This window comes from Streptomyces sp. NPDC025793 (assembly GCF_055558375.1).
Map to the genome: position 1 here is coordinate 263,067 of NZ_JBVHMR010000008.1, position 55,998 is coordinate 319,064.

51 protein-coding genes and 1 tRNA gene (1 of these 52 cut by a window edge) are annotated in these 55,998 nt (G+C 71.4%); 32 read left to right on the forward strand and 20 right to left on the reverse strand.

All coding sequences use genetic code 11. From position 1 onward, the window contains the following. Nucleotides 1–92 precede the first annotated feature (92 nt). A complete protein-coding gene (locus ACZ4MF_RS18585) occupies nt 93–779 on the reverse strand; it encodes a haloacid dehalogenase type II (protein WP_467493045.1) in 687 nt (228 codons plus the stop codon). Nucleotides 780–1,049: 270 nt separating this feature from the next. Here ACZ4MF_RS18585 and ACZ4MF_RS18590 point away from each other — a divergent pair, with 270 nt between their 5' ends. Then, on the forward strand, nt 1,050–1,661 hold the full coding sequence (locus tag ACZ4MF_RS18590; RefSeq protein WP_356023276.1) for a TetR/AcrR family transcriptional regulator: 612 nt from the start codon (nt 1,050–1,052) through the stop codon (nt 1,659–1,661). A 72-nt stretch (nt 1,662–1,733) separates the two neighbouring features. Here the strand turns inward: ACZ4MF_RS18590 and ACZ4MF_RS18595 are convergent, their stop codons facing one another. From ACZ4MF_RS18595 to ACZ4MF_RS18605, 3 genes are all read right to left on the reverse strand, one after another. Next, the gene (locus tag ACZ4MF_RS18595; protein ID WP_467493093.1) at nt 1,734–3,197 is read right to left on the reverse strand and encodes a helix-turn-helix domain-containing protein; all 1,464 of its coding nucleotides are present in this window, start codon (nt 3,195–3,197) and stop codon (nt 1,734–1,736) included. Between the two features lie 396 nt (nt 3,198–3,593). After that, complete coding sequence (locus tag ACZ4MF_RS18600; RefSeq protein WP_467493046.1) at nt 3,594–4,169, reverse strand: cupin; 576 nt, start codon at nt 4,167–4,169, stop codon at nt 3,594–3,596. After that, a complete protein-coding gene (locus ACZ4MF_RS18605; RefSeq protein WP_467493047.1) occupies nt 4,166–4,837 on the reverse strand; it encodes a class II aldolase/adducin family protein in 672 nt (223 codons plus the stop codon). Before ACZ4MF_RS18605 ends, ACZ4MF_RS18600 begins: the two co-directional genes overlap by 4 nt. A gap of 525 nt (nt 4,838–5,362) precedes the next feature. Between ACZ4MF_RS18605 and ACZ4MF_RS18610 the strand changes: the two genes are divergently transcribed. The 5 genes from ACZ4MF_RS18610 (at nt 5,363) to ACZ4MF_RS18630 (ending at nt 10,469) form a co-directional block, all read left to right on the forward strand. Then, nucleotides 5,363–6,364 (forward strand): class I SAM-dependent methyltransferase, encoded by a 1,002-nt coding sequence (locus ACZ4MF_RS18610; RefSeq protein ID WP_467493048.1) that lies wholly within the window; start codon nt 5,363–5,365, stop codon nt 6,362–6,364. A gap of 28 nt (nt 6,365–6,392) precedes the next feature. After that, entirely contained in the window at nt 6,393–7,382 is a 990-nt protein-coding gene (locus ACZ4MF_RS18615; RefSeq protein ID WP_467493049.1) for a DMT family transporter, read from the forward strand. Continuing rightward, a complete protein-coding gene (locus tag ACZ4MF_RS18620; protein WP_467493050.1) occupies nt 7,379–8,026 on the forward strand; it encodes a class I SAM-dependent DNA methyltransferase in 648 nt (215 codons plus the stop codon). The genes ACZ4MF_RS18615 and ACZ4MF_RS18620 overlap by 4 nt, the downstream gene beginning before the upstream one ends. 75 nt (nt 8,027–8,101) lie before the next feature. After that, nucleotides 8,102–9,328, forward strand: a complete 1,227-nt coding sequence (gene metK / locus ACZ4MF_RS18625; RefSeq protein WP_467493051.1) for a methionine adenosyltransferase — start codon at nt 8,102–8,104, stop codon at nt 9,326–9,328. 157 nt (nt 9,329–9,485) lie between these two features. Next, on the forward strand, nt 9,486–10,469 hold the full coding sequence (locus ACZ4MF_RS18630; protein ID WP_467493052.1) for a carbohydrate kinase family protein: 984 nt from the start codon (nt 9,486–9,488) through the stop codon (nt 10,467–10,469). Between the two features lie 11 nt (nt 10,470–10,480). Here the strand turns inward: ACZ4MF_RS18630 and ACZ4MF_RS18635 are convergent, their stop codons facing one another. After that, on the reverse strand, nt 10,481–11,245 hold the full coding sequence (locus tag ACZ4MF_RS18635) for an alpha/beta fold hydrolase (RefSeq protein ID WP_467493053.1): 765 nt from the start codon (nt 11,243–11,245) through the stop codon (nt 10,481–10,483). A 71-nt stretch (nt 11,246–11,316) separates the two neighbouring features. On the opposite strand from ACZ4MF_RS18635, the gene ACZ4MF_RS18640 reads away from it, so the two are divergent. Beyond that, entirely contained in the window at nt 11,317–12,111 is a 795-nt protein-coding gene (locus ACZ4MF_RS18640) for a phosphatase (RefSeq protein ID WP_467493054.1), read from the forward strand. Nucleotides 12,112–12,185: 74 nt separating this feature from the next. Here ACZ4MF_RS18640 and ACZ4MF_RS18645 read toward each other — a convergent pair whose 3' ends face one another. The 4 genes from ACZ4MF_RS18645 to ACZ4MF_RS18660 form a co-directional block, all read right to left on the reverse strand. Beyond that, nucleotides 12,186–12,554, reverse strand: a complete 369-nt coding sequence (locus ACZ4MF_RS18645; protein WP_467493055.1) for a hypothetical protein — start codon at nt 12,552–12,554, stop codon at nt 12,186–12,188. 261 nt (nt 12,555–12,815) lie between these two features. Next, nucleotides 12,816–13,685 (reverse strand): acyl-CoA thioesterase II, encoded by an 870-nt coding sequence (gene tesB, locus ACZ4MF_RS18650; protein WP_356023211.1) that lies wholly within the window; start codon nt 13,683–13,685, stop codon nt 12,816–12,818. A 46-nt stretch (nt 13,686–13,731) separates the two neighbouring features. Next, nucleotides 13,732–14,889 carry an acyl-CoA dehydrogenase family protein gene (locus ACZ4MF_RS18655; RefSeq protein WP_356023214.1) on the reverse strand — a complete coding sequence of 386 codons (1,158 nt, stop codon included), beginning with the start codon at nt 14,887–14,889 and terminating at the stop codon, nt 13,732–13,734. A 94-nt stretch (nt 14,890–14,983) separates the two neighbouring features. After that, on the reverse strand, nt 14,984–15,589 hold the full coding sequence (locus ACZ4MF_RS18660) for an SACE_7040 family transcriptional regulator (RefSeq protein ID WP_467493056.1): 606 nt from the start codon (nt 15,587–15,589) through the stop codon (nt 14,984–14,986). A 106-nt stretch (nt 15,590–15,695) separates the two neighbouring features. Between ACZ4MF_RS18660 and ACZ4MF_RS18665 the strand changes: the two genes are divergently transcribed. The 5 genes from ACZ4MF_RS18665 to ACZ4MF_RS18685 all read left to right on the forward strand — a co-directional run bounded on the left by ACZ4MF_RS18665 (nt 15,696) and on the right by ACZ4MF_RS18685 (nt 21,882). Further along, nucleotides 15,696–17,312, forward strand: a complete 1,617-nt coding sequence (locus ACZ4MF_RS18665; RefSeq protein WP_467493057.1) for a carboxyl transferase domain-containing protein — start codon at nt 15,696–15,698, stop codon at nt 17,310–17,312. Nucleotides 17,313–17,323: 11 nt separating this feature from the next. Continuing rightward, on the forward strand, nt 17,324–19,249 hold the full coding sequence (locus ACZ4MF_RS18670; protein WP_467493058.1) for an acetyl/propionyl/methylcrotonyl-CoA carboxylase subunit alpha: 1,926 nt from the start codon (nt 17,324–17,326) through the stop codon (nt 19,247–19,249). Further along, nucleotides 19,246–20,190, forward strand: coding sequence for a hydroxymethylglutaryl-CoA lyase (locus ACZ4MF_RS18675; RefSeq protein ID WP_467493059.1), 945 nt, complete (start codon nt 19,246–19,248; stop codon nt 20,188–20,190). The genes ACZ4MF_RS18670 and ACZ4MF_RS18675 overlap by 4 nt, the downstream gene beginning before the upstream one ends. Nucleotides 20,191–20,195: 5 nt before the next feature. Continuing rightward, the gene (locus ACZ4MF_RS18680; protein WP_356023226.1) at nt 20,196–21,356 is read left to right on the forward strand and encodes an acyl-CoA dehydrogenase family protein; all 1,161 of its coding nucleotides are present in this window, start codon (nt 20,196–20,198) and stop codon (nt 21,354–21,356) included. 109 nt (nt 21,357–21,465) lie between these two features. Further along, nucleotides 21,466–21,882: a hypothetical protein gene (locus ACZ4MF_RS18685; protein WP_467493060.1), complete on the forward strand. Its 417-nt coding sequence runs from the start codon at nt 21,466–21,468 to the stop codon at nt 21,880–21,882. Nucleotides 21,883–22,246: 364 nt separating this feature from the next. On the opposite strand, the gene ACZ4MF_RS18690 is transcribed toward ACZ4MF_RS18685, so the two are convergent. Continuing rightward, on the reverse strand, nt 22,247–22,429 hold the full coding sequence (locus ACZ4MF_RS18690; RefSeq protein WP_467493061.1) for a hypothetical protein: 183 nt from the start codon (nt 22,427–22,429) through the stop codon (nt 22,247–22,249). Between the two features lie 399 nt (nt 22,430–22,828). On the opposite strand from ACZ4MF_RS18690, the gene ACZ4MF_RS18695 reads away from it, so the two are divergent. From ACZ4MF_RS18695 to ACZ4MF_RS18720, 6 genes are all read left to right on the forward strand, one after another. Beyond that, nucleotides 22,829–23,875, forward strand: coding sequence for an ABC transporter substrate-binding protein (locus ACZ4MF_RS18695; protein WP_467493062.1), 1,047 nt, complete (start codon nt 22,829–22,831; stop codon nt 23,873–23,875). A 113-nt stretch (nt 23,876–23,988) separates the two neighbouring features. Then, nucleotides 23,989–24,810: a siderophore-interacting protein gene (locus ACZ4MF_RS18700; protein ID WP_467493063.1), complete on the forward strand. Its 822-nt coding sequence runs from the start codon at nt 23,989–23,991 to the stop codon at nt 24,808–24,810. Between the two features lie 114 nt (nt 24,811–24,924). Next, nucleotides 24,925–26,367 carry a lysine decarboxylase DesA gene (desA, locus tag ACZ4MF_RS18705; protein WP_467493064.1) on the forward strand — a complete coding sequence of 481 codons (1,443 nt, stop codon included), beginning with the start codon at nt 24,925–24,927 and terminating at the stop codon, nt 26,365–26,367. Then, nucleotides 26,351–27,634 (forward strand): lysine N(6)-hydroxylase/L-ornithine N(5)-oxygenase family protein, encoded by a 1,284-nt coding sequence (locus ACZ4MF_RS18710; RefSeq protein WP_467493065.1) that lies wholly within the window; start codon nt 26,351–26,353, stop codon nt 27,632–27,634. Before desA ends, ACZ4MF_RS18710 begins: the two co-directional genes overlap by 17 nt. Beyond that, a complete protein-coding gene (locus ACZ4MF_RS18715; RefSeq protein ID WP_467493066.1) occupies nt 27,631–28,155 on the forward strand; it encodes a GNAT family N-acetyltransferase in 525 nt (174 codons plus the stop codon). The genes ACZ4MF_RS18710 and ACZ4MF_RS18715 overlap by 4 nt, the downstream gene beginning before the upstream one ends. Then, nucleotides 28,152–29,924, forward strand: coding sequence for an IucA/IucC family protein (locus tag ACZ4MF_RS18720; RefSeq protein WP_467493067.1), 1,773 nt, complete (start codon nt 28,152–28,154; stop codon nt 29,922–29,924). Before ACZ4MF_RS18715 ends, ACZ4MF_RS18720 begins: the two co-directional genes overlap by 4 nt. Nucleotides 29,925–29,989: 65 nt before the next feature. Here the strand turns inward: ACZ4MF_RS18720 and ACZ4MF_RS18725 are convergent, their stop codons facing one another. Further along, on the reverse strand, nt 29,990–31,612 hold the full coding sequence (locus ACZ4MF_RS18725) for a beta-N-acetylhexosaminidase (RefSeq protein WP_467493068.1): 1,623 nt from the start codon (nt 31,610–31,612) through the stop codon (nt 29,990–29,992). Nucleotides 31,613–31,675: 63 nt separating this feature from the next. On the opposite strand from ACZ4MF_RS18725, the gene ACZ4MF_RS18730 reads away from it, so the two are divergent. Further along, nucleotides 31,676–32,554: a DUF4429 domain-containing protein gene (locus tag ACZ4MF_RS18730; protein ID WP_467493069.1), complete on the forward strand. Its 879-nt coding sequence runs from the start codon at nt 31,676–31,678 to the stop codon at nt 32,552–32,554. Between the two features lie 40 nt (nt 32,555–32,594). On the opposite strand, the gene ACZ4MF_RS18735 is transcribed toward ACZ4MF_RS18730, so the two are convergent. Continuing rightward, complete coding sequence (locus ACZ4MF_RS18735) at nt 32,595–34,160, reverse strand: purple acid phosphatase family protein (RefSeq protein ID WP_467493070.1); 1,566 nt, start codon at nt 34,158–34,160, stop codon at nt 32,595–32,597. 166 nt (nt 34,161–34,326) lie between these two features. Here ACZ4MF_RS18735 and ACZ4MF_RS18740 point away from each other — a divergent pair, with 166 nt between their 5' ends. Together ACZ4MF_RS18740 and glmS are read left to right on the forward strand one after the other, a co-directional pair. Beyond that, nucleotides 34,327–34,584: a hypothetical protein gene (locus tag ACZ4MF_RS18740; protein ID WP_071372151.1), complete on the forward strand. Its 258-nt coding sequence runs from the start codon at nt 34,327–34,329 to the stop codon at nt 34,582–34,584. 12 nt (nt 34,585–34,596) lie between these two features. Continuing rightward, on the forward strand, nt 34,597–36,414 hold the full coding sequence (gene glmS, locus ACZ4MF_RS18745; protein ID WP_362819719.1) for a glutamine--fructose-6-phosphate transaminase (isomerizing): 1,818 nt from the start codon (nt 34,597–34,599) through the stop codon (nt 36,412–36,414). 69 nt (nt 36,415–36,483) lie between these two features. Here glmS and ACZ4MF_RS18750 read toward each other — a convergent pair whose 3' ends face one another. Next, nucleotides 36,484–37,026, reverse strand: a complete 543-nt coding sequence (locus ACZ4MF_RS18750; RefSeq protein WP_467493071.1) for a GPR1/FUN34/YaaH family transporter — start codon at nt 37,024–37,026, stop codon at nt 36,484–36,486. A 115-nt stretch (nt 37,027–37,141) separates the two neighbouring features. Beyond that, nucleotides 37,142–37,669 (reverse strand): universal stress protein, encoded by a 528-nt coding sequence (locus ACZ4MF_RS18755; RefSeq protein WP_467493072.1) that lies wholly within the window; start codon nt 37,667–37,669, stop codon nt 37,142–37,144. A gap of 374 nt (nt 37,670–38,043) precedes the next feature. Here ACZ4MF_RS18755 and ACZ4MF_RS18760 point away from each other — a divergent pair, with 374 nt between their 5' ends. The 4 genes from ACZ4MF_RS18760 (at nt 38,044) to ACZ4MF_RS18775 (ending at nt 40,851) form a co-directional block, all read left to right on the forward strand. After that, nucleotides 38,044–38,328: a hypothetical protein gene (locus ACZ4MF_RS18760; protein WP_467493073.1), complete on the forward strand. Its 285-nt coding sequence runs from the start codon at nt 38,044–38,046 to the stop codon at nt 38,326–38,328. Nucleotides 38,329–38,707: 379 nt separating this feature from the next. Beyond that, the gene (locus ACZ4MF_RS18765; RefSeq protein ID WP_467493074.1) at nt 38,708–39,916 is read left to right on the forward strand and encodes a helix-turn-helix domain-containing protein; all 1,209 of its coding nucleotides are present in this window, start codon (nt 38,708–38,710) and stop codon (nt 39,914–39,916) included. Between the two features lie 154 nt (nt 39,917–40,070). Then, nucleotides 40,071–40,673, forward strand: coding sequence for an oligoribonuclease (gene orn / locus ACZ4MF_RS18770; protein WP_356037712.1), 603 nt, complete (start codon nt 40,071–40,073; stop codon nt 40,671–40,673). A 105-nt stretch (nt 40,674–40,778) separates the two neighbouring features. Then, nucleotides 40,779–40,851, forward strand: a tRNA-His gene (locus ACZ4MF_RS18775). A gap of 37 nt (nt 40,852–40,888) precedes the next feature. Here ACZ4MF_RS18775 and ACZ4MF_RS18780 read toward each other — a convergent pair. Then, a complete protein-coding gene (locus ACZ4MF_RS18780; protein WP_467493075.1) occupies nt 40,889–42,322 on the reverse strand; it encodes a sensor histidine kinase in 1,434 nt (477 codons plus the stop codon). After that, a complete protein-coding gene (locus ACZ4MF_RS18785) occupies nt 42,319–43,038 on the reverse strand; it encodes a response regulator transcription factor (RefSeq protein ID WP_356037707.1) in 720 nt (239 codons plus the stop codon). The genes ACZ4MF_RS18780 and ACZ4MF_RS18785 overlap by 4 nt, the downstream gene beginning before the upstream one ends. A 63-nt stretch (nt 43,039–43,101) precedes the next feature. Here ACZ4MF_RS18785 and ACZ4MF_RS18790 point away from each other — a divergent pair, with 63 nt between their 5' ends. After that, nucleotides 43,102–44,268 (forward strand): UDP-N-acetylglucosamine--N-acetylmuramyl-(pentapeptide) pyrophosphoryl-undecaprenol N-acetylglucosamine transferase, encoded by a 1,167-nt coding sequence (locus ACZ4MF_RS18790; protein ID WP_467493076.1) that lies wholly within the window; start codon nt 43,102–43,104, stop codon nt 44,266–44,268. 13 nt (nt 44,269–44,281) lie between these two features. Continuing rightward, nucleotides 44,282–45,295: an SDR family NAD(P)-dependent oxidoreductase gene (locus ACZ4MF_RS18795; protein ID WP_467493077.1), complete on the forward strand. Its 1,014-nt coding sequence runs from the start codon at nt 44,282–44,284 to the stop codon at nt 45,293–45,295. Here ACZ4MF_RS18795 and sigJ read toward each other — a convergent pair. Continuing rightward, nucleotides 45,283–46,248, reverse strand: coding sequence for an RNA polymerase sigma factor SigJ (gene sigJ, locus ACZ4MF_RS18800; protein ID WP_467493078.1), 966 nt, complete (start codon nt 46,246–46,248; stop codon nt 45,283–45,285). The two genes, ACZ4MF_RS18795 and sigJ, sit on opposite strands and share 13 nt — an antisense overlap. Nucleotides 46,249–46,337: 89 nt before the next feature. Between sigJ and ACZ4MF_RS18805 the strand changes: the two genes are divergently transcribed. Continuing rightward, nucleotides 46,338–46,703 (forward strand): DoxX family protein, encoded by a 366-nt coding sequence (locus ACZ4MF_RS18805; protein ID WP_467493079.1) that lies wholly within the window; start codon nt 46,338–46,340, stop codon nt 46,701–46,703. A gap of 20 nt (nt 46,704–46,723) precedes the next feature. Here the strand turns inward: ACZ4MF_RS18805 and ACZ4MF_RS18810 are convergent, their stop codons facing one another. Next, the gene (locus tag ACZ4MF_RS18810; protein WP_356037694.1) at nt 46,724–47,779 is read right to left on the reverse strand and encodes a LacI family DNA-binding transcriptional regulator; all 1,056 of its coding nucleotides are present in this window, start codon (nt 47,777–47,779) and stop codon (nt 46,724–46,726) included. Nucleotides 47,780–48,314: 535 nt separating this feature from the next. Between ACZ4MF_RS18810 and ACZ4MF_RS18815 the strand changes: the two genes are divergently transcribed. From ACZ4MF_RS18815 to ACZ4MF_RS18830, 4 genes are all read left to right on the forward strand, one after another. After that, nucleotides 48,315–49,640 (forward strand): ABC transporter substrate-binding protein, encoded by a 1,326-nt coding sequence (locus tag ACZ4MF_RS18815; RefSeq protein ID WP_467493080.1) that lies wholly within the window; start codon nt 48,315–48,317, stop codon nt 49,638–49,640. A 5-nt stretch (nt 49,641–49,645) separates the two neighbouring features. Further along, nucleotides 49,646–50,650 carry a carbohydrate ABC transporter permease gene (locus tag ACZ4MF_RS18820; protein ID WP_467493094.1) on the forward strand — a complete coding sequence of 335 codons (1,005 nt, stop codon included), beginning with the start codon at nt 49,646–49,648 and terminating at the stop codon, nt 50,648–50,650. A 10-nt stretch (nt 50,651–50,660) separates the two neighbouring features. Then, nucleotides 50,661–51,563: a carbohydrate ABC transporter permease gene (locus ACZ4MF_RS18825; RefSeq protein ID WP_467493081.1), complete on the forward strand. Its 903-nt coding sequence runs from the start codon at nt 50,661–50,663 to the stop codon at nt 51,561–51,563. A 101-nt stretch (nt 51,564–51,664) separates the two neighbouring features. Next, nucleotides 51,665–53,104: a GH1 family beta-glucosidase gene (locus ACZ4MF_RS18830; protein ID WP_467493082.1), complete on the forward strand. Its 1,440-nt coding sequence runs from the start codon at nt 51,665–51,667 to the stop codon at nt 53,102–53,104. Between the two features lie 60 nt (nt 53,105–53,164). On the opposite strand, the gene ACZ4MF_RS18835 is transcribed toward ACZ4MF_RS18830, so the two are convergent. Next, on the reverse strand, nt 53,165–54,631 hold the full coding sequence (locus ACZ4MF_RS18835; protein WP_467493083.1) for a glycoside hydrolase family 18 protein: 1,467 nt from the start codon (nt 54,629–54,631) through the stop codon (nt 53,165–53,167). 132 nt (nt 54,632–54,763) lie between these two features. After that, nucleotides 54,764–55,998: the 3' portion of a sensor histidine kinase gene (locus ACZ4MF_RS18840; RefSeq protein WP_467493084.1), read on the reverse strand. It continues 151 nt past the right edge of the window; 1,235 of the gene's 1,386 nt are visible here — the last part of the coding sequence; the start codon falls outside the window, past its right edge; it ends in the stop codon at nt 54,764–54,766.

A 55,998-nucleotide genomic window follows, 5' to 3' on the forward strand; every position in this document is an offset into this window, starting at 1 on the left:
AGAGTCGGCGACCGACGACAACGCGGCTGGGGGTCCCTCTGGGGGAGCGCGCACCAGACCCCGCGACGCCGGCATGATCCGAACGACACCCCCTAGGGCAGGACTTCGGCCAGTTCGGTCAGGTCGTGGGTCCGCCAGGTGAAGGTGTCGGTGTCCCGTGGCGGGTCCCCGACCGGTCGCCGGACATGGGCGGTTCGCATGCCCAGCGCCTGGGCTCCGCGCAGGTCCCAGGCGTGGGCGGCGACCATCAGCACCCGCTCCGGTGGGCAGCCCGCCGCGTCGAGGGCGAGTCGGTAGACCTCCGGGGCCGGTTTGCAGGCCCGGGCGTCCTCCGCGGACAGGGCCTGGTGCCAGCGCAGGCCCGCATGCGCGTTGAGGCGCAGCAGGCACGCGCGACTGGCGTGGGTGAGGGCCAGCACGGGAAAGCGCTCGGCGAGGCGTGCCAGGCCGGCGACGGAGTCGGCCCAGGGGTTGAGGCGCCGTGCGGCGGTGGCCAGGCGCGCGAGGGCGGCCGGATCGGTGAGCCCGGCGCCTGCGGCCACGCGCTCGGCCGCCTCCCGGTCGATGACATCGGAGTTGGCGTAGGCCCGCCGCCTCTCCCTGATGCCGTCCTGAGCCTGCTCGACGTACTCCTGCCAGACGGTCAGCAGCCGGTCGACGGTCGCCTCGTCGGACGCGGGCAGGGCGTCCCGGATGGCCGCGCGCAGTCCGCCGGGCTCGTCGACCATCGTGCCGAGGACGTCGAGGACGACCACCTCGATGTCGGGCGCCCGGGTCATCCCGCCTCCTCGTCGTCGCGTTCCGGCGGCACCCAGCGTGGCCCGAACCGGCTGTCCAGGACCGCGATTACCCCATCGGCGGCATGTCGCAGGCGGCCGGAACCGGCATTGGGCATTCCGGTCGGAAAACAGCGCGTCCGAATCCCGGTGGAATTCACAGTCGTTGCCGGAATCATCAGCCAATTCACGAAAGGAGGCGTGTGAATTGCCGGGACCGGGTCGCAGCGGCTGTTGTAACTATACCGCTGGGTGTACCGTTACGGCGTGGCGATGAACAGCGAGACCGTCGGTCGAGGGAGCAAGCGGCGCGGCATGCGGCACCTGACGCCGGCGGGTGTCCGGGTGCTGGAGACCGCCTCCCGGCTCTTCTACGAGCAGGGGATCCGCGCGGTCGGCGTGGAGGCGATCGCCGAGGAGGCGGGCGTCACCAAGAAGACCATCTACGACCGCTTCGGCTCGAAGGAAGACCTCGTCGTCGCCTATCTGCGGACGCGCGACGGTCTCTGGCGTTCCACGCTGGTGAAGCACGTCAACGGCCATGACGGGCCCGCGGAAGAGAAGATCCTGGCCACGTTCGGCGCCCTGCGCGACTGGATGCGCGAGCGGAGCCTGCGGGGCTGCGCCTTCATCAACGCCTCGGTGGAGCTGCCGGCGGACCACCCGGGCCGGGAGGTCGCCCGCGACCAGAAGTCCTGGCTCCTCGCCTACCTGGAGGACCTCGCGGCACAGGCCCGCCTCCGGGATCCCGCCACGCTGGCCGCCCAGGTGCTGATCCTGCACGAGGGGGCCTGCGTCGCCGACTCCATGGGGTCGGTGGGCCGGGCGGTCGATCACGCCGAGCAGGTCGCCCGCGTCCTGGTCGAAAGGGCGCGTACGCGGTAACACGCCACGAATGGCGCCCTTTTCACCCGTCCCGCTCGTGTCTCTCTTTCCGCTCCCCTCGCTCTCTCGCTCTCACGCCCGCTCTCCGCACCGAATACCGGTGTTCACCGGAATCGGCTTTCCGGTCCCGGACGCGACACGGGCACGCGCCGGAACGAAACGCGAATTCCGTTTCGCTCGCCGAGCGGGTACCCGGCCGCCGGCGGAGTTGCCGTCCAGCCGCCTGGCCAGGTCGGCGGCGTACGCCCGCAGCAGGTCGTGCATGAGGTAGTGGCGCTCGTCCTGGCTCCGGATCAGATGCGCGCCGGCGAGGCTGCGCAGCAGCCGTGCGGCCTCGTCCTGGCTGACGCCCGCGCTCGCCGCGGTGGCGGCGGCGTCGATCAGCCGGCCCGGGAGCAGCCCCAGCAGCCGGAAGACACGCGCGGTCTGCTCGTCGAGCGCCTGGTAGGAGGCGTCGAACGCGTCACGGAGCACGACGTCCCCCTCGGCGAGCTCCAGCCGGGCGTGCTCCTGCTTGAGTTCGGTGGCCAGGGCGTCGGCGCTGTGGTGCTCATGGCTCACGATGCGCTCGGCCGCCAGGACCAGCGCGAGGGGGAGATGCCCGCAGCGTTCCGCCAGTACGGCCACCGCGGCGGGGTCGGCGTCGGCGCGTGCGCCGCCGATGGCCGAGCGGATCAGCAGGGCGGCCTCGGGCCGGCACAGCTCGCGCAGGGACAGGGTGACCGCGTCGGTCAGGGACATCAGTCCGGGCAGGCGCGAGCGGCTGGTCACCACGACGGCACAGCCCGCGGAGCCCGGGAGCAGGGGGCGGATCTGCTGGGCGTCCGCGGCGTTGTCCAGGACCAGCAGCACCTCACGGCCGTGCAGATAGGAACGGAAGGTGGCGGCCCGCTGGTCCAGGTCCGCCGGAACGCGCTCGGCGGGCACGCCCACGGCACGGAGCAGGTCCGCCAGGACGTCGTAGGGCGCCGCCGCGCCGCCCGGCTCGGGGCCCTGGAGATCGACGAACAGCTGTCCGTCGGCGAACCGGCCGTCGCTGACGGCCTGGTGGGCCCACTGCACGGCCAGCGCCGTCTTTCCCACGCCCGGCGGCCCGTTGATGACCGCGACGGGTACCGCGAGGGACTGCTCGTGGCCGTGCAGCAGCCTGTCCAGCCGGTCGAAGTGGCCACGGCGGCCCACGAAGTGCCGTTTGGCCGCAGGCAGTTGGGCGGGCTGGACCCATCCCTGCTGCTGGCGGGCGGCCGCTTCCAGGGCCAGGGCGATGGTGGTGAAGGTCCTGCCCGCGTTCAGCACCCGGTCGCAGGCCTTCGCGAAGCTCACCGAGGGCAGCCGCTTGTCCGTCTCGATCCTGCTGAGGTGCCCCCGGTTGAAATGCATCCGGGCGGCGAGCTGCGAGAGCGAGAGCCCTCGCTGCTGCCGGTGGGCGCGGAGCAGTTGCCCGAACGTCCCCGCGGCGCCGGCACCCGCGGGACAGTCGGCTCCCGTGCGCGAAGAGTGCGTCGCTGCCGTGTCCTGTGCCAGTTCCCGTACCACTGTCAAGCCCCCTGTTGTACGAATGGTCCGAATCGGCCCGGCACGCCAGGTCGCGTGCTCCGAGCCGGTCCAGGCGGGTTGCGCGGGTGTGCCGGCAGGGCGTACTCGTCCCCGAGTCCCTGGTGAGCACGTGATGACCGACGCCGGCCGCGTCCCCCGTCCTGCCCCGTCCGGCTCCTGCGGCGCAGTGGTCAGTGAGCCGGTGGCGGCCCCGGGACGTGCCGGGCGGGAAGAGCGGGCCTCCCGCTGCCGGAGCGGCCGGCCGTGGGCCGTGGGCGGCGACGCGTCGGCGGGCTGTCCGCCGCGGATCTCACGAGCGGTGCGGGTCCGGCGCGTCGGGCGTCTCGCCGCAGACGCGACATCGCCCGGCCCGGACAGTGGTGCGGACGGCGCGGCTCATGACGTCGCCGGCAGATCGTCGAAGGCCGGGAAGCGGGCGGCGATGCCGTCCGGCAGGAACCGGACCGGGCGCTCGCCGGCCTCCTGGAAGAAACGGATCGCGGTGTAGCACGGGCGCGCCCCCGCGTCGAACCAGTGCGCCGTCCGGCCGGGTACGGACAGCAGGTCGCCCGCCGTGCACAGCATCGCGTGCACCTGTCCGGCGACATGGAGGTAGAAGCAGCCGGCCCCGTGCACGACGAAGCGCACCACGTCCTCGTCGTGGAAGTGTTCCGTACGGAACCTCGCACGGGCCGGATGTGTCCGCCGGGGACGGTCCCGGTCGCCCGGCGAGGACGTGACGCGCGCGATGTCGGCGACCGGGTAGCCCTCGGCACCGAGATGTCCGATGTGGCTCCGGTAGGCATGTCTGATGGTGGCGTCGTCGGCGTCGGCCGGGAGCCGGCGGGCGGCGTGCCAGCGCGCGAAGCGCACACCGATTCCGAGCAGTTGCTTGTGGATGACGTCCACGTCGCCGGTCCGCACCCGCACCGTCTCCGGCGCGTCCTCCGGCATGATCTGCAACAGCGTCACCGAGCATGCACCGTGACCGCGCCGGCCGTGCCGGTGCCCGTCAGCAGGAGGAAGTGGCTCAGCTCCTCGATGCACTCCAGTCTGTCGCGCGCCTCGTCGGTGTCCCGGCCCCAGGCGAGGATGCCGCTGCGCTCGACGAGCAGGGCCGGCGGCACGTCGGCGGCCGCGGCGTCGAGGGCCCGCGTCACGTCGTCGGCGACACGGGAGACGTCGGGCCGGTTGGCGACGACCGGCAGTGCGACCAGGCGGGGGTCCGGGCTGCCGAGACCCTTCGCCATCTCCAGGTCCCGGAAGACGACGCGGCCGATGTGCCCGTCGCCGGCGGCCAGGGTGGCGAGGGCGGTGGAGTACGGGGCGTGCGCGTGGACCACCGCCGCGCAGTCGGGCAGCCGGCGGTGGACCGCGAGGTGGATCGGGGTCTCGGCGGGGGGCCACTCGGTCTCCCCGGACAGCGGCAGGCCTTCGAACGGGTCGACCAGCACCGTGTCCGCCGGATCCATCACGCCCTTGTTCAGACCGCCCGCCGTGATCATGACCGCTTCACCCGAGCGGAGCGAGACGCTGCCGAACGTTCCCGGCAGCCAGCCGGAGCGGTGCAGGGACCGGCCGACGAGCGAGAGGTGTGCACGCTGCAGCTCGGCGTCGTCGCGGATGTATACGGGTTTCACCGGGGCTCTTCTCCTGACAGATGGAGCGACACGCGTACATCTCCTTCGTGGGGGGAGAGAGATGGAGAGGTATACCTACCGGTATAGCTACATGCTAGGGAGGCGATCTTTCCGGTGTCAACGACGCGGCGTCGGGGTGGCCGAATCGGGCCCTGGTGTTGAAATCTGACATCCCGTCTGGTAGCGGCCGGTCCCGGCGAGGCGGCGAGACGTCCGCTTCGTGGAGGTATGAGAATCACCCCGGACGTGGCCGAGGAATGAGCACCCGCCTCGCGGCAATGGCCAGAAGGCGAGTACGGCACATGTGATGCGGCGTCGTACGTGTACAGCACATCGGGTCCCTTGCCCGGCGGTTCTGCCGTTGCCCGTCGAGAGACAACAGGCCGACCCTGTACAGCCGTTGCACGAGGTGACGATAGTGAAGCCACTTCCACCGCAGGGACGCCGGCCCCGTGAAGAGCGGGATGCGATTTCCCACTCCTTTCTTCGGTGCAGGCCGCTGTCGTCACGTCTGAGGAGGCCGAGATGGGTGCACACATAGAATCTGCCGAACTGGTGGTGTCGCCGGGCGATTTCTTCCAGGTCGGTGAAACAAAGCGGATCAGATCATCCATCGGACTCAGGCTGTCGGACCACTCCTACCTTCCGAAGGCGGACGAGCCACGCGCCGACTGGGTCGCGAGCGTCGCCGTGCCGGCGTTCAAGACCCTGGCCCGGATGGGCGTCCTCGCCCCGACCTTCTGCACGATCGGGACGGGCGCGGGGCTGGACGCCCTGGCGGCCGTGGAGATCCTGCACGCACGGACGGTGGGCTTCACCGACCTCCACGAAGACGTCCTCGCCCACGCGCGGGAGAACATCCGGAGCAATCTGCTCGACGACGACGTCCAACTGGTCGGGGGCGCCGGGGACATCCTCGCCCCGATGGCCGGACGGCTGTCCCAGGTCGACGTGGTCTACGAGAACCTCCCCAACATCCCGATGGCGGACAGCGGGGACCTCGCCGCCGGCCAGACCAGCTCGACCTTCATCACGGAGCGCAGCGAGGAGATCCCCGGCTTCGCCGAGAAGAACCTCGTCACGCTGCACTATCTGGCCCTCCAGCAGGCGCATCCGTTCCTCCGGGTCGGCGGCCATGTGCTGTCGTCCATCGGTGCGCGCGTGCCGTTGTCCGAGATCCTGGCCCTCTCCGGGGCCGCCGGATACAACGGCAGCATCCTGACCTACACCTGGAAGGTCCAGTCCGAACCGCGCGACGTCGTCGGCGGCTACGCCCAGTGGGAACGCGAGGGACTGGGGCCGTTCCACTTCTATCCGGTGAACATTCTGCGTGACGCGTTCGAGGGCCTGTCGGTCGCGGCGGCCGGGGCGCAGGCGCTCCGACTGGAAAAGCGGCTCTCGCCGTTCGAGATATCCGCGGTGGACGCGCTGACCCTGGTCGAGCGCGGCGAAAAGGTCGGGCACACGGTCGCCGTTCTCGACTCCGTGAAGATTCCCGACTCCGGCGCGCCGAGGTGGAATTCATGAATCCCGGCGGCCGAAACACGGCTCCGTGATGGGCAGCACGCGAAAGAACGTGGCCGCGGCGCTGACGGCGGCCCTGCTCTGGGCCTTCGCCTTCGTCGCACCGGCCGCCGTCAAGCCCGCGAGCGAGCTCCTGCTGGTCACCGGCCGCTACTCCCTGTTCGGGCTGTGCGGCCTCTACGTCCTGTACCGCGGCCGGCGCCAGCTCGGGCAGATGCCCCTCCGGCGGATCCTCTTCGGCCTGTACCTCGGCTTCGTGGGGTATTTCTGCTTCTACGTCTGCGTCTCGTACTCCGCGACCATGGGCAGCGGCTTCATCACCGCCGTGGTCGTGGGATCGTCACCGATCACGATCGCGGTGGCCGGCAATGTCGCCGAAAAGCGAATGTCGTGGAGCGAGTTGGTCGCACCGGTCGTCCTGATCCTGATCGGCCTCACCCTCCTCAGCTCCTCGGACTTCGTCCACGGACAGCGTGCGGACGGCGCGAACGACTCGATCCTCGGCATCGCGCTGGCCCTCGGGGCCATGCTCACCTGGTCCTACTTCGTGGTCCGCAACGCCCAGTCGCAGCGCACCTGGGAGACGAAGCCGGACCCCACCATCTGGGCGGCCCTGGTGGCGATGGGCGCCGGTGGCGCCTCCATGGTCCTGCTCCCCTTCGCCCTCGCCACCACACCCGACGCGACGTTCACCCCGTACCCCCTGTTCAAGATCATCGCGTGGTGCGTGTTCCTGGGCGTCATCGGATCCTGGTGGGGGACGTACATCTGGGTGAAGGCGGCACAGGGCATCCCGGTTCCGCTGGTCGGGCCGCTGCTCGCCACCGAGACCATCTTCGGGGCGATCATGAGCCTGCCGGTGGAGCGGCGGACGCCCTCCTGGACCGAGGTCGGCGGTGCCCTGTTCGTGCTCTCCGGGATCGCCGTCTACCTGGTGTTCGACGTGAGGAACTCCCGCAGCGGGCCGAGTGCGCAGCGGCCACGCTCGTTGGCGTCATCCGACAAGGAGGCAATTTCATGAGCAACTCCTTCACCAACATCAAGAAGTCCCACGTGTTCTTCGACGACTCCCCCGGCCTGAAGAGCTACTACGAGGACTGGGCGCCGCGGTACGACGTGGACCTGACGGACCAGAAGTGGGTGTCGCCGCGTGTGGCCGCCAACCTGGTGCACCTGCTCGCCTCCGCCTACGCGGCGCCAAAGACCGCCGTCTTCGACGCCGGCTGCGGTACCGGCCTGGTCGGCGTCGTCCTGCGTTCGCTGGGCGACTACGTCATAGACGGCGTCGACCTGTCGGAGAACATGGCCGCCGAGGCCGGCAGGACCAACGCGTACCGGAAGGTCTACGGCGGCGTGGATCTCTCGGTGGCCCGGCGGGACGAGCGGCTGGACCGGTACGGCATCGTGGTCAGCAGCGGTGTGTTCACCCTCGGCCATGTGCGCCCGACGGCCCTGCTCACGCTGATCGAGTACGCGCTGCCGGGCGGACTGATCGTGGTGTCCACCCGCGGCAGCTACGCCACCGCGACGGGATTCGAGGACTTCGCCCGCTCGGACCGGGTCCGAGAGCTGGTCTCGCTGGAGTTCACGCTCCGCGACGCCCACTACATCGCCGAGGAGGGGGGCGACTACTGGGTCTTCCGCAAGACCGGACCGGCGCGGTGACCAGGGCGCGGCGCAGCCGCGCCGGTACGGCCGAGCGCGTACCACCCGCCCACCCCTCTTCCGTTCTGGAGTGCCATGTCCCGCTCCCTGTTCACCTCGGAGTCCGTGACCGAGGGCCATCCCGACAAGATCGCCGACCAGATCAGTGACACCGTCCTCGACGCGCTGCTGCGTCAGGACCCCGCCTCGCGCGTCGCGGTCGAGACGCTCATCACCACCGGTCAGGTGCACCTCGCGGGCGAGGTGACGACCTCCGCCCGCGTCGACATCCCCGCGCTGGTGCGGGAGAAGATCCTCGACATCGGCTACGACGCCTCGGCCAAGGGCTTCGACGGCGCCTCGTGCGGGGTGTCGGTGTCGATCGGAGCGCAGTCCCCGGACATCGCGCAGGGCGTCGACACGGCGTACGAGTCCAGGGGCGCGGGCGCCGCCCCGTCGGCCGGGGCCGACGAGCTGAGCCGGCAGGGCGCGGGCGACCAGGGCCTGATGTTCGGCTACGCGACCACCGAGACGCCGACCCTGATGCCACTGCCCATCGAGCTGGCGCACCGCCTCGCGCGCCGTCTGACGCAGGTCCGCAAGGACGGCACCGTCCCCTACCTGCGTCCCGACGGCAAGACCCAGGTCACCATCGAGTACCTGGGCAGCCGGCCGGTCCGCCTGGACACCGTCGTCGTCTCCTCGCAGCACGCGAGCGACATCGACCTGGACCGTCTGCTGACGCCCGACGTCCGCGAGTACGTCGTCGAACACGTCCTCGCCCAACTCGCCGACGACGGGATCAAGTTGGACACCGACGGCTACCGCCTGCTGGTCAACCCGACCGGCCGCTTCGAGATCGGCGGCCCGATGGGCGACGCGGGCCTGACCGGCCGCAAGATCATCATCGACACCTACGGCGGCTACGCCCGGCACGGCGGCGGCGCCTTCTCCGGCAAGGACCCGTCCAAGGTGGACCGTTCGGCGGCGTACGCGATGCGCTGGGTCGCCAAGAACGTCGTCGCGGCCGGGCTGGCCGAGCGGTGCGAGGTCCAGGTCGCGTACGCCATCGGCAAGGCCGAGCCGGTGGGCCTGTTCGTCGAGACGTTCGGCACCCACGCTGTCGCCGTCGAGAGGATCGAGCACGCCGTCACCGAGGTCTTCGACCTGCGCCCGGCCGCGATCATCCGCGATCTCGACCTGTTGCGTCCGATCTACGGCCGGACCGCGGCCTACGGCCACTTCGGCCGGGAGCTGCCGGACTTCACCTGGGAGCGCACCGACCGCGCCGCCGCCCTGCGCCAGGCGGTGGCGGCGGGCTGACGGCGCGCCGCCGGACGCGGTCCGGCGCGGCAGACGGCGGTGCGCGGTTTCCCCCGGCCGCGCACCGCTTACCCGCACGGCGCCGCACGCGCCCTCCCCTCCCCTCTCTCCCTCCCCCTCTCCCCTGCCCCGGCCCCAGGACCAAGGAGTGCCGTCCATGCGTATCGCCGTGACCGGGTCGATCGCGACCGACCATCTGATGGTGTTTCCCGGGCGCTTCGCCGAGCAGCTGATCAAGGAGCGACTGGAGCGGATCTCCTTGTCGTTCCTCGCCGACCGGCTGGAGGTGCGCAGAGGCGGGGTCGGCGCCAACATCGCCTTCGGGCTCGGCCTGCTCGGCCTCGATCCGCTCCTGGTCGGTGCGGCGGGCGTCGACTTCGCCGAGTACGGCGCCTGGCTGCGGGCGCACGGCGTCGACACGTCCGGCGTCCGCGTCAGCGAACGTCTGCACACCGCGCGCTTCGTGTGCACCACCGACGAGGACCAGAACCAGATCGCCACCTTCTACGCCGGTGCCATGGCCGAGGCGTCCCGGATCGACCTGGCCGCGGTCGCCGGGCGCACCGGCAGGCCCGCGCTCGTGCTGATCGGCGCCGACGACCCCGCCGCCATGCTGCGCCACACCGCCGCGGCCCACCGTCTCGGCATCCCCGTCGCCGCCGACCCCTCCCAGCAGCTCGCCCGCCTCGACCGCGAGCAGGCCCGTCAACTCATCGACGGCGTACGGTGGTTGTTCACCAACGAGTACGAGGCCGCGCTGCTGCTCGAACGCACCGGATGGACCCGCGAGCACCTGCTCGGCCGGATCGGCACCTGGATCACCACACTGGGCGAGGCCGGGGTGTCACTGGCCCGCTCCGGCGCGCCCGCCCTGCGGATACCCGCCGTGCCCGCGGACGAGATCGCCGACCCCACGGGGGCGGGGGACGCCTTCCGCTCCGGCTTCCTCGCCGGTACGGCGTGGGGCCGGCCGCAGGAACAGTCCGCCCGGCTCGGCTGCGCCCTGGCCACCACGGCGCTGGAGTCGGTCGGCACCCAGGAGTACAAGCTGATCCCGTCGGACCTCGTCGCCCGCATCGACCGGGCGTACGGCGCGGACACGGCCCGCGCCCTCGAACCCCGGCTGGCGCAGGTGCCGTGACGCCGCCGGGGTCACGCCAGGCCGGCCGCCGTCGCGCGCGCGAATCCCTCGGGGTTGTCCAGCATGATGTTGTGGCCGCAGTCCGGTACCCGCGTCACGGTGACGCCGGCCGCCTCCAGGGACTCGATGCCGGTGAAGGCGTCATCGGCCTCGGGGAGCAGGTAGGTGCGCGGAATCGGCAGGCCGACGAGGAGTTGGCGCATGGTGGGGGTGGTGCCGCGGACGAGATGCGCGGCGCTGCGGTACAGCCCCTCGCGACCGGCCAGGCGCATGGTGGACCACCAGTGCGGGCCGACCCGGTCGCGGACCTCCGCCCAGCCGCCCGCCAGGAACGCCTCCTCCGAGTAGGACGCGATGCCGCTGCTGCCGCCCCCGCGCGGCCGGGGCTGGAGCGGATCGAGGTTGGCGTCGATCAGGACGAGGCGTGAGACCAGCCCGGGGTGGCGGGCGGCCAGCACGATCGCCACGGAGCCGCCCATGCTGTGCGCGATGAGCTCGCCGCCCGTGACTCCGGCGGAGGTCAGGGCGGCGGCCAGCGTGTCCGCGTGGGATTCGAGGGTGTAGTCGAAGTCCGCCGGACGGTCGCTGATGCCGTGTCCGAGCAGGTCGATCAGCAGCGAGCGGCGGCCGGCGAGCAGCGGGTGGACCGCGGCCGCGGCGAAGTACGCCGGCGAGGTGGCTCCCAGGCCGTGCACGTACACACGGGCCGCCTCCTCCCCCGGCAGTTCCACCCAGCGCATCAGATCACCCGCGGGCGTCACAGCGGCGGCACGCATGTCCGTCCCCCTCCCCCTATGTCGATTCGACATACCTTACGCCCGCCCCGCGCTGCCTCACAATGGAAGGCATGCCGATATCCGGGACACCCAGCCGCGCCCAGCTCGTCGACCATCTGGTGAGGACCCGTATCGCGGGGGACGTCGCCACGCCCCGCGAGAACAACCTCTCCCACTACCGCAAGCTGGCCAACGGCGACCGCCACTACTGGCTCGGTCTGGAGCTGGACGACCGCTGGGCGGACGAGCAGGACGTGCTCGCCGTGATGGCCGAGCGGGTGGGCGTCAACGACGACCCCGAGTACCGGTACGGACAGGACACCATCGACCCCGAGTTGACCGTGGACGGGCTGGAGCGGATGGCGGCGCGGCTGCGCAAGGCGGCCGAGGGTCGCCAGCGGGTGCTGTTCGCGACCGGTCACCCGGGCGGCCTGCTGGACGTGCACCGGGCCACGGCCGCCGCGCTGCGCGCCGCCGGCTGCGAGATCGTGGTCATCCCGGACGGGCTCCAGACGGACGAGGGCTACGTCATGCAGTTCGCGGACGTGGCGGTGCTGGAGCACGGGGCGACGCTGTGGCACACCCACTCCGGGGAGCCGATGCGGGCCGTTCTGACGGGACTTGAGCGCGAGGGGCGTCCGCTGCCCGACCTCGTCGTCGCCGACCACGGCTGGGCCGGGTACGCCGGGCAGCACGGTGTCGACTCCGTCGGGTACGCCGACTGCAACGACCCGGCGCTGTTCCTCGCCGAGTCCGAGGGCACCCTCCAGGCCGTCGTACCGCTGGACGACCATGTGCTGAGCCCGCGTCACTACGACCCGCTGACGGCCTATCTGCTGGCGGAGTCGGGGCTCGTGACGGACTGACGGCACCGGACGACAGCACTGTGCGGCTCCTCGCGCGCGGAGCCGCACAGTGTAGGCGCTGTCTGCGTCAGTGGTCAGCGGCCGTTGTCGCCACCGCCGTTGCGGCCGTTGTCGCCACCGCCGTTGCGACCGTTGTCGCCACCGCCGTTGCGACCGTTGTCGCCGCCACCGCGGCCGTTGTCGCCGCCGTTGCGGCCGCGGTCGCCGCCGCCGTTGCGGCCGCGGTTGCCGCCGCCGTTGCGGCCGCGGTTGCCGCCGTGGTGACGGCCGCCGTGATGGTGACGGCCGCCGCCGCAGCCGCATTCGTGGTGCCGGTGGTGGCCGCCGCGGTGGCCCTCGGGCGCCGCAGCAGCGGTGCCGGCCGCGCCGATCGAGGCTCCGCCCGCCAGCATCAGGCCGGCAGTGGACAGCACGACATAACGCTTGATGCGCTGTGCTCGCATGGGTTGTACCCTTTCGTTTCCATCATCTGCCGCGTCTCCCGGGGAAGCGGAGGGGCGGGTCGGATGGTCGGGCGCCGCGCTCACGGAGGGGGAAGGCACGGCGCGCTCTTCAGGTGTCACCGCAGAGGTTGGCCACACGGCCATGCCTTCCGGCATCACACGTTCCGCTTGCACGAATCGTGTCCGGTCGGTCACGCCGTGTACTGCGGCTTCACTGAATGAGCGTAGTGGCCCATCCGCCATCCGGCATCTCGGGACGAATCAGGCACGTGGGACGCGGACCACGCCCTCCTGGATGACGGTGATGGCGAGTTGCCCGTCCTGTGTGTAGATCCGGGCCTGGCCGAGACCCCGGCCGCCGTGCGCGGACGGCGACTCCTGGTCGTACAGCAGCCATTCGTCGGCGCGGAAGGGCCGGTGGAACCACATCGCGTGGTCCAGCGAGGCGCCCACGACGTCCCCCACGGCCCACCCACCACGGCCGTGCGCGAGCAGCACGGAGTCGAGGAGGGTCATGTCGGAGACATAGGTGGCGAGGACGACATGGAGGAGGGGGTCGTCGTCGAGCTTGCCGTTGGTGCGGAACCACACCTGCGAGTGCGGCTCGCGCGCCGTGCCGAACCGGCCGTACGGCGGCTCCTCGACGTAGCGCAGATCGACCGCTTCCCGGGCCTCGAGGAACTTCTCGACCACGGCCGGATCGAGATGGCCGTAGCCGCGCAGCCGCTCCTGGGAGGTGGGCAGGGTCGCCGGGTCCGGGGCGGGCGGCATCGGCGTCTGGTGGTCGAGCCCCTCCTCGTCCACCTGGAAGGAGGCGGAGAGGTGGAAGATCGGCTTGCCGTGCTGGACGGCGACGACGCGGCGCGTGGTGAAGGAGCGGCCGTCGCGGATGCGGTCCACGGTGTAGACGATCGGCGCGCCGGGGTCGCCCGGGCGCAGGAAGTACGCGTGGAGGGAGTGGGCGGGCCGGTCAGCGGGGACCGTCCGCCCCGCGGCGACCAGCGCCTGCGCCGCGACCTGCCCGCCGAAGACGCGGGGTACGACGGCGGAGCGGGACTGGCCGCGGAAGATGTCCTCCTCGATCTGCTCCAGGTCGAGCAGATCGAGGAGGTCCTGAAGTGCCTGGCTCATGGCGTCAGTTGTACCGGCCACTCGTGGGCGGCGGGTTGCACGGCCCTTACAGGCCCATGTCCTTGGCGATGATGGACTTCATGATCTCGCTGGTGCCGCCGTAGATGCGGTTGACGCGGTTGTCGGCGTACAGGCGGGCGATCGGGTACTCGTTCATGTAGCCGTAGCCGCCGTGCAGCTGGAGGCAGCGGTCGATCACGCGGTGGGCGACCTCGGTGCAGAACAGCTTCGCGGAGGCGGCCTCGGCGGGCGTCAGCTCGCCGGCGTCCAGCGCCTCGGTGGCGCGGTCGGCGACGGCCTCGGCGGCGTCCACCTCGGCCTGGCAGGCGGCCAGCTCGAACTTGGTGTTCTGGAAGTGGGCGACCGGCTTGCCGAAGACGGTGCGCTCCTGCACGTACTGCTTGGCGAACCGGACGGCGGCCTTGGCCTGCGCGTAGGCGCCGAAGGCGATGCCCCAGCGCTCGGAGGCGAGGTTGTGGCCGAGGTAGTAGAAGCCCTTGTTCTCCTCGCCGAGCAGGTCCTCGACGGGCACCTTGACGTCGACGAACGCCAGCTCGGCGGTGTCGGAGGTCTTCAGGCCGAGCTTGTCGAGCTTGCGGCCGACGGAGTAGCCCTCGGACTTGGTGTCGACGGCGAACAGGGAGATGCCGTGGCGGCGGTCCTCGGCGGTGGGCGCGGAGGTGCGGGCGCACACGATCACGCGGTCGGCGTGGACACCGCCGGTGATGAAGGTCTTGGCGCCGTTGAGGACGTAGTGCGTGCCGTCCTCGGAGAGCTTGGCGGTGGACTTCATGCCCGCGAGGTCGGAGCCGGTGCCCGGCTCCGTCATCGCGATGGCCCACATCTCCTCGCCGGTGACGAACTTCGGCAGGTAGCGCTTCTTCTGCTCGTCCGTGGCCAGCATCTTGATGTAGGGCAGGGCGAGCAGCACGTGCACGCCGGAGCCGCCGAACTGGACGCCCGCGCGCGCGGTCTCCTCGTAGAGGACGGCCTCGAACTTGTGGCTGTCCAGGCCCGCCCCGCCGAACTCCTCGGGCACGTTGATGCCGAAGATGCCCAGCTCACCGAGCTTGTAGTAGAAGTCGCGCGGCGCCTGGCCGGCGGCGAACCACTCGTCGTAGACCGGCACGACCTCGGCCTCGATGAAGGCGCGGAGGGTCTCCCGGAACGCCTCGTGATCCTCGTTGAACACCGTACGGCGCACGGTTACCTCCACGTACCTCGGCATATCGGCTGTCTAAGCGCTTGCTCAGACTTGAAGATACCGGCCAGTACGCGACCGCGTCCAGAGATGCACGTCACTCCCCGGCGACGCCCGCCGCCTTGAACGCCCCGCACGCCATCCGGTGCAGCAGGGCGGCCGTGGCGCCACGGCCGGGCAGGGTGCCGGCGCGGCCGAGGTGGGGGGTGGAGTTCAGCAGGCCGAAGACGGAGTGGACGGCGGAGCGGGCGGCGGGCTCGGTCAGCGCCGGATACACCTCGCGGACCACCTCCACCCACAGCTCGACGTACTGCCGCTGGAGCTGGCGCACCAGCTTGCGGTCGCTGTCGCGCAGCCGGTCCAGCTCGCGGTCGTGCAGGGTGATCAGCGGGCGGTCGTCCAGGGCGAAGTCGATGTGGCCCTCGACGAGCGAGTCGAGGACGGCTCGCGCGCCGGTGGCGCCGTCCGCCTCCGCCAGCCGTCGTCTGGCCCCCGTCAGCAGCTGGCCGCTGATGCCCACCAGCAGCTCGGCGAGCATCGCGTCCTTGCCCGGGAAGTGGCGGTACAGGCCGGGACCGCTGATACCGACGGCGGCGCCTATCTCGTCCACCCCGACACCGTGGAATCCGCGCTCGGCGAAGAGCCGGGCGGCCTCCTTCAGGATCTGCTCGCGCCGGGTGGAGGCGTCGGTTCTGGTGACCATGCAGTAATTCTAGACAGGGAGGTTAGCGGTCGTTAACCTGGAGGAAATGGTTAACGCTCATTAACACGTGATCCACGGGTTCGATCACCGGTGAGGGGACCGCAGGATGCAGGAGGCACCGGAGCTCCGGAGCGCGGCAGATCCCGCGTCGGAGGCCTGGCGGGCCAATGAACAAGCCCATCTCGCACTCGTCGGGGAGCTGCGCGGCAAGCTGGCCGCGGCGGCGCTCGGCGGTGGCGAGAAGGCCCGCGCCCGGCACACCGCGCGCGGCAAGCTGCTGCCCAGGGACCGGGTGGACACGCTGCTCGACGCGGGCTCGCCGTTCCTGGAGCTGGCCCCGCTCGCGGCCGAGGGGATGTACGACGGCGCGGCCCCGGCCGCCGGCGTGATCGCCGGGATCGGGCGGGTCAGCGGGCGCGAGTGCGTGATCGTCGCCAACGACGCCACGGTCAAGGGCGGCACGTACTACCCGATGACCGTGAAGAAGCACCTGCGCGCCCAGGAGGTGGCCCTCGACAACCGCCTGCCGTGCGTCTACCTGGTCGACTCCGGCGGCGCCTTCCTGCCGATGCAGGACGAGGTGTTCCCGGACCGCGAGCACTTCGGGCGGATCTTCTACAACCAGGCGCGGATGTCCGGGGCCGGGATCCCGCAGATCGCGGCCGTCCTCGGGTCCTGCACGGCGGGCGGGGCGTACGTCCCGGCGATGAGCGACGAGGCGGTGATCGTCCGCGGCCAGGGGACGATCTTCCTCGGCGGACCCCCGCTGGTGAAGGCCGCGACCGGTGAGGTCGTCACGGCCGAGGAGCTGGGCGGCGGCGAGGTCCACTCCCGGGTCTCGGGCGTCACCGACCACCTCGCCGAGGACGACGCGCACGCGCTCAGGATCGTGCGGAACATCGTCGCCACGCTGCCCGCCCGGCGCTCCCTGCCCTGGGACGTCACCCCGGTCGCCGAGCCCAAGGCGGACCCCTACGGGCTGTACGGCGCGGTCCCGGTCGACTCCCGTACCCCCTACGACGTACGCGAGATCATCGCGCGCATCACGGACGGCTCCCGGTTCGCCGAGTTCAAGAGCGAGTTCGGGCAGACGCTCGTCACCGGCTTCGCGCGGATCCACGGCCACCCGGTCGGGATCGTCGCCAACAACGGCATCCTCTTCTCCGAGTCCGCGCAGAAGGGCGCCCACTTCATCGAGCTGTGCGACCAGCGCGGGATCCCCCTGGTGTTCCTCCAGAACATCTCGGGGTTCATGGTCGGCAAGGACTACGAGGCGGGCGGTATCGCCAAGCACGGCGCCAAGATGGTGACGGCCGTGGCCTGCACGCGCGTGCCGAAGCTGACGGTGGTGGTCGGCGGTTCGTACGGCGCGGGCAACTACTCGATGTGCGGCCGGGCCTACTCCCCCCGCTTCCTGTGGATGTGGCCGAACGCCAAGATCTCCGTCATGGGCGGCGAGCAGGCGGCGTCCGTCCTCGCCACCGTCAAGCGCGACCAGCTGGAGGCGCGCGGCGAGCAGTGGCCCGCCGAGGACGAGGACGCCTTCAAGGCGCCGATCCGCGCGCAGTACGAGCGCCAGGGCAGCGCCTACTACGCCACCGCCCGCCTCTGGGACGACGGCGTGATCGACCCGCTGGAGACCCGTCAGGTGCTGGGTCTGGCCCTGACGGCTTGTGCCAACGCGCCGCTGGGTGACCCCCAGTTCGGCGTCTTCCGGATGTGAGGAGGGGAACCGTGTTCGACACAGTGCTGGTCGCCAACCGGGGCGAGATCGCCGTACGCGTCATCCGTACGCTCCGCTCGCTGGGCGTGCGCTCGGTGGCGGTCTTCTCCGACGCCGACGCGGACGCGCGGCATGTCCGGGAGGCCGACACGGCGGTACGGATCGGCCCGGCACCGGCGGCCGAGAGCTATCTGTCGGTGGAGCGCCTGCTGGAAGCGGCCGCCCGCACGGGTGCGCAGGCCGTGCACCCGGGGTACGGCTTCCTCGCCGAGAACGCCGCCTTCGCGCGCGCCTGCGAGGAGGCGGGGCTGGCGTTCATCGGCCCCTCCGCGGACGCGATCGCGATCATGGGCGACAAGATCCGCGCCAAGGAGACGGTGCGGGCGGCCGGGGTGCCGGTGGTGCCCGGCGGCCGCGATCCCGAACTGGCCGAGGCCGCCCGTGCGTTGGGCGCGCCCGTGCTGCTGAAGCCGTCGGCGGGCGGCGGCGGCAAGGGCATGCGCCTGGTGCGGGACATGACGGCCCTGGAGGAGGAGATCGCCGCCGCCCGACGCGAGGCCCGCGCCTCCTTCGGCGACGACACGCTGCTCGTGGAGCGGTGGATCGACCGGCCCCGGCACATCGAGATCCAGGTGCTGGCCGACGGCCACGGGAACGTCGTGCACCTCGGCGAGCGCGAGTGCTCGCTCCAGCGGCGGCACCAGAAGGTCGTCGAGGAGGCGCCGAGCGTGCTCCTCGACGAGGCCACGCGCGCGTCGATGGGCGAGGCGGCCGTGCAGGCGGCCCGCTCCTGCGGGTACCGGGGCGCGGGCACGGTGGAGTTCATCGTGCCGGGAGGCGACCCGACGCAGTACTACTTCATGGAGATGAACACCCGTCTCCAGGTGGAGCACCCGGTCACCGAACTGGTCACCGGACTGGACCTGGTGGAGTGGCAGCTGCGGGTGGCGGCCGGCGAGGAACTGGGCTTCACACAGGCGGACGTGACCCTGACCGGTCACGCGATCGAGGCCCGCATCTGCGCCGAGGACCCCGCGCGCGGCTTCCTCCCCTCCGGCGGCACGGTGCTGCTGCTGGACGAGCCGCAGGGCGACGGCGTCCGCACGGACTCCGGGCTCAGCGAGGGCACCGAGGTGGGCAGCCTGTACGACCCGATGCTGTCCAAGGTCATCGCCTACGGCCCCGACCGCGGGACGGCGCTGGCGAGGCTCCGGGCGGCCCTCGCGCGGACGGTCACGCTGGGCGTGCCGACCAACGCGGGCTTCCTGCGGCGGCTTCTGGGCCATCCCGCGGTCGTGGTCGGCGAGTTGGACACGGGGCTCGTCGAGCGGGTGGTGGACGAACTGGTCCCCGCGCAGGTGCCGGAGGAGGTGTACGAGGCCGCGGCGGCCGTACGCGCGGCAGCGCTGGAGCCCCGCGCCGAGGGCTGGATCGACCCCTTCTCGGTGCCGAGCGGCTGGCGCCTGGGCGGCACCCCGAAGCCGCCCGTCTTCCATCTGCGGGTGCAGGACCCGGTGGCGTACACCCCCCGTGGCTCCCACACCGTCACCGGGGACCGGGTGAGCGTCACGCTGGACGGTGTCTGGCACACCTTCCGCCGGGCCGGTGACTGGGTCGGGCGCGACGGCGACGCCTGGCAGGTGCGCGACCACGACCCGGTCGCCGCGTCCCTGAGCGGGGCCGCGCACGCGGGTGCCGACTCACTGACCGCGCCGATGCCGGGCACGGTCACGGTGGTGAAGGTCGCCGTCGGCGACGAGGTCGCGGCCGGACAGAGCCTGCTGGTGGTGGAGGCCATGAAGATGGAGCACGTCATCTCCGCCCCGCACGCGGGCACGGTCGCCGAGCTGGACGTGACGCCGGGCACGACGGTCGCCATGGACCAGGTGCTCGCGGTGATCGCACCGCACGAGGAGACCGGGGAGGTGGCGCAGTGACCGCCGAGGGTCTGCCCATGGTCGTACCGGCCACCGACCTGCCCGCGCGGGTCCGGATCCACGAGGTCGGGGCGCGCGACGGGCTGCAGAACGAGAAGACGGCCGTACCGACCGAGGTGAAGGCGGAGTTCGTCCGCCGGCTCGCCGGTGCCGGCCTGACGACGATCGAGGCGACGAGCTTCGTACACCCCAAGTGGGTGCCCCAACTGGCCGACGCCGAGCAGCTGTTCTCGCTGGTGAGGGACGTTCCGGGGGTGGAACTCCCGGTGCTGGTCCCCAACCAGCGCGGCCTGGAGCGGGCCCTGGCCCTCGGCGCCGAGCGGATCGCCGTGTTCGCGAGCGCCACCGAGTCCTTCGCGAAGGCCAACCTCAACCGCTCGCTGGACGAGTCGCTGGCCGTGTTCGCGCCGGTGGTGCGCCGGGCGAAGGACGAGGGCGTGCACGTGCGCGGCTATGTGTCCATGTGCTTCGGCGACCCATGGGAGGGGGCGGTCCCCCTGCACCAGGTGGCCCGCGTCTGCACCGCCCTGCGGGACATGGGCTGCGACGAGCTGAGCCTCGGCGACACGATCGGCGTGGCGACCCCGGGCCATGTCCTCGAACTGCTCTCCCTGCTGAACGAGGAGGGCGTGCCGACGAACACGATCGGCGTGCACTTCCACGACACCTACGGCCAGGCGCTCGCGAACACCTACGCGGCGCTGGAGCACGGGGTGACCACGGTCGACGCGTCCGCCGGCGGCCTCGGCGGCTGCCCTTACGCCAGGTCGGCCACCGGCAATCTCGCGACCGAGGACCTCGTCTGGATGCTGCACGGCCTCGGCATCGAGACCGGGGTCGACCTCGGCCGTCTCACCGCCACCAGCGTGTGGATGGCCGAACGGCTGGGCCGCCCCAGCCCGTCCCGTACCGTCCGCGCTCTCTCCCACAAGGACCAGTGATCAGCATGGACCACCGTCTCAGCCCCGAGCTGGAGGAACTCCGCCGTACGGTGGAGGAGTTCGCGCACGACGTGGTGGCGCCGAAGATCGGCGACTTCTACGAGCGACACGAGTTCCCGTACGAGATCGTCCGCGAGATGGGCCGCATGGGCCTGTTCGGGCTGCCGTTCCCGGAGGAGTACGGCGGCATGGGCGGCGACTACCTGGCCCTCGGCATCGCGCTGGAGGAGCTGGCGCGGGTCGACTCCTCCGTGGCCATCACCCTGGAGGCGGGCGTCTCGCTGGGCGCCATGCCGCTGCACCTGTTCGGCACGCAGGAGCAGAAGCGCGAGTGGCTGCCCCGGCTGTGCGCCGGCGAGATCCTGGGCGCGTTCGGCCTGACCGAGCCGGACGGCGGCTCGGACGCCGGGGCGACGCGCACCACGGCCCGCCTGGACGCGGACACGAACGAATGGGTGATCAACGGCACGAAGTGCTTCATCACCAACTCCGGTACGGACATCACCGGTCTGGTGACGGTCACGGCGGTCACCGGCCGCAAGCCGGACGGCAAGCCGCTCATCTCCTCCATCATCGTCCCGTCGGGCACGCCCGGCTTCACGGTGGCGGCGCCGTACTCGAAGGTCGGCTGGAACGCCTCGGACACCCGTGAGCTGTCCTTCTCGGACGTCCGCGTCCCGGCGGCCAACCTGCTGGGCGAGGAGGGCCGGGGCTACGCCCAGTTCCTGCGCATCCTGGACGAGGGCCGCATCGCCATCGCGGCGCTCGGGACGGGCCTGGCGCAGGGCTGTGTGGACGAGTCAGTGAAGTACGCGAAGGAGCGCGAGGCGTTCGGCCGTCCGATCGGCGCCAACCAGGCGATCCAGTTCAAGATCGCCGACATGGAGATGAAGGCCCACACGGCCCGCCTGGCCTGGCGCGACGCGGCGAGCCGCCTGGTCGCCGGTGAGCCCTTCAAGAAGGAGGCGGCCCTGGCCAAGCTCTACTCCTCCACCGTCGCGGTGGACAACGCCCGCGACGCGACCCAGATCCACGGCGGCTACGGCTTCATGAACGAGTACCCGGTGGCCCGCATGTGGCGGGACTCCAAGATCCTGGAGATCGGCGAGGGCACGAGCGAGGTCCAGCGGATGCTGATCGCGCGTGAGCTGGGGCTGGTGAGCTAGAGGTACGGGGTGGTCTTCGGCGAATCAGGTGGTTCTCTCGGGGCAGGGCATTGCGTGACGGGCGTGCGGGACGTTGATCAGCGCGTCCGTCATCTGCCTGGAGGTAACCGTGAAAGCCGCGAAGTACGCGACCGGATTGACGCTGGGACTGATGGTGACCGCCACACTGGTCACCACGGCCGCGTCCGCCGCGCCGCACTCCTCTCGGGCCGACCGCCTCGTCCTCACCAACTCCGACAACGGCCGCAGCGTGGCCCGGTCGGTCGGTGACGACACCGAGATCCGCCTGAAGGCCTCCCGCGAGCGGGGCCTGACGTACACGTGGAGCATGCCGAGCACCCGCGACGCCCACGTCCTGACTCGGACTGTCAGCGGCACGACACCGGCCGGTGACACCTACGCGGTCGTACACGCGAACGGCCCGGGCACCAGCACCGTCACCGCCGTGCGGCAGTGCCACGCCGGCCCCGGGCACACGTGCCCCCGTGCCCTCGCACCGTGGAAGGTCACCATCGAGGTGAGCTGAAACAGTGCACGGAGACGTCGCGCGGCGTCGGTCTTCAGGACCTGCTGACGCCTTGAAGGCCGACGCCGCGCATCACCCTGAGCCCGGTTGAGGGGCACGGGTGAGATCGGAGCCGCCTGCGCAGAGCCGTCGTGTCGTGCCACGGCCGTGGCATCGCGCACCCCGCCGTGCTGAACGTGCCGTTCGCCGCGATGCTCCTCGGCCCCGGCACTGCGCTCTTGCAGGGCGGTCCCCCGGCGCTGTTCCTCGCAGGCACGACAGCCGCCGAGTCCTGGACGCAGCTTCCGGTGGGGCCATGTCGGCGCGACTGGCGTCGGCCAGAAGGCCTCCCCGGTGTCGCCGGCGCAGCGGGGCGGCATGCCGGTCATTCCGACTCCGGAGGGTCGGCGTCGTCCCGCCGCCGCTCGCCCCTGCGGGCCTCGGCCACGACGCGACGCCAGGCACGGATCACGTCGGGCACCTGGTCGAGGATGCCCTTGAGGGCGAAGAGGAAGGCGGAGACGACACCCGCCGTCCCCAGAATTCCCAGGACGATCTGTAGATCCACGCTCGGCTGCCTTCCACGGAAGGAGGGGGCCGAACCGAGGGCGAACCACGTGGAGGATGGCAGGTGTCTCAGGCCGACCACCCCGGAAACGGATGATCAACTGAGGCCCTGCCGACGCACAGGCCGTGTGTGCAGTTGTCGCGATTGACGCGGCGTCCTCTACTGACACCGCGCCCGAAAGGGACGTCGGACCCATTCCCGTCGCAGTCGGCAGAGCCGACCGTGCGCACGCGACTCTAGCCGTGCCCCCTCCGGACTGTCCGCCGTATCGGGCGATCCCTTTCCGAGCCGGCGCGGCGCCGGGGGCGCACCCACCCCTGGACATCAAGTGAGGTTAGGCTAACCTATCTTCGAACCTGTCCGGCGGGCGCCACGCCCCGTTCGAAAGCAGTCATATCCATGCCCCTTGCCCGTGCCACCCATCTGACTCGCCGCGGAATCCTCGCCGCGGGCGGCGCCATCGGACTCGGTGCCGCGCTCGTCGCCTGCGGGGACGCCAAGGGCAAAGACAGTGGCTCCGGCAAGGGGACGGCCGCAGGCAGGTCCGGGCCCTGGTCGTTCAAGGACGACCGCGGTACGACCGTGAAGCTGGACAAGGCGCCCGCGAACATCGTCGCGTTCACCGGCGTCGGCGCCGCGCTCCACGACTACGGCGTCCAGGTCAAGGGCGTCTTCGGCCCGACCACGACCAAGGATGGCAAGGCCGACGTCCAGGCCGGCGACATGGACGTCAGCAAGGTGACCGTCCTCGGCAACGCCTGGGGCCAGTTCAACATCGAGAAGTACGCCTCGCTCGCGCCCGACGTGCTGATCTCCACGATGTTCGACAACGCCGGCACCCTCTGGTACGTCCCCGAGGAGTCCAAGAAGAAGATCGCGCAACTGGCCCCCAGTGTCGCCGTCTCCGTCTACGACCGCCAGCTGACCAAGTCCCTGGAGCGCATGTGGGAGTTGGCGGCGTCGCTCGGCGGTGACATGAAGGCCACGACGGTGACCGACGCCAAGAAGCGGTTCGAGGCCGCCGCGACCCGGCTGCGCGCCGCCGCGAAGGCCAAGCCCGACATCAAGGTGCTGGCCGGCTCCGCGAGCGACCAGCTCTTCTACGTCTCCGGCACCGACCTCTCCGTCGACCTGGAGTACTTCAAGGCCCTCGGTGTGAACTTCGTCGAGCCGCCGGAGAGCGCGAAGAAGGCGACCGGCGGCTGGTTCGAGTCGCTGAGCTGGGAGAACGTCGACAAGTACCAGGCCGACATCATCATGATGGACGACCGTTCCTCAGCGCTCCAGCCGGCCGGCATCACCAAGCCGACCTGGAAGAAGCTGCCCGCGGTGAAGGCGGGCCAGGTCATCTCCCGCTCCCCCGAGCCGATCCTGTCCTACGACAAGTGCGTGCCGCTGCTCACGAGTCTGGCCGAGGCCCTGGAGAAGGCGAAGAAGGTCAGCTAGGGGGTGCCGTTCGGATCATCCCGACCCGCACTGCTCGTCACGGCCGGCCTGATCCGAACGGCACCCCCTCGTCCAGCCAGCACCCCGAACCTGACGTCATCTCAGGAGCCGACATGACGACGGCCGTAGCCGCCCCGTACCGTTTCTTCTCCCTTCAGGTCGTACGGACGAGGCGGCTGGGGCCGTCTCTGGTCCGGGTCACCTTCACCGGGGAGGAGCTGTCCGCGTTCCGGTCACTGGGGCGCGACCAGTCCCTCTCGCTCTTCCTGCCGCACCCCCACCAGACCGAGCCCGCCGTCCCTCTCGATCTCGGCGACGGCTGGTGGCAGGCCTGGCGTGAACTGCCGGACGACGTACGAGCCGTGATGCGCTCGTACACGCTGCGGTCCCTGCGCCGGAACCCCGACGAGATCGACATCGACTTCGCCCTGCACACCCCGGCGGGCCCCGCCTCCCGCTGGGCCGCCCGCGCCACCGCCGGCGACCGGGCCCTGGTGCTCGGCCCGGTCCTCGCCGACAACCGCGCGATCCGCTTCCGGCCGCCCGCCGACACCGATCTCGTCGTGCTGTGGGGCGACGAGACCGCCGTACCCGCCGCGACCGCGATCCTCGCATCCCTCCCGGCAGGCACCCGCGCCCGGGCCTGGCTGGAGGTGCCGGACGCCCGCGACATCCAGGACGTGCGCACCGAGGCGGACGCGGAGATCACCTGGCTCGTACGGCACGACGGGTCCCCCACGGCCGTCGACGCCGTCCGGGCCGCCGCCCTCCCGTGCGACGAGCGGACGTACGTGTGGATCGCGGGCGAGTCCGGCCAGGTCAAGGCGTTGCGGCGGCACTTCGTCGGCGAGCGCGGGGTGGACCGGCGCCGGGTGACCTTCGTCGGGTACTGGCGACAGGGGATGACCGAAGAGCAGTTGCGGGCCGCCGAGTAGGCACCGCGCCGCACCGCACCGCCCCGTGACAGTGATCACGGGTGAGGCATGCCTCGATTTCTGAAAGTTAGGTTAGGCTTACCTAAGTTCGATCACCCCTCGGAGGACCCCCACATGCGCTCGCACCTGCTCAATGGCCTCACCGCGGAGCACTACCGCAGCTCCGTGACCGAAGGAGTCGAGCGGGTGGCGGCCAAACTCGCCACCACCGACCGCCCGTTCACCGGCGTCACCGTGGACGCCCTCGCCCCCCGCGTGGACGCCATCGACCTGGACCGCCCGCTCGGCAGCGCCACCGCCGCCCTGGACGAGCTGGAGGAGGTGTACCTGCGCGACGCGGTGTACTTCCACCACCCCCGCTACCTCGCCCACCTCAACTGCCCGGTCGTCATACCGGCGGTGCTCGGCGAGGCCGTGCTCTCCGCGGTCAACTCCTCCCTGGACACCTGGGACCAGTCGGCCGGCGGCACCCTGATCGAGCGCAGGCTCATCGACTGGACGGCCCGGCGGATCGGCCTCGGCCCCGCCGCCGACGGCGTGTTCACCTCCGGCGGCACCCAGTCCAACCTCCAGGCGCTGCTGCTCGCCCGGGAGGAGACCAAGAGCCCCTCCCCGGCGAAACTGCGGATCTTCGCCTCCGAGGTCAGCCACTTCAGCGTGCGGAAGTCCGCCACACTCCTCGGCCTGGGCCCGGACGCGGTCGTCCCGATACCCGTCGACCACGACAAGCGGATGCAGACCGTGGCCCTCGCCCGCGAACTGGAGCGCTGCGTGCAGGGCGGCCTCGTCCCCATGGCCGTCGTCGCCACCGCCGGCACCACCGACTTCGGCTCCATCGACCCGCTGCCCGAGACAGCCGAGCTGTGCGAGCGCTTCGGCACCTGGCTGCACGTCGACGCCGCCTACGGCTGCGGACTGCTCGCCTCCCTCAGGTACCGGGACCGCATCGAGGGCATCGAGCGCGCCGACTCCGTCACCGTGGACTACCACAAGTCCTTCTTCCAGCCGGTGAGTTCGTCCGCCGTCCTGGTACGGGACGCGACGACCCTGCGCCACGCCACCTACCACGCGGAGTACCTCAACCCGCGCCGCATGGTGCAGGAGCGCATCCCCAACCAGGTCGACAAGTCCCTGCAGACCACCCGCCGTTTCGACGCGCTCAAGCTGTGGATGACGCTGCGGGTGATGGGCGCCGACGGGATCGGCGAGCTCTTCGACGAGGTCTGCGACCTGGCGGCACAGGGCTGGGAGCTGCTGGCCGCCGACCCCCGGTTCGACGTCGTCGTGGCGCCCTCGCTCTCCACCCTCGTCTTCCGCTGGATCCCGGCCGCCGTCACCGACCCGGCCGCGATCGACCGCGCCAACCTCTACGCCCGCAAGGCCCTGTTCGCCTCCGGTGACGCCGTCGTCGCGGGCACCAAGGTGGGCGGCCGCCACTACCTGAAGTTCACCCTGCTCAACCCCGAGACGACCACGGCCGACATCGCCGCCGTCCTCGACCTGATCGCCGGCCACGCCGAGCAGTACCTGGGAGACTCCCTTGACCGCGCTTCCTGAAGCCCGCCGCATCCATGACTTCGTGGGGATCGGGCTCGGCCCCTTCAACCTCGGCCTGGCCTGTCTGACCGAGCCGATCCCCGAACTGGACGGCGTCTTCCTGGAGTCCAAGCCGGACTTCGAGTGGCACGCCGGGATGTTCCTGGACGGCGCCCACCTCCAGACGCCGTTCATGTCGGACCTGGTCACCCTCGCCGACCCGACCTCGCCGTACTCCTTCCTCAACTATCTGAAGGAGAAGGGCCGACTGTACTCGTTCTACATCCGCGAGAACTTCTATCCCCTGCGGGTCGAGTACGACGACTACTGCCGCTGGGCGGCGGGGCGGCTGAGCAGCGTCCGGTTCGGCACGACGGTCACCGAGGTGACGTACGAGGACGAGCTGTACGTCGTCCGCACCGAGCGCGGGGAGACGTACCGCGGCCGGCATCTGGTCCTCGGCACGGGCACGGTCCCCTTCGTCCCCGAGGCCTGCCGGGACCTCGGCGGCGACTTCCTGCACACCTCCCGGTACATGCACCGCAAGGCGGAGCTGCAGGCGAAGAAGTCGATCACGATCGTCGGCAGCGGCCAGAGCGCGGCCGAGATCTACCACGAGCTGCTCGCCGAGATCGACGTACACGGCTACGAGCTGAACTGGGTCACCCGCTCCCCGCGCTTCTTCCCGCTGGAGTACACCAAACTGACCCTGGAGATGACGTCCCCGGACTACGTCGACTACTTCCGCGCCCTGCCCGAGGAGACCCGCTACCGGCTGGAGAAGCAGCAGAAGGGGCTGTTCAAGGGCATCAACTCGGACCTGATCGACTCGATCTTCGATCTGCTCTACCAGAAGAACGTGGAGAGCGGCGACCGCCCGGTCCCGACCCGGCTGCTCACCAACTCCTCGCTGCACAGCGCCGATCACGCGGACGGCGCGTACACCCTCGGCTTCCGCCAGGACGAGCAGGGCAAGGACTTCGAGATCCGCTCCGAGGGCCTGGTGCTGGCCACCGGCTACCACTACACGCCGCCGGCCTTCCTCGCCCCCGTGCGCGACCGGCTCCGCTTCGACGGCCACGGCCGCTTCGACGTCGCCCGCAACTACGCCGTCGACACCACCGGCCGCGGCGTCTTCCTCCAGAACGCCGGCGTCCACACCCACAGCATCACCAGCCCCGACCTGGGCATGGGCGCGTACCGCAACAGCTGCATCATCCGCGAGCTGCTCGGCGCCGCCTACTACCCGGTCGAGAAGACCATCGCCTTCCAGGAGTTCGCCGTATGACCTTCGCCTTCCGTGACGTCGATCCCCTGCGGGACGCCGAGCTGCTGCACGCCTGGGTCACCCATCCCAAGGCGGCCTTCTGGATGATGCAGGACGCGAGGCTGGAGGACGTCGAGCGCGCGTACATGGAGATCGCGGCGGACGAGCACCATCAGGCACTGCTCGGGCTGCGCGACGGGGAGCCCGTCTTCCTCATGGAGACGTACGACCCCGCCCACCGCGAGCTGGCCGGTCTGTACGAGGCGCGGCCCGGCGACATCGGCATGCACTTCCTCACCCCGGCGGCCGACACGCCCGTGCACGGGTTCACCAGGGCCGTCATCACCGCCGTGGTGGCCCGGCTCTTCGAGGACCCGGCCGTGGCGCGTGTCGTCGTCGAACCGGACGTGCGCAACACGGCCGTGCACGCCCTGAACGAGGCCGTCGGGTTCGTGCCCGAGAGGGAGATCGAGAAGCCGGAGAAAAGGGCGTTGTTGAGCTTCTGCACGCGTGAGCGTTTCGAGCAGGCGGTGGCCGCATGAGCCTCACCGACGCCGTGGCCCACCTGTCCCCCGAACGCTGGGACTCCGCCAACCGGCTGCTGATACGCAAGGCGCTCGCCGAGTTCGCGCACGAGTGCCTGATCACCCCGGAGGCCCTGGACGGCGACCGGTACGTCGTCCGCAGCGACGACGGGCTCACCGCCTACCGCTTCCGCGCCGTCCGCCGCGCCCTCGACCACTGGCAGGTCGACGCCGCCTCCATCACCCGGCACCGCGGCGACGACGAACTCCCGCTCGCCGCCCTGGACTTCTTCATCGAGCTGAGGGAGTCCCTGGGCCTGTCCGACGAGATCCTGCCGGTCTACCTGGAGGAGATCTCCTCCACCCTCTCCGGCACCTGCTACAAGCTGACCAAGCCCCGCGTCACCTCCGCGGAGCTGGCCACGAGCGGTTTCCAGGCGATCGAGACCGGGATGACCGAGGGGCACCCGTGCTTCGTCGCGAACAACGGGCGGCTCGGGTTCGGCATCCACGAGTACCTGTCGTACGCCCCGGAGACCGCGGGCCCGGTCCGGCTGGTGTGGCTGGCCGCGCACCGCTCGCGGGCCGCGTTCACGGCGGGCGTGGGCATCGAGTACGAGGAGTTCATCCGGCAGGAGCTGGGGGCGGACACCGTCGAGCGGTTCGCGAAGTCCCTCATCGGGCAGGGCCTCGACCCCGCCGACTACCTCCTCATCCCGGTCCACCCCTGGCAGTGGTGGAACAAGCTGTCCGTCACCTTCGCCGCCGAGGTGGCCCGGCGGCACCTGGTCTGCCTCGGGGAGGGCGACGACGAGTACCTGGCCCAGCAGTCCATCCGGACGTTCTTCAACAGCAGCGCCCCGCACAAGCACTATGTGAAGACGGCCCTGTCCGTCATCAACATGGGCTTCATGCGCGGTCTTTCGGCCGCCTACATGGAGGCCACCCCGGCGATCAACGACTGGCTGGCCCAGCTGATCGACAACGACCCGGTGCTGAAGGCGACGGGCCTGAGCATCATCCGGGAGCGGGCGGCCGTCGGCTACCGGCACCAGGAGTACGAGCGGGCCACCGACCGCTACTCGCCGTACCGCAAGATGCTGGCCGCGCTGTGGCGGGAGAGCCCGGTGCCCTCCCTCCAAGGCGGCGAGTCCCTCGCGACCATGGCCTCGCTGCTGCACGTCGACCACGCCGGCGCCTCTTTCGCGGGCGCGCTGATCGAGCGGTCCGGCCTCGCGCCCACCGAGTGGCTGCGGCGGTACCTGCGGGCGTACTACACCCCGCTGCTGCACAGCTTCTACGCCTACGACCTCGTCTTCATGCCGCACGGCGAGAACGTCATCCTGGTGCTGGAGGACGGCGTCGTACGGCGGGCGGTCTACAAGGACATCGCCGAGGAGATCGCGGTGATGGACCCGGACGCCGTACTGCCGCCGGAGGTGCGGCGGATCGCGGTCGAGGTCCCCGAGGACAAGAAGCTGCTGTCGATCTTCACCGACGTCTTCGACTGCTTCTTCCGCTTCCTCGCCGCGCACCTGGCCGCCGAGGGGATCCTGGCGGAGGACGGCTTCTGGCGCACGGTCGCCGAGGTCACCCGCGAGTACCAGCACGCGAACCCCGAACTGGCCGACAGGTTCCGGCAGTACGACATGTTCGCCCCCGAGTTCGCGCGCTCCTGCCTGAACCGGCTCCAGCTGCGCGACAACCGGCAGATGGTGGACCTCGCCGACCCGTCCGGCGCGCTCCAGCTCGTCGGGACCCTGGAGAACCCCCTCGCGGGGCTCTGACCGCGGGATCCCGACGGTGGGACACGGGCACCCCGGAGTACGGTCCTCCGGGGTGCCCGGTCAGCTCAGCCGGCCGGCCACGGGACCTGCGGGGAGCGGTAGTAGCCGATCCCGAGCGCGTCCCAGCGCGGGGCCTGCGCGGCGAGGCGCACCTTGTACGCGTCCCAGTCGTGCGTGGCCGCCGGGGACCAGCCCAGCTCGGCCGCGCCCGGAAGCCGCGGGAACGCCATGTAGTCGAGGTCGGCGGACGTCTTCAGCGTCTCGGACCACAGGGGTGCCTCCACGCCCTTGACCGCCGAACTCGGGGCGCCCGCGAGGTAGCTGCCCGGGTCCCAGTCGTACGACCGCCGTACCTCCACCAGGCCCGCCCAGTCGAGGCCCAGCTCGGTGTCCTTGGTGTACTTCATGTCGAGGTAGACCCGGTCGGCCGGGGACAGGATCAGCCCGGTGCCGTTCCGGGCGGCCTGGGCGACCTGGTCCTTGTCGGCGGCGCTGGTGGTGTCCAGGCCCCAGTACTGGGCGATCGCGCCCTTGACCGGGTGGGCACCGGTGAGCTGGTGCCAGCCGATGACCGTCTTGCCGTACTTCCCGACGAGGGGCTGGACGCGGTCCATGATGGTCACGTAGTCGGCGTGGCTGGTGGAGTGGGCCTCGTCGCCGCCGATGTGGAGGTAGCGGCCGGGGGTGAGCGCGGCCAGTTCGCGCAGGACGTCGTTCGCGAAGTCGTACGTCACCTGCTTGGCCGCGCACAGCGAGCTGAAGCCCACCTTGGTGCCCGTGTAGAGCGGGGGCGCCTGGCCGTTGCAGTTGAGGGCGGCGTAGGAGGCGAGGGCCGCGTTGGTGTGGCCGGGCATGTCGATCTCGGGGACGACCTCCAGATAGCGGGAGGCCGCGTACCGGACGATCTCGCGGTACTCCGCCTTGGTGTAGTAGCCGCCCTTGCCGCCGCCGACCTCGGTGGAGCCACCGTACGTCGCGAGGCGCGGCCAGGAGTTCACGGCGATGCGCCAGCCCTGGTCGTCGCTGAGGTGCAGATGCAGCTCGTTGACCTTGTACAGGGCGAGTTCGTCGATGTAGCGCTCGACCTGGGCCACGGTGAAGAAGTGCCGGGAGACGTCGAGCATGGCGCCGCGGTAGGCGTAGCGGGGGCGGTCGGTGACGGTGCCGCCGGCGATCTGCCAGGGGCCGGGCTGGACGGTCCGCTTCTCCACGGCGGCGGGCAGGAGCTGACGCAGCGTCTGCACGCCGTGGAAGAGGCCGGCGGGGGTGCTCGCGGTGAGGGTGACGCCGTCGGCACCGCTGTGCAGCCGGTAGCCCTCGGCGCCGTAGTCGCCCTTCGCCAGGTGGAGCCGGACGCCTCCGGTGCCGGACTCGGTGAGCGGCAGCGGGTAGCCGGTGGAGGGCCGCAGGATGCCGGCGAGGTAGGCGCCGACACGGCGGACCTCGGGAGTGGCGTCGACCCGGACGGAGGTGCCGCGGGCGAGGCGGTACGCGGTGCCGCCGGGCTGGACCGAGGCGGGGGCCGGGATCACCCGGTCGAGCGGGGTGGGGGGCACCGCCGCCCGTGCGGAGGGCGCGGCCCCCAGGGTGAAGACACCGGCCGCCGCCACGAGGAGCAGGGACCCGAACACACGGGAGGACCTGGGCAGTCGGGGGGTTCGGGGAGTCGTGCTGTGGTTGCGTCTCACATGCGCTCCCTTCCAAATGTGGTCGAGACCACTCTCCCGCAGATCCGGTGAAACAATCCCTCCATGGCGGAAATCATCCAGAAGGACGGCACCTGGGCCTTCGACGGCGACGCCCTGCGGCTCACCCCGGGCCGGGACAAGAACGTGAGCCCGCTCCGCCGTGAGCTGGGCGAACTCGTCGTACCGATCGGGGCGTTGGCCGGTGTCTCCTTCGAGCAGGGGCGCAGGTCGGGGCGGCTGAGGCTGAGGCTGCGCGACGGCGCCGACCCGTTGACGCAGGCGACCGGCGGACGGCTCGCCGAGGCGGACGACCCGTATCAGCTGGCGGTGCAGACCGACCGGTACGGCGTCGCCGAGTACGTCGCGGACGAGGTCCGCACCGCGCTGCTGTTGGAGCAGGTCCCGCCGGAGCCGGCCGACGGGTACCTGCTGCCGGGCCCGGCGCTGCCGGTGTCCGCCTCCGCCGGGGACGGCACGGCGAGCTTCGACGGGGAGCAGGTGCGGCTGGAGTGGAACTGGAAGACGGAGGACGCCAAGGCCGCCGCCGGGCCCCGGGCGCTTCCCCTGGCGGAGATCACGGGCGTGGAGTGGCAGCCGGCGGCCGGGCTGGAGAACGGGCACCTGCGGTTCCTGGTGCGCGGCGCGCCGATCACGGCCCCGCCCAAGTACGACCCGAACGCGGTCGAGTTGTGGGGCTTCAAGAAGGACCCGCTGATGGCACTGGTGGCCGCCGCCGTACAGGCCCGGCTGCCGCATCCCGCGGCCCCCGCCCCGGCCGCCGTACCGCCGCAGCGGCCGGCGCCCGCCGAGGAGCCGGCCGGGGGCGAGGACCACGACGCGCTGCTGCGGCGGCTGCGCGAGCTCGGCGAGCTGCGCCGGGACGGGGTGCTGACGGACGAGGAGTTCGCCCTGGCCAAGCAGGCGGTCCTGAAGCGCTTGTGAGGGCGCGTGCGCAGGACCGCCCGACGGCGGGCCCGGGGAGTTACTTCGCCCGGCGGGACACCGTGAAGTGGTCGATGCGCTCACCGGTCTCGGCGATGCCCGACACCGTCAGCGTGGTCTGCCGGCCCCGCGGGGCGGGGGTGACGTCGACGCGCAGGAAGGAGTAGTCGAGGTAGCGCACCCGGGACCAGGTGACGGTCTCGTTGACCTTGCCGTCCTTGGTGTTGATGAAGGACGCGACCGAGTCGACCTCGTGCTCGTGGCCCTCGTAGGAGTCGGGGGCGGTGAACGCGTACAGGCTGCGGCCCGCGGCGCCGGCGGTGACGTAGACGACGCCCTCGGTCTCGGGGTAGGCGGTGCCGCCGATCGGGAGCTTCTTGGTGACCTTGTTGTCCTTGATCACGTCGGTGCGCTCGTACTGGTGGTTGTGGCCGTTGATGACCAGGTCCACCTGGTACTTCTCGAACAGCGGCACCCACTCCTGGCGCACGCCCCCCTCCGAGGCGTGCGCCGTGGACGTGCAGTACGCGCAGTGGTGGAAGAAGACGACGACGAAGTCGATGTCGTCACGGGCCCGGAACCGCTTCAGCTGGCTCTCGAACCACTTGGTCTGCGTGCCTCCGGAAATCCCCAGGTTCGCCGGGATCTCGAAGGAGACGTCGTTGGGGTCCAGCGAGACGATCGCCGTGTTGCCGTGCACGAAGGAGTAGACGCCGGGCAGGTGCGCGGCGTCCGGTCCGTTGTCCGGCATGGTCCAGCGGGCCTCTTCGCCGCCGTAGCCGTTCGGCGAGTACCAGGCCTCCATGTCGTGGTTGCCGTACGAGACCATCCACGGGATCTGCTTGGCGACCGACTCGGTCTGGTGGAGGAACTGGTCCCAGGTGCGCGAGTCGAAGCCCGTGTCGGTGGACTTGCCCTGGCCGGCCGGGTCGCCGTAGGCGATGTCGCCCGCGTGCAGGTGGAAGGCCGGGTTCTGGCCGAGGATCAGGCTGTCGTTGGCGAGGGCGTGGTAGCTGACGCCCTGGTCGCCGAAGGCCGTGAAGGTGAACGGCTCCCGGTGGGCGGGGGCGGTGGTGAAGGTGCCCAGGGTGCCCAGCAGGTGCGGCTCGGCGGGGTCGAAGCCCTCGTGGCCGACGCCGTAGTAGTACGTCTTTCCGGGGCGCAGGTGGGTGAGCCGGGCGTGCAGGTAGTACTGCGTGTGGTCGCCGCTCGCGCCGACGCCGGCCGGGGTGTAGAGGGTGCGGACCTCGGCGTCGATCCGGCGGGAGAGGTCCCAGGGGCGGGCGCCGATGCGGATGAACGGCTTCTTCACGGCGACCGGGACCTGCCAGGAGACGGTCATCTCGGTGCGCGGGTCGGTGCCGTAGGCGAGGTGCCGGCCGAAGGGGGCGACGAGGGCGCCGTCGACGTGCTCGGTGGCCGGGGCGGTGCGCTGGGTCGGTACGGCGGCCCGGGCGGTGGCACCCGTCACATACGCGCCACCCGTGACGGCGCCCAGCGTGACGGCGCCGCCTCTGATCAGGTTCCGGCGCGAGAATCTCGCGCGCAGGTACTCATGCTGCTCGGCCATGCTCATGCGCTCGGCGAGCCGGTCGGGTACTCCCATACGAGGAATGTCCATGGCGCCCGAAACTCGCCGGTCCGGGCAACGAGACGCACGACACAGGGTGGACGCCCGGGGAACAGAGATCCAACAGGGTCCGGAAGGGGGCCCTGCCCGAAATCGGGCACGTTTCTTGCGAAACCGCGCCCCGTACTCCAGGATCTACCGGGTGCACGACGAACTTGTGGATCATCTGACGCGTTCCACGACCCTGAACCGGGGCGAGGCGCTGCGGGTGGTCCAGGACGTGCTCGCCTACTTCGACGAGTCGACGGAGGACTACGTCCGTCGCCGCCACCGCGAGCTGCAGGCACAGGGCCTGGTGAACGCGGAGATCTTCGAACGGATCGCGGCGGACCTCAGGTATCGAGCGGTGGCACCGCCCGAGCTGACGCTCAGGCAGCTGCGCCGCATCGTCTACGGCTAGGAATACCCATACATGTGCGGAATTGTCGGATACATCGGAAAGCGTGACGTCGCCCCGCTGCTGCTCGAAGGGCTGCAGCGGCTGGAGTACCGCGGCTACGACTCCGCGGGCATCGTCGTCTCCTCCCCGAAGACGCCCGGTCTGAAGATGGTCAAGGCCAAGGGCCGGGTGCGCGACCTGGAGGCCAAGGTCCCGGCGCGCTTCAAGGGCACCACCGGCATCGCCCACACCCGCTGGGCCACCCACGGCGCCCCCTCCGACGTCAACGCCCACCCGCACATGTCGGCCGACGGCAAGGTCGCCGTCGTCCACAACGGCATCATCGACAACGCCGCCGACCTGCGCCGCAAGCTGGAGGCGGACGGCGTCGAATTCCTCTCCGAGACCGACACCGAGGTCCTCACCCACCTCATCGCCCGCTCCGCCGCCGAGAAGCTGGAGGACAAGGTCCGCCAGGCGGTCCGGGCGATCGAGGGCACGTACGGCATCGCGGTCGTGCACGCCGACTTCCCCGACCGGATCGTGGTGGCCCGCAACGGCTCCCCGGTCGTGCTCGGCATCGGCGAGAAGGAGATGTTCGTCGCCTCCGACATCGCCGCCCTGGTCATGCACACCCGCCAGATAGTGACCCTCGACGACGGCGAGATGGCCACCCTGAAGGCCGACGACTTCCGCACCTACACCACCGAGGGCACGCGCACCACCGCCGAGCCCACGACCGTGGAGTGGGAGGCCGAGTCGTACGACATGGGCGGCCACGACACCTACATGCACAAGGAGATCTTCGAGCAGGCCGACGCCGTGGACCGCGTGCTGCGCGGCCGCATCGACGACCGCTTCTCCACCGTGCACCTCGGCGGCCTCAACCTGGACGCCCGCGAGGCCCGGCAGATCCGCCGCGTGAAGATCCTCGGCTGCGGCACCTCCTACCACGCGGGCATGATCGGCGCCCAGATGATCGAGGAGCTGGCCCGCATCCCCGCCGACGCCGAGCCGGCCTCCGAGTTCCGCTACCGCAACGCGGTCGTGGACCCCGACACCCTGTACGTCGCGGTCTCCCAGTCCGGTGAGACGTACGACGTCCTCGCCGCCGTGCAGGAGCTGAAGCGCAAGGGCGCCAGGGTCTTCGGCGTCGTCAACGTCGTCGGCTCGGCGATCGCGCGCGAGGCCGACGCCGGGATCTACGTCCACGCCGGCCCCGAGGTCTGCGTGGTCTCGACGAAGTGCTTCACGAACATGACCGTGGCCTTCGCCCTCCTCGCCCTGCACCTCGGCCGCACCCGCGACCTGTCGGTCCGTGACGGCAAGCGGATCATCGAGGGCCTGCGCAGGCTGCCGGACCAGATCACCGAGATCCTCAAGCAGGAGGAGCAGATCAAGGAGCTGGCCGAGCTGTACGCCGACGCCCGCTCGATGCTCTTCATCGGCCGCGTCCGGGGCTACCCGGTGGCCCGCGAGGCCTCCCTGAAGCTCAAGGAGGTCTCCTACATCCACGCCGAGGCCTACCCCGCCTCCGAGCTGAAGCACGGCCCGCTGGCCCTGATCGAGCCGGCCCTGCCGACGGTCGCGATCGTCCCCGACGACGACCTGCTGGAGAAGAACCGCGCCGCCCTGGAGGAGATCAAGGCCCGCAGCGGCAAGATCCTCGCGGTGGCCCACCAGCACCAGGAGAAGGCGGACCAGACGATCGTCGTCCCGAAGAACGAGGACGAACTGGACCCGATCCTGATGGGCATCCCGCTCCAGCTCCTGGCTTACCACACGGCGAAGGCCCTGGGCCGGGACATCGACAAGCCGCGGAACCTGGCGAAGTCGGTGACGGTGGAGTAATTCCGCGACAGCAGAACGGACCCCCACGTGGCCACCTTCACGTGGGGGTCCGTTCAGTGCTGCTCGGAATCAGCCGGCGGCCGTCACCCCCCGGCCCGCAGCACGACCGGGAAGAGCCGTCGGCCAGTGAGCCAGCGCGGCCGTCGCCGCGTACCAGGCCACCGCGCCGGACACAGCGGCCACCCAGCCCCCGACCTTGGCGAGAGAGGAACTGTCGGCGAAGGCCGCGACGGCCAGCACCAGCATCGCCAGGAACAGCAGCCCGTGCACGACCTGACCCAGACTGTCCCCGCCCGCGAGGGTCAGGGTGAGCGCCACGAGGGCGAACAGGAGGAGGAAGAGCCCGGCCGCGTCGGCGGAGGAGTGACCGCCGACCGCCCAGGTGAACCACAGCGCGCCGAGGGCCGCAAAGCCCGTACCGGAAACGCCGTCGCCACCGCGGAAGGCCAGCAGGCCGACGAGGAACAGGGCGACTCCGCCCACATAGTGGGCCACTGACACGGCGTCGGACACGGCCACGCCGTGGATCACGCCTGTCGTACCGAGACCGAACGCCAACAGGGTGATTCCCAGGGCGAGTCGGCCGACCACCGTAGTACTTCCGTTGTCCACGGCGGGCTCCCTTCATGCTGTGCCGTTGCGGGGTGACCGATATATGCCCTTCACAAGGGCACAAACCACCTCTACGCGCGAGTAGTTTCGCGCTGCACAAAGGGAGTTGGCGTACTCAGGGAATGACGATCACGGGCCGCTGCGCCCGCTTGGCGAGCCGCCCGGCGACCGAGCCGAAGATGCGGCCGACGATGCCGTGCGTGGAGCCCACGACGATCGCGTCCGCCTCGTACTCCCGCCCGACCTCTTCGAGTTCGTGGCAGATGTCCCCGCCGCGCTCGACCAGGATCCAGGGCACCTCGGACAGATAGTCCGCACAGGCCAGTTCGAGCCCGAGGACCTCGGTGCGGTGGTCCGGCACGTCGACGAAGACCGGTGGCTCGCAGCCGGCCCACACGGTCGTCGGCAGCCGGTTGGCGACGTGGACGATGATCAGGCCGGAGTGGGAGCGGTGGGCCATGCCGATCGCGTAGGCGAGGGCACGCTCGCTGGAGGTGGAGCCGTCGAAGCCGACGACGACTCCGTGCCGGAAGGCTGGGTCGCAGGAGGGGCGTGGCTCTTCCGCCGCCAGGGGCTCGGACGCCGTGGGATCGGCGACGGGCCGCTTGCGGTCCGCTGGGTCGAAGAATTCGTGACCGGCCATGGCTGTCTCGGCGTCTTGATCCTTTACGGGCGGGGACGACAGTTGCGCGTCGGAGCAGGCACGGAGCTGTGTCCGGGAAACATCTTCCCAACCCCATACCCCCAAGGGTACGGCGGCACGCCTCCCGGGCCCAGATCCCGCGCACGCTCCGTGAGCGGTCCCCCGACGTCGGGGAGTGGGTTCACCGGAGCATGCACGAGCCGCGCCCGTAACGCAATGGTTGCTGCCCCGTACAGGCGGTTTGCACACGGTTAACACCCGCGCGCGTCGCGATCGACCGGTGACCGAGTGGCCGAACGGGCGTTGAACCGGGCGAGCCACCACCTCGGACGTACCCCCAAGGAGTACACCGGGGACACGAAGGGGAGTACGAGATGCCCGGACCGCGATCCGCCGCACGGCCACGTCCGGCGCCGCCGGACGGCGCGGGCGAGGTGATCCGCTGGGCCGCCTTCAGCTGCGTCCTCGTCCCCGTCGTCCTGGTCTGGTACGGGACCTCGCTGGCCGGCGCCGCGGGGGCCGCGCTGGGACTGGCCGCCGTCACGGCCGTGTGCCGGGTGCTGCTGCGGCGATCGGAACGGTGCGCCGCGCGGAGCGCCGACCGTTCCGGCCCGCAAAGCGGCAGACGCCACACCCGGGGACGGACACCGGTCAACTGACCTGTTTCCGTACCCCCGAAGGTTTCTTTTCAGCCAACTTCTCAATGTCGACCCAGGGGGGGCGCAACCACCCTCCAACCCCCGTTTGACCTGCACGGAAAGGGTCCATCGACGGCTGCGCACCCTACGCGGTTCGGCCACCGCGACAAGGCGCACTTCCCTACACCCCCCGCGAGTGCAACGCTTCGTGATCGAATGCTTCACGCCAAGTTGTCATGTCGACAATGTCCGGCGTGTCGAACCGGCCACCGTGAGACCGCGGTAGCCAGTAGATTCGATCTTGACTGTCTTTACGGCGGGGGACTCGTGCAGGACCGAGGGGAAACGTGCAGGAGCGACACAACCGAGGAGCCGCGACCACCGAGGGGGGCTTAGCAGTATGAGCCACGACTCCACTGCCGCGCCGGAAGCCGCGGCCCGGAAACTCTCCGGGCGCCGCCGCAAGGAGATCGTCGCGGTGCTGCTGTTCAGCGGCGGCCCCATCTTCGAGAGTTCCATTCCGCTGTCGGTGTTCGGGATCGACCGCCAGGACGCCGGCGTGCCGCGCTACCGACTGCTGGTGTGCGGCGGCGAGGAAGGTCCGCTGCGGACCACAGGGGGCCTGGAACTGACCGCACCGCATGGCCTGGAGGCGATCTCACGCGCCGGGACGGTCGTCGTACCGGCCTGGCGTTCGATCACCTCGCCGCCACCGGAGGAGGCGCTGGACGCCCTGCGCCGGGCACACGAGGAGGGCGCCCGCATCGTCGGGCTGTGCACCGGCGCCTTCGTCCTCGCGGCGGCGGGCCTGCTGGACGGCCGTCCCGCGACGACCCACTGGATGTACGCGCCGACGCTGGCCAAGCGCTATCCGTCGGTGCACGTCGATCCGCGAGAGCTCTTCGTGGACGACGGCGACGTGCTCACGTCGGCGGGTACGGCGGCCGGAATCGATCTCTGTCTCCACATCGTGCGGACGGACCACGGCAACGAGGCGGCCGGCGCGCTGGCCCGCCGCCTGGTCGTCCCACCGCGCCGGACAGGAGGCCAGGAGCGCTATCTGGACCGCTCTTTACCAGAGGAGATCGGCGCCGACCCGCTGGCCGAGGTCGTCGCCTGGGCGCTGGAACACCTCCACGAGCAGTTCGACGTGGAGACGCTGGCGGCACGCGCCTACATGAGCCGCCGTACGTTCGACCGCCGGTTCCGCTCGCTGACCGGGAGCGCGCCGCTGCAGTGGCTGATCACGCAGCGGGTGCTCCAGGCACAGCGGCTGCTGGAGACGTCGGACTACAGCGTGGACGAGGTGGCGGGCCGCTGCGGCTTCCGCTCCCCCGTCGCGCTGCGCGGGCACTTCCGCCGTCAGCTCGGCTCGTCCCCCGCCGCCTACCGGGCCGCCTATCGCGCCCGTCGGCCGCAGGGCGACCGGCCGGGTGAGCCGGAGCCCGCGCTGCCCCAGCCCGGCGCCCCGACCGGCCTGCCCGGACCGGGCCCGGTGACCGGCCCGGTCCCCGCCCTCCTCCACCCGGAGAGCGGCGTCCCGATGCAGAGCCGCCGGCAGGCGGCGGGCGCGGTCGGTCTGCTGCCGGGGCCCAGGCACGGCAGCTGAGCGGGTCGAGTTCCCCGCGCCCCGATCGGGGCGCGGGGAACTGCGCGACCGGCCACGACGAAGCCGCGGACTCCCGACGGCCGTCCCCCGGCACTCCTGCGGAGCACCCGGCACGGGGGGACCGAAAATCACCAGCCCGATTTAGGGTGGTCGCATGAACGATCGCATGGTGTGGATCGACTGCGAGATGACCGGCCTCTCGCTGTCCGACGACGCTCTCATCGAGGTGGCCGCCCTCGTCACCGACTCCGAGCTGAACGTACTCGGCGAGGGGGTGGACATCGTCATCCGCCCGCCGGAGCGGGCGCTGGAGACGATGCCGGAGGTGGTGCGTCAGATGCACACCGCGTCCGGACTGCTCGACGAGCTCCCGAACGGCACGACGCTGAAGGACGCCGAGGAGCAGGTCCTCGCGTATGTGCGGGAGCACGTGAAGGAGCCCGGCAAGGCCCCGCTGTGCGGCAACTCCGTCGGCACCGACCGCGGCTTCCTGCTGCGCGACATGCCGACCCTGGAGGACTACCTCCACTACCGGATCGTGGACGTGTCCTCCATCAAGGAGCTGGCCCGCCGCTGGTACCCGAGGGCGTACTTCAACAGCCCGGAGAAGAACGGCAACCACCGGGCCCTCGCCGACATCCGCGAGTCGATCGCCGAGCTGCGCTACTACCGCGAGGCCGTCTTCGTCCCGCAGCCCGGCCCGGACTCCGACACGGCGAAGTCGATCGCCGCCAAGTACGTCCTGCCCGCGCAGTAGCCCCGGGACCGGTGCTCGCCAAAACATGTGCGCGAGCACCCCTGCGGACCCTGTAGACTTCTTCTCGGCCGGTCGGGGAAACGACAAGTTCCACCACCGGTCGTGGTGGGTGTAGCTCAGCTGGTAGAGCACCTGGTTGTGGTCCAGGATGTCGCGGGTTCGAGTCCCGTCACTCACCCTCATCGATCAGCCGGTGACACCGTCGCGAGACGGAGTCACCGGCTGTTTTCGTTCGCCGGCAGCCGCAGCCGGAACAGGGCGCCGCCACCAGGAGCCTGGTGGGCCGTCAGCTCGGCGCCGTGGGTGTGGGCGATCTGGCGGGCCATCGCCAGGCCCAGCCCGGAGCCGGGCAGGGCGCGGGCGGTGCGGGAGCGGTAGAAGCGGTCGAAGACATGGGGCAGGTCGGCGGCGTCGATGCCGGGGCCGTGGTCGCGGACGGTGATCTCCAGCCGGCCGTCCCGCGGTGAGTGCAGCGCGGCCACCTCGACGCGGCCGCCCGCCGGGGAGAACTTCGCCGCGTTGTCCAAGAGGTTGGAGAACAGCCTGGTCAGACGGCTCGGGACGGCAGCCGTCAGGGTGGCGGCGGCCCAGGGGTCGGTCTCCAGGGCGAACCCGATGTGCGGCCAGTGGTCCCGGGCGGCGGCCACGGCATGCTCCAGCAGGGCCGTCGGCGGCACCACCTCCAGCGCCCGCTGCGGCTCCTCGTCGCGGGCCAGGTCGATCAGGTCGTTGACCAGGTTCGTGACCTCCCGCAGCTGGCGGGTGAGGGCGCCCGTCGCGCGCTCCCGCTGGCGCGGGGTCAGCCGGTCCGCCCGGAGCAGGATCTCCGCGTTGGCGCGCAGTGCGGTCAGCGGGGTGCGCAGCTCGTGCGACGCGTCGGCGACCAGGCGCCGCTGGGCGGCCAGGGACTCCTCCAGGGCGTCGAGCATGGTGTTGAAGCTCACCGCGAGCCGGGTGATCTCGTCCTCCCGGCCGCGCGGACCGGACGGCCCGGGCGGCAGCTCGATGCGGTGCCCGGCGTCGCGCGTGGCGGTGATCCGCTCCGCCGTCGAGGTCAGCCGGGCCACCGGGGCCAGGCCCGAGCGGGACACCCAGTAGCCGAGCAGCGCGGCCACCGGCACCCCGGCCCCGCCGATCACCGCCAGCAGCCCGGCGACCTGCCGCTCGGCCCGCCGTACCCCGTCGGAGCGCAGCGCCACCTGCATGGCCAGGCCCTTGCCCGCGGGCGTGGTCAGCACCCGCACCGGGTGACCGGCCACCGAGGCGGTGCCGAAGTACGGCGCCCGGTCCCGGCCCGCGACCTGGCGCACGGCGCCGGTGACGGGCAGCAGATAGCTCTCCTTCGGGTCGTCGGCGGCCGACGCGGGCACGAGCTGGGCGCACGCGGGCGCCGCCAGATAGCGGCACTCGCCGGCCTGCACGCCGGGCCCGTTCTGCCGGTGCTGCTGGATCGCCAGCGTCGCCGCCTGGGTGAGCTGGAGGTCGAACTGCCGGTTCAGGGTGTAGACGCTGACGGCGTACGCGCCCGCGCACACCGCCAGCGCCACGCCGGCGACGGCGGCGGAGGCGGTGAGCGCCAGCCGGCGGCGCAGCGGCGGACGGCGGTGCCGGCGGGGTCGGGGCCGAAGGCGGGGGCGGGCGCGGGTCATCGCTCGTCCAGGACGTAGCCGACGCCGTACACGGTGTGCACGAGACGCGAGGCGCCGCCCGCCTCCAGCTTGCGGCGCAGATAACCGACGTACACGGCGAGGGAGTTGGAGTCGGGGCCGAGGTCGCGGCCCCACACCCAGCGCATGATCGTCTCCCGCTCCAGGACCTGGCCCGGGTGGCGCAGCAGCAGGTCCAGCAGGGCCCACTCGGTGCGGGTGAACTCCAGCCGCCGGCCCGCGCGCACCGCCGAGCGGCTCTCGGGGTCCAGGAGCAGGTCGGCGAAGCGCGGCGCGTCCGGCTGCGGCAGCTCGCCGGGGCCGGCGCGCCGCAGCAGGGCGCGCAGCCGGGCCGCCAGCTCGTCCAGCGCGAACGGCTTGACCAGATAGTCGTCCGCGCCCGCGTCCAGACCGTCCACCCGGTCGCTGACCGCGTCGAGCGCGGTGAGCACCAGGATCGGGGTACGGTCGCCCAGCGCCCGCAGCTGCCGGCACACGGCCAGCCCGTCCACCACCGGCATCATCACGTCCAGCACCAGGGCGTCCGGCTCCCAGTCCACCACCGCCGCGAGCGCCGCGTGGCCGTCCGCCGCGCCGCGCACGGTGAAGCCCTCCAGCGTCAGTCCGTCCTCCAGGGCGGCCCGCACCTCCGGATCGTCGTCCACCACCAGGACCCGCCCGAAGGCGCCGGGGGACGGGGCGTACGCTGCGTCGTTCATGGCCCCAGCGTGCCAAACCGCTCTCTTATAAGCCTCTTAGAACGGCTCGCGAGCGTGCCGGGCATGGACACTCCGCTCTCCGTCGTGATCGGTGCCGGGGGCACCGGCGGCCACATCTATCCCGGGCTCGCGCTGGCCGACGCGCTGCTCCGCCGGGTGCCCGACGCGGTGATCTCCTTCGTCGGCACCGAGCGCGGCCTGGAGACCCGGCTCATCCCCGAGGCCGGGTACCGGCTGCACACGGTCGACATGATCCCCTTCGACCGCTCCCTCGGCGCGAAACGCTTCACCCTGCCCGCCGCGCTGCTGAAGTCGGCCGGGCAGTGCCGGGCCATCCTGCGGGAACAGGGCGCGCGGGTCGCCGTCGGCATGGGCGGCTATCCGAGCGCCCCGGTCATCCTCGGCGCCCGCCTCGCCTCGCTGCCGAGCGTCATCCACGAGTCCAACGCGGTGCCCGGCCGGGCCAACGCCTTCGCCGCCCGGCTCACCCCGCACATCGCGCTCGCCTTCGAGGCGGGCGGCGACCGGCTGCCCGCGTCCGGCCGGCCCGAGCTGGTCGGCATGCCGCTGTCCGGCCCGCTGGCCGCCCTCGACCGGGCGGGCGCGCGCGAGGCCGCCCGCCGGGAGCTGGGCATCGGCGCGCACACCCGGCTGCTCCTCGTCAACGGCGGCAGCCTGGGCGCGGCCCGGCTCACCGAGGCGGCCCTCGGGCTCGCCGAGCGCTGGCGGGAACGCACCGGCGTACGGCTGCTGATCAAGACCGGGCCCGCGGCGCTGGGGGAGGCCCGCGCCCGGCTGCGCGCCACCGGAGCCGACCGGGTCGCCGAGGCCGTGGCCTACCTGGACCGCATCGACCGGACGTACGCCGCCGCCGATCTGCTGGTGTGCCGGGCGGGCTCGGCGACCGTCGCCGAGCTGGCCACCATCGGCCTGCCCGCCGTCCTCGTGCCGTACCCGCACGCCCCCGGTGACCACCAGACGCACAACGCCCGCACCCTCACCGGCATCGGCGCGGGGGTGCTGCTGCGGGACGAGGCGACCACGGCCGCGTCCCTCGACGCCCTCGCCGGGCCCCTGCTCGACGACCCGCGCCGGCTGGACGCCATGTCCCGCGCCGCGGCCGCGGCCGGCGTCGGCGCGCTGCACCGGGACGCGGCCGACCGGCTGGCCCGCAAGGTGCTCCGGCTCGCGGGTCACCCGCTGCCCGCCCCTGTTTCCCACTCCCGCTGAGAAAGGCCCCGCCATGAACGCGACCGCCCGCCCCACGACCGGCTTCTTCCACGGCCGTACCGTCCTCGTCACCGGAGCCGAGGGCTTCATCGGCTCCACGCTGGTCGACCTGCTCGTCCGCGAGGGTGCCACCGTCCGCGCCCTCGTCCACTACAAGCCGTATGCCGAGAAGGGCAACCTCGCCCGTCTCCAGGACCACCCGCAGGTGGAACTGATCGCGGGGGACGTGCGCGATCCGGGCCGGGTGATGGACGCCGTGGCCGGCTGCGACACCGTCTTCCACCTCGCCGCCCTCATCGGCATCCCCTACAGCTACGACTCCCCGGGCGCCTACGTCGCCGTCAACGTCACCGGCACCGAGCACATCGCCGAGGCCTGCCGCCGGCACCGGGTGCGGCGGCTGGTGCACACCTCCACCAGCGAGGTCTACGGCACCGCCCTGACCGTCCCGATCGGCGAGGACCACCCGCTCCAGCCGCAGTCGCCGTACTCGGCCTCGAAGATCGGCGCCGACATGATGGTCCTCTCCCACCACCACGCCTTCGACCTGCCCGTGACGGTCGTACGGCCCTTCAACACCTACGGCCCCCGCCAGTCCGCCCGCGCCGTGATCCCCACGATCCTCGCCCAACTGCACGCCGGCGCCCGCGAGATACGCCTCGGCTCGCTGACCCCGACCCGTGACTTCACCTACGTCACCGACACCGCGCGCGGCTTCCTCGCCGTCGCGCAGTGCGACCGGGCGCTCGGTGACGTCGTCAACCTCGGCACCGGCGAGGAGATCGCCATCGGCGACCTGGCCCGCAAGCTGATCGCCGTCTCCGGGCGGGACGCGGAGATCGTCGTGGACGAGGCGCGGCTGCGCCCGGCCGGCAGCGAGGTGCACCGCCTGCTGTCGGACAACTCCCGTGCCCGCACCTGGGCTTCGTGGAAGCCGGAGGTCTCCCTCGACGAGGGCCTGCGCCGCACCTCGGACTGGATCCGCGGCAACCTCCACCTGTTCGCGCCCGGCCGCTATGCGGTCTGACCCCCGGTGGGTCGCGGTCCCGGCAGCAGCCCGATGCCGGACACCGGTCCGAGGTGAGCGAGCTTGTCGGGGTTGGACACGGCGTGGATCGCCCGGACCGCGCCGTCGGCGATGTCGAGCACGACCACACTGGCCACGCGGCCCTCGGCGTCGTAAGTGACCCCACCCGGGCGGCCGTTGACCCAGGCCGGTTCGAGGACGGCACCGAGCGTCCGGACCCGGCGGAAGCCGCCGACGAGCAGGTGGGCGATCCGCCGCGGCTCGGTCACCGACGCCCCGAGCGCCTGTGCCTTGCCGCCGCCGTCGCCCTGGAACACCACGTCGGGAGCGAGCATGCCGAGCAGGGCGTCCAGGTCGCCGCTGTCGGCGGCCGCGAAGAACCGGTCGGCCAGCCGTGCGCCCTCCGCCCGCCGCACCGGGAGCGGCACGGGGCCGGCCGGCCGAGCGCCGGGGGCGACGCGTTTCCTGGCGCGGGCGAAGATCTGCCGGCAGTTCGCCTCGGACTTGCCGGTGATGCGCGCCACGTCCGGGTAGCCGTAACCGAAGACCTCGCGCAGCACGAACACCGCGCGTTCCACCGGCGAGAGGACCTCCAGCAGCACGAGGAACGCCATCGACAGCGCGTCGGACAGCTCGGCGTGCTCGGCCGGCCCGGACCCGTCGGCGGCGACCACGACCGGCTCGGGCAGCCAGTCGCCCACGTAGGTCTCGCGTCGTACCCGCGCCGACTTCAGGTGGTTGATGGCGAGCCGGGTCACCGCCGTGGTCAGGTACGCCTTCAGGTCGGCGATCACGGTGCCCGCCCGGCGCGCCCGGGTCAGCCCGAGGAAGGCGTCCTGCACGAGGTCCTCGGCGTCGCCCACGGAGCCCGTCATCCCGTAGGCGACGGAGAACAGCAGCGGCCGGTACGCGTACGCGTCCGTCCCTGCGGACGTCTCTGCGGAGACGCACATCACATCTTCCTCCTTCACAGCGTGCGCGGGTGTCCTGTCTCAGAGGGGCGACAGCACAGCACACGCAACCACCCCGCGAGGAGAGAGCCATGAACGTCGCCCTGTGGATCGTCGCCGGACTGCTGGCCGCCGCCTACCTGGCGGGCGGCGGCTACAAGGTGATCACCCCGAAGGAGAAGATCGCCGCCGCCGGGGCCAGTGGCCGCTGGGTCGACGACTTCGGCGCCGGCGCCGTGAAGGCCATCGGAGTCCTGGAGATCCTGGCCGCGGCGGGCCTGGTCCTGCCCGCCGCCCTCGGCATCGCACCGGTGCTGGTGCCGCTGGCCGCCCTCGGTCTGGTGGTGCTGATGACCGGTGCCGCGCTCACCCGCGCCCGACGCCACGAGTACCGCCTGGTGGCGGTGGACCTGGCCTACATCGCCCTGGCCGCGTTCGTGGCCTGGGGCCGCTTCTGACGGCATCGCCTCGGAGTCCGTTACGACGACGCCCGCACCACCAGCTCCGTCGGCAGCACCGCATGCCGTCGCTCCAGCTCCCGGGAGGCGGCCGGGCGCCGGTCGGCGATCTCGGCGAGCAGCAGGTCGATCATCGCGCGGCCCATCTCCTCGATGGGCTGGCGGACGCTGGTCAGCGGCGGGTCCATGTGGCGGGCGATGGCGGAGTCGTCGTAGCCGATCAGCGCCACGTCGTCCGGGATACGGCGGCCCGCCTCGCGCAGCACCTGGCGGGCGCCCGCCGCCGTCACGTCCGAACCGGCGAAGACCGCGTCCAGGCCGGGGTGCCGCTCCAGCAGGACGGACATGGCCCGTCGGCCGCCCTCTTCCGTGAAGTCCCCCGGCTCGACGAGGAGTTCGTCCGTCTCGCGGCCCGCGTCACGCAGGGCGTCGCGGTAGCCGTCGACGCGGCGCTGGGCGCCGTAGACGTCGAGGCGGCCGGTGATGTGCGCGATCTCGGTGCGCCCCCGGGCCAGCAGGTGCTCGACGGCCGAGCGGGCGCCGCCGTAGTTGTCGGAGTCCACCGAGGTGAGCGTCTCGCCGGCCGAGCGCGGGCCGCTGATCACGGCCGGGATCTCCAGCTGGGCCAGCAGATCGGGCAGCGGGTCGTCGGCGTGCACCGAGACCAGCAGGACGCCGTCCACGCGGTGCGCCGCGAGGTACTGGGCGAGGCGCCGGCGCCCCCGGGCGTTGCCCGCGAAGGTCAGCAGCAACTGCATCTCGGTGTCGGCGAGTTCGGCGCCGACACCGCGCAGCATGTCCGAGAAGTAGGGCTCGGCGAAGAAGCGGGTCTCGGGCTCGGGGACGACGAGGGCGATCGCGTCGGTGCGGTTGGCCGCGAGGGCGCGGGCCGCGGTGTTGGGGACGTAACCCAGTTCGGCGACGGCCGCCTCGACCGCGGCGCGGGTGGCGTCGCTGACCCGGGGCGAGCCGTTGATCACCCGCGAGACCGTGCCCCGGCCGACCCCGGCCCGTGCGGCGACCTCCTCGAGCGTGGGCCGCCCACCGCTCCGGCCCCGCGCTCCGTGGCTTGCCATGGGCTCCGCCTTTCCGCAGCATCGTCTGTGCTGGCCGAATGTAACAGGCACCCTTCACCGCGACAGCTGCCCCTGGGAGCTGCCGACTCACCCCGGCTGGGGTCACATTCCCGTCGTCCGCCCGAAGGGCGGGCCGCGCAGCGTCCGGTGCGTGCAGCCGCAAGGCGGAGGAGGGAGTCGACGCGATGGGGCCCCTCCCGCCCGAGCGAAGCCGAGCGCGGGGAAGTCGGCGACCGACGACAACGCCGCTGGGGGTGCCCCCTCCGGGAGGAGCGCGTGCCAGGGCCCGCGACGCCGGGATGATCCAAACGACACCCCCTAACGCTCCGATAACCGAAGGCACTCCTGCGTGTCCGCTCCCTTGACACCCCGCCGCTGAGCGACGACTCTTCAACCCATCACGTGTGGGAGCGCTCCCACACTACCTGACACATACACATCCCGCACGTTCCCCGCCCGAGCCGCAGCGAGTGACAGACGGGCCCAACAGTGCAGTTGGCCGGGGGGTCGGCACGTCAGGCAACAGGAGGACGCAATGCGCACGAGCATCCGCCGGTCCCGCAGGCTGGGGGCCCTCGCGGCCGTGGCCGCGCTGACCACGGGACTGCTGGCCGGCTGCGCCAAGGACAGCGGCGGTTCGTCGGACACCTCGGGCGGTGGCGGCGGCAAGGGCAAGACCACGATCACCCTGGGCCTGTTCGGCGCCATGGGCTTCAAGGAGGCCGGGCTCTACACCGACTACGAGAAGCTCCACCCCGGCATCTCGATCCAGGAGAACGTGATCGAGAAGAACGAGAACTACTACCCGGCCCTGGTCAACCACCTCACCACCAACAGCGGCCTCCAGGACGTCCAGGCGGTCGAAGTCGGCAACATCGCCGAGGTCGTACAGACCCAGGCGGCCAAGCTGGAGGACCTCTCCAAGGTCGCGGGCGTGGACAAGGGCAACTGGCTGGACTGGAAGTGGCAGCAGGCCACCACCAAGGACGGGCAGACGGTCGGCCTCGGCACCGACATCGGCCCGATGGCGATCTGCTACCGCAAGGACATGTTCAAGGCGGCCGGGCTCCCGACCGACCGCGACCAGGTGTCCAAGCTGTGGGCCGGCGACTGGAGCAAGCTCGTCGCCGCCGGCGAGCAGTACCAGAAGAAGGCCCCCAAGGGCACCACCTTCATGGACTCCCCCGGCGGTCTGCTCAACGCGATCCTCAGCAGCGCGAGCCAGAAGTTCTACGATCCCTCCGGCAAGGTCGTCTACAAGACGAACCCGGCCGTGAAGAGCGCCTTCAACCTGACGGCACAGGCCGCCAAGGACGGACTGGTGCAGTCGCAGCCGCAGTTCCAGCCGGGCTGGGACCAGCTGATCTCCAACAGCAAGTTCGCCTCCGTGGCCTGCCCGCCGTGGATGCTCGGCTACATCAAGGGCAAGTCGAAGGCGGACGCCGCCGGTCAGTGGGACGTGGCCCAGGCACCGCAGGCCGGCAACTGGGGCGGCACCTTCCTGGCCGTGCCCAAGTCCGGCAAGCACGTCACCGAGGCCGAGAAGTTCGTCGCCTGGCTGACCGCGCCCGCCCAGCAGGCCAAGCTCTTCGCCGTCCAGGGCAGCTTCCCGAGCGCGCCGCCCGCGTACGCCATGTCCCAGGTGACCGGCGCGAAGAACCAGATGACCGGGGACGCCCCGATCGGCGCGATCTTCGCGCAGGCCGCCAAGTCCATCCCGAACCAGCCGATCGGTCCGAAGGACCAGATCATCCAGCAGGGCCTGACGGACAACGGCGTCATCCTGGTGACCAAGGGCAAGTCCGCCGAGGACGCCTGGAACACGGCCGTCAAGACCATCGACAACAACCTGGAGAAGTGACCGGCATGGCCACCCGGCACGACACCGCCGCGCCCCCCGCGAAGGGGGGCGCGGCCCCGGCCCGCCCCGAGGTGGTACGGACGACGGACGAGCGGCGGCGGGCGCGGCTGTCCCGGCGCTGGCAGCGCGACATCCGCTGGAGCCCGTACGCCTTCGTCTCCCCCTTCTTCCTTCTCTTCGTGGCGTTCGGCCTCTTCCCACTGATCTACACGGGCTGGGCCTCGCTGCACACCGTGGAGCTGACCGCGCCGACCGACATGCAGTGGGCGGGGCTGCACAACTACACCCGGATCTTCGACGACGACTTCTTCTGGAACGCGGCGAAGAACACCCTGACCATCGGCATCATCTCGACCGTCCCGCAGCTGGCGATGGCGATGGGGCTCGCCCACATCCTCAACTACAAGCTGCGTGCCTCGACCTTCTTCCGGGTCGTGATGCTGGCGCCGTACGCGACGTCGATCGCCGCCGCCTCGCTGGTCTTCGTGCTGCTCTTCGGCCGCGACTACGGCATGATCAACTGGGCGCTGCACTTCGTCGGCGGCGGTCACGTCGACTGGCAGAACGACAGGTGGCCTTCGCAGATCGCGGTCTCCTCGATCGTCGTCTGGCGCTGGACCGGCTACAACGCGCTGATCTACCTGGCGGCGATGCAGGCCGTCCCGCAGGACCTGTACGAGTCGGCGGCGCTGGACGGCGCCAACCGCTGGCAGCAGTTCTTCCACGTCACGCTGCCGCAGTTGCGCCCGACGATCCTGTTCACCTGTGTCGTGTCGACCATCGGGGCCTCCCAGCTCTTCGGCGAGCCGCTGATGTTCGACGCCAACAAGGGCGCCTCCGGCGGTGCCGAGCACCAGTTCCAGACCCTCGGCCTGTACCTGTACGAGCAGGGCTGGGTGAACCAGCACCTGGGCCGCGCCTCCGCGATCGCCTGGACGATGTTCCTGATCCTCATCGTGATCGGGATCGTCAACTACGTCATCTCGCGCCGCCTGCGCGAGAGTAGTTAGGAGTACGGCCGTGACGACGACCCTGACCCCGACCGACGCGACCGCGAAGGAGCCCCGGCGGACGCGGCGGCCGAAGTCGGCGCGGGCCGGCGGGACGCTGCACGCGGGCCCCCTCGCCTACGCGGTGCTGATCCTGTTCTCGCTCGGCTCGCTGTTCCCGCTGGTGTGGACGGCGATCGCCGCGTCGCGCGACAACAACCGGCTGGCCGAGACGCCGCCGCCGTTCTGGTTCGGCTCGAACCTGGCACACAACCTGAACGTCGCCTGGAACGACGCCAATCTGGGCAAGGCCTTCCTCAACACCACCTTCGTGGCGGGCGTTTCGGCGGCGACCATCGTCTTCCTCTCGACGATCGCCGGGTTCGCCTTCGCCAAGCTGCGGTTCAAGGGCCGGGGTGCCCTGATGCTGATCGTGATCGGCACGATGATGGTGCCGCCGCAGCTGAGCGTCATCCCGCTGTACATGATGGTCGCGAAGCTCGACTGGACCGACCAGCTCCAGGCGGTGATCCTGCCGTCGCTGGTGAGCGCGTTCGGCGTGTTCTTCATGCGGCAGTACCTGATGCAGGCGCTGCCCGACGAGCTGATCGAGGCCGCCCGGGTGGACGGCGCGAGCAGCTGGCGGGTGGTGTGGCACATCGTGTTCCCGGCGGCCCGGCCGGCGATGGCGGTGCTGGGGATGCTGATGTTCGTGCAGACCTGGAACGACTTCCTGTGGCCGTTCCTGGTGCTCACCCAGAACGGCAACCCGACCGTGCAGGTCGCGGTCTCGGCGCTGGGCCGCGGCTACACCCCCGACCAGTCCCTGATCATGGCGGGCGCGCTGCTCGGCACGCTGCCGCTGCTGCTCGTGTTCGCGGTCTTCGGCAAGCAGATCGTGGGCGGGATCATGCAGGGCGCGGTCAAGGGCTGAGCGCCCGCGTCCGCCGAAGGGGGCCGGGGCACCGCCGCCCCGCCCCCTCACCACTTCCTTTGTTCCGTCGGTCTCCTACGACCCCATATGGGAGCGCTTCCATGCCTGAGTCTGTCTCCTCCGTCCCCTCCATGACGTTCCCGCCGGCCTTCCTGTGGGGCGCGGCGACCTCGGCGTACCAGATCGAGGGGGCGGTGCGGGAGGACGGCCGTACCCCCTCGATCTGGGACACCTTCAGCCATACGCCGGGCCGGACGGCCGGCGGCGAGACCGGTGACATCGCGGTCGACCACTACCACCGCTACCGCGCCGACGTGGCGCTGATGGCGGAGCTGGGCCTGAGCGCGTACCGCTTCTCGGTCTCCTGGCCCCGGGTGCAGCCGACCGGCCGGGGCCCGGCGGTGCAGCGGGGCCTGGACTTCTACCGCCGGCTGGTGGACGAGCTGCTGGCGCACGGCATCAAGCCGTCGCTCACCCTCTACCACTGGGATCTGCCGCAGGAGCTGGAGGACGCGGGCGGCTGGCCGGAGCGGGACACCGCGCTGCGCTTCGCCGAGTACGCGCGGCTGGTCGGCGAGGCGCTGGGCGACCGGGTGGAGCTGTGGACCACCCTCAACGAGCCCTGGTGCAGCGCCTTCCTGGGCTACGGCTCCGGGGTGCACGCGCCCGGCCGTACCGAGCCGGAGGCCTCGCTGCGTGCCGCCCATCACCTCAACCTGGCGCACGGGCTTGCGGCTTCGGCGCTGCGCTCGGTGATGCCGTCCCGCAACCGGATCGCCGTCAGTCTCAACTCCTCGGTGGTCCGGCCGCGTTCGCAGGACCCGGCCGACCTGGCGGCGGCCCGCCGGATCGACGACCTGGCCAACGGGATCTTCCACGGCCCGATGCTGCACGGCGCCTACCCCGAGTCGCTGTTCGCGGCGACGGCGTCGGTCACCGACTGGTCGTACGTCCTCGACGGCGATGTGCGCACGGCGGGCGCGAAACTGGACGCGCTGGGCCTGAACTACTACACCCCGGCGCTGGTCTCGGCCACGTCCGGCGCGATCGCGGGCCCGCGGGCGGACGGCCACGGCGCGAGCGAGCACTCCCCCTGGCCGGGCGCCGACGACGTGCTCTTCCACCAGACGCCGGGCGAGCGCACGGAGATGGGCTGGACCATCGACCCGACGGGCCTGTACGACCTGATCACGCGCTACGCGCACGAGGCCCCGGGCCTGCCGCTGTACATCACCGAGAACGGCGCGGCCTACGACGACAAGCCGGACCCCGAGGGCCGCGTCCACGACCCCGAGCGCATCGCCTATCTGCACGGCCACCTGTCGGCCGTGCGCCGCGCGATCACCGACGGCGCCGACGTGCGCGGCTACTACCTGTGGTCCCTGATGGACAACTTCGAGTGGGCGTACGGCTACGGCAAGCGGTTCGGCGCGGTGTACGTGGACTACGCGACGCTGGAGCGCACCCCGAAGTCGAGCGCCCGCTGGTACGGCGAGGTGGCACGGACGGGGACGCTGCCGCCGGTGGACTCCGCCGCCTGACGAGGAGGCCGGGGCGCGGCACCCTGGGGGATGCCGCGCCCGGTCCGCCGTGCCGCGGGTTCAGTTGACGGCGCCGAAGGCCTTCGAGAAGGCGAACGGGGACTGGACGATCGAGCTGCACGTGGGGTCGGCGGAGTTCTTCGCGCCGCCGGGGCACTGCTTGTCTCGGGCCGCGGACCACATCGACAGGCCGCCGAGGCCCTTGGACCTGGCGAAGTTCACCAGCTGGGTGGCGTCGTCGACCTTGAAGGTCTCGGAGGAGACGTCGTTGACGCCGATCATCGGGGTGACGGCGACGGCCTTCCAGGCGGCGGCGTCCGACAGCCCGAGGACGCCCTTGATCTGGGCCTGGGTCGCGGTGGCGGCCTGCTGGGCGTAGTCGCCCATGTCGCCGCTGTAGGAGGAGCCGTAGTCCATCGCCATGATGTTGACGGTGCTGATCCTCGCGCCGTTGGACTTGGCGTCGGACAGGAGGTTCACGCCGTCCTGGGTGAGGCCCTCGGGCATCACCGGGAGGGTGAAGGAGACGTCCAGGCCCGGGTGTTGCGCCTGGAGCTTCGCTATCGCCTTGGCCCGCAGGGTGTTGGCCGCCGTGTTCGGCAGCGCGCCGCCCTCGACGTCGAAGTCGACCTTGGTGAGCTTGAACGCGTCGATCGCCTTGCCGTACGCCGCTGCCAGCGCGTCGGCGGACGAGCAGGTGGTGGCCAGCTCGGAGCCGGAGGCGCCGCCGAAGGAGACCCGGACGTCACCGCCCTTGGCGCGCAGCGCGCCGATCTGCTGGGCGACGGCGTCGCCGGTCAGGTCGGTCACGCCGCCCCACTTGGGGGTGCAGCCGCCGCCGTCGGTGACGAAGGCCAGGTTGTAGTTCTTCACCCCGGTCGCGTTCGCCGCGCCGACCAGGTCGAAGGCCGGGTAGAGGGAGGTGTCGACGTACGGCGAGAAGCCGGCGGAGGCGGCGGTGCCGCTGCCCGTCGTCCCGGAGGCGGTCGGCGTCGGGGTCGGGGGCGCGCTCTGGGTGGGCGTGGAGGTCCTGGTGGCCGTCGGGGTCGGGGCCGGGGACGGGGTCCCGGTGGGGCGGCCGCTGGGCTCGGGGGTGGGGCCGCTGTCCGCCGAGCACGGGGAGTCGTCGATACGGCAGCCGGTCGGGGCGCCGGCGCCCTCGACCACGAAGCCGACGGTCACCGACCTGCCCGGGGCGAGGCCCTCGGTGTCCCACTTCGCCGGCTTCACGGTGACGTGCGAACCGCTCACGCTCGACTCGCCGTTCCACAGCGATCCGAGCCTGGCGCCCGCCGGGAGGTCGAACTCCAGCGTCCAGGTCTTCTCCGGTGCGCCGCTGGTGTTGGTGACGACGTACTGGGCGGTGTAGCCGGTCGACCAGTCGCTGGTCCTCGTGTACGCGGCGTTCACGCTCGCCGCGTTCGCGGTGCCGGTGAGCAGGACCGCGCCGCCGCCGACGACGGCCGCGGCCACGAGGCCGCCGATCGCCTTGTTCCTGCCACTGATCCTGCGCCGGTGCGTGCTCATGCGCATGCCTGCCTTCGATGTTCACGGGGGTGGGGTGCGGCAGCACGCTAGCGATCCGGAATCGGACAAACCGAGTGATCGGGACGGTGGTTGAAGACCTTAGGGTGCGCTTAAGGAAGGGATCGGGGACGGTTAATGGTCGAGACCAGTCGCGACCGGTTTGCGTGTTCGGCGCCGGTGCACCCGCCCCCGTGCCGGCCGCCGTCCGTCCAGCTGGAACCAGATCCGCACCTCGGTGCCGCCCAGCACCGAGGAGCCGATGCGCACGTCGCCGCCCGTGGACTCGGCGAGCCGGCGCACGATGTCGAGGCCCAGTCCGGTCGAACCGGCGCTCCCGGAGCCGCTTCCTCGGGCCATGGCCGACTCCGGGTCGGATATGCCGGGGCCCGCGTCCGAGACCAGCACGATCACCGCGTCCTCGCCGTTGTGCACGTCGACCGCGAAGGCGGTGCCCTCGGCGGTGTGCCGGAAGACGTTGCCGAGCAGGGCGTCGAGCGCCGCGGCCAGATCGGCGCGAGCCACGGGTATGCGCACCGGACCGTCGACGCCGGCCACCCGCCACTTGCGTCCCTCGTCCTCGGCGAGCGCGGACCAGAACTCCATGCGCTCACGGACCACCGCGGCCGCGTCGCACCCGGCGCCGGTCCCGGCCGTGGCCATGGCCGTCTGCGGCTTGGCCTCCCGGGCCGTACGGATGATGGTGTCGACCTCGCGCTCCAGCTGGGCGACGGCCGCCCGGGTCTGCTCGGCGGCCGGACCGGCGCCGAGGGAGGCCGCGTTGAGCCGGAGCACCGTGAGCGGCGTACGCAGCCGGTGGGAGAGGTCGGCCGCCAGTTCCCGTTCGTTGGCGAGGAGTTGGACGACCTGGTCGGCCATGGAGTTGAACGCGACGGCGGCGAGTCTGAGTTCGCTCGGGCCGTCCTCCGGCACCCGGGAGCCCAGCCTGCCCTCGCCCAGTTCGCGCGCGCCCCGCACCAGCCGCTGCGCGGGCCGCACCATGCGCACCCCGAGCCGGTCGGCGACGGCGACCGAGCCGACGATCAGCGCCAGGCCGACGCCCGCGAGCACCGCCCAGGCCGTGCCGACGCCGTGGGTCACCTCGGACTCGGGGACGTAGACCTCGACGACCGCGATGGTGCCGGAGCCGAGCGCGACCGGCTGGAGCAGCGTGGAGCCGCCGGAGACGGTCGTCGTCGAGGCCCGGCCCATGCTGCGGACGGCCTCGATGTCGCGGTCGGCGGCGCGCTGTCTGCCCAGGTCGAGCGCGGAGCGGCCGTCGGCGGCGGGCAGGTGCACGGCCATCCCGGAGTCGGCGCCGGCCGAGGCCACCACCCGCTCCAGCTTGTCCCGGTCGGTGGTGATGGACA

Coding starts and splice junctions, on each gene's coding strand:
- glmS (WP_362819719.1), top strand. CDS start 34,597: ATGTGCGGAATTGTCGGATACATCGGAAAGCGTGACGTCGCCCCGCTG.
- ACZ4MF_RS18585 (WP_467493045.1), bottom strand. CDS start 779: ATGACCCGGGCGCCCGACATCGAGGTGGTCGTCCTCGACGTCCTCGGC.
- ACZ4MF_RS18635 (WP_467493053.1), bottom strand. CDS start 11,245: ATGCGTGCCGCCGCTGTGACGCCCGCGGGTGATCTGATGCGCTGGGTG.
- ACZ4MF_RS18700 (WP_467493063.1), top strand. CDS start 23,989: ATGACGACGGCCGTAGCCGCCCCGTACCGTTTCTTCTCCCTTCAGGTC.
- ACZ4MF_RS18820 (WP_467493094.1), top strand. CDS start 49,646: ATGGCCACCCGGCACGACACCGCCGCGCCCCCCGCGAAGGGGGGCGCG.
- ACZ4MF_RS18735 (WP_467493070.1), bottom strand. CDS start 34,160: ATGGGAGTACCCGACCGGCTCGCCGAGCGCATGAGCATGGCCGAGCAG.
- ACZ4MF_RS18755 (WP_467493072.1), bottom strand. CDS start 37,669: ATGGCCGGTCACGAATTCTTCGACCCAGCGGACCGCAAGCGGCCCGTC.
- ACZ4MF_RS18805 (WP_467493079.1), top strand. CDS start 46,338: ATGAACGTCGCCCTGTGGATCGTCGCCGGACTGCTGGCCGCCGCCTAC.
- ACZ4MF_RS18760 (WP_467493073.1), top strand. CDS start 38,044: ATGCCCGGACCGCGATCCGCCGCACGGCCACGTCCGGCGCCGCCGGAC.
- ACZ4MF_RS18660 (WP_467493056.1), bottom strand. CDS start 15,589: ATGGTCACCAGAACCGACGCCTCCACCCGGCGCGAGCAGATCCTGAAG.
- ACZ4MF_RS18835 (WP_467493083.1), bottom strand. CDS start 54,631: ATGAGCACGCACCGGCGCAGGATCAGTGGCAGGAACAAGGCGATCGGC.
- ACZ4MF_RS18815 (WP_467493080.1), top strand. CDS start 48,315: ATGCGCACGAGCATCCGCCGGTCCCGCAGGCTGGGGGCCCTCGCGGCC.
- ACZ4MF_RS18645 (WP_467493055.1), bottom strand. CDS start 12,554: ATGCGAGCACAGCGCATCAAGCGTTATGTCGTGCTGTCCACTGCCGGC.
- ACZ4MF_RS18715 (WP_467493066.1), top strand. CDS start 27,631: ATGACCTTCGCCTTCCGTGACGTCGATCCCCTGCGGGACGCCGAGCTG.
- desA (WP_467493064.1), top strand. CDS start 24,925: ATGCGCTCGCACCTGCTCAATGGCCTCACCGCGGAGCACTACCGCAGC.
- ACZ4MF_RS18610 (WP_467493048.1), top strand. CDS start 5,363: ATGGGTGCACACATAGAATCTGCCGAACTGGTGGTGTCGCCGGGCGAT.
- orn (WP_356037712.1), top strand. CDS start 40,071: ATGAACGATCGCATGGTGTGGATCGACTGCGAGATGACCGGCCTCTCG.
- ACZ4MF_RS18620 (WP_467493050.1), top strand. CDS start 7,379: ATGAGCAACTCCTTCACCAACATCAAGAAGTCCCACGTGTTCTTCGAC.
- ACZ4MF_RS18695 (WP_467493062.1), top strand. CDS start 22,829: ATGCCCCTTGCCCGTGCCACCCATCTGACTCGCCGCGGAATCCTCGCC.
- ACZ4MF_RS18810 (WP_356037694.1), bottom strand. CDS start 47,779: ATGGCAAGCCACGGAGCGCGGGGCCGGAGCGGTGGGCGGCCCACGCTC.
- ACZ4MF_RS18830 (WP_467493082.1), top strand. CDS start 51,665: ATGCCTGAGTCTGTCTCCTCCGTCCCCTCCATGACGTTCCCGCCGGCC.
- sigJ (WP_467493078.1), bottom strand. CDS start 46,248: ATGTGCGTCTCCGCAGAGACGTCCGCAGGGACGGACGCGTACGCGTAC.
- ACZ4MF_RS18665 (WP_467493057.1), top strand. CDS start 15,696: ATGCAGGAGGCACCGGAGCTCCGGAGCGCGGCAGATCCCGCGTCGGAG.
- ACZ4MF_RS18640 (WP_467493054.1), top strand. CDS start 11,317: ATGCCGATATCCGGGACACCCAGCCGCGCCCAGCTCGTCGACCATCTG.
- ACZ4MF_RS18590 (WP_356023276.1), top strand. CDS start 1,050: ATGAACAGCGAGACCGTCGGTCGAGGGAGCAAGCGGCGCGGCATGCGG.
- tesB (WP_356023211.1), bottom strand. CDS start 13,685: ATGAGCCAGGCACTTCAGGACCTCCTCGATCTGCTCGACCTGGAGCAG.
- ACZ4MF_RS18765 (WP_467493074.1), top strand. CDS start 38,708: ATGAGCCACGACTCCACTGCCGCGCCGGAAGCCGCGGCCCGGAAACTC.
- ACZ4MF_RS18790 (WP_467493076.1), top strand. CDS start 43,102: ATGGACACTCCGCTCTCCGTCGTGATCGGTGCCGGGGGCACCGGCGGC.
- ACZ4MF_RS18780 (WP_467493075.1), bottom strand. CDS start 42,322: ATGACCCGCGCCCGCCCCCGCCTTCGGCCCCGACCCCGCCGGCACCGC.
- ACZ4MF_RS18615 (WP_467493049.1), top strand. CDS start 6,393: ATGGGCAGCACGCGAAAGAACGTGGCCGCGGCGCTGACGGCGGCCCTG.
- metK (WP_467493051.1), top strand. CDS start 8,102: ATGTCCCGCTCCCTGTTCACCTCGGAGTCCGTGACCGAGGGCCATCCC.
- ACZ4MF_RS18785 (WP_356037707.1), bottom strand. CDS start 43,038: ATGAACGACGCAGCGTACGCCCCGTCCCCCGGCGCCTTCGGGCGGGTC.
- ACZ4MF_RS18720 (WP_467493067.1), top strand. CDS start 28,152: ATGAGCCTCACCGACGCCGTGGCCCACCTGTCCCCCGAACGCTGGGAC.
- ACZ4MF_RS18795 (WP_467493077.1), top strand. CDS start 44,282: ATGAACGCGACCGCCCGCCCCACGACCGGCTTCTTCCACGGCCGTACC.
- ACZ4MF_RS18630 (WP_467493052.1), top strand. CDS start 9,486: ATGCGTATCGCCGTGACCGGGTCGATCGCGACCGACCATCTGATGGTG.
- ACZ4MF_RS18680 (WP_356023226.1), top strand. CDS start 20,196: ATGGACCACCGTCTCAGCCCCGAGCTGGAGGAACTCCGCCGTACGGTG.
- ACZ4MF_RS18730 (WP_467493069.1), top strand. CDS start 31,676: ATGGCGGAAATCATCCAGAAGGACGGCACCTGGGCCTTCGACGGCGAC.